Origin of the sequence: Sphingobium naphthae (assembly GCF_043589935.1) — a bacterium.
Classification (GTDB): Bacteria; Pseudomonadota; Alphaproteobacteria; order Sphingomonadales; family Sphingomonadaceae; genus Sphingobium; species Sphingobium naphthae_A.
In genome coordinates this window covers 1-55340 of the sequence record NZ_CP171454.1, presented here as the reverse complement: position 1 = coordinate 55340, position 55340 = coordinate 1, and the positions used below count along the sequence as shown (strand labels likewise).

The following is a 55340-nucleotide window of genomic DNA, read 5'->3' as shown; positions in this document are numbered from 1 at the left end:
CCCGGCGTCGAGCGCATCGCCGACGAGGTGAAGGCGCTCTGGCCCGACGCGCGCACCGCCATCGCCACATCCGACACGCTCTGGTCGCCCGCCCGCGCCGCCGATTTCGTGAAGTCGGTGGAGGCGGGCGATGTCGACATCATCATCGGCACGCAATTGGTGACCAAGGGCTATCATTTCCCCAACCTGACCCTGGTGGGGGTGATCGACGCCGACCTGGGGCTGGAAGGGGGCGACTTGCGCGCGGCCGAACGCACATTCCAGCAGGTGATGCAGGTGGCGGGCCGCGCCGGGCGAGGCGAGAAGCCCGGCCGCGTCTTCATCCAGACTCGCATGCCCGAAAGCGAGGTCATCCAGGCGCTGGTCGACGCCGATCCCGAACGCTTCTACGCCGTCGAGACCGAAAATCGCCGCCGCGCCAACGCTCCGCCCTTCGGCCGGTTCGCCGCGATCATCATATCCAGCGAGGATGCTGACGAAGCGGCGCAGACTGCGCGCCTCATCGGCAAGTCCGCGCCGGTGATCGAGGGGATGCGCGTCTATGGCCCCGCGCCCGCGCCGCTGGCCGTGCTGCGCGGGCGGCACCGGCACCGGTTGCTGATCCACGCCAGCCGGCAGGTCGACATCCAGGCCGCGATCCGCGAATGGCTGGGCAACCTGGCGTGGAAATCGGGCACGCGCGTCGCGGTGGACGTCGATCCCTACAGCTTCATGTGATGACGACGCCGGCTGCCAGCCCCTGCCGCAACCTGTGCGCGCTGGACCGCCAGCGCGAAAGCTGCACCGGATGCGACCGCACGATCGAGGAGATCGTGCATTGGCGCAGCCTGACCGAAGCGCAGCGCGCCGCTGTCATGCAGCGGGTTCGGGACTTTCAGCCGACCGAGCGCCCTTCCCCTTTTCCGCCGCCTGCGCGTCGAACTGCGCCTTGAGCCGCAGCGCCGCTTCCCGCATGTCGAATCCGTGCGGCGAATAGGCGATCGGATCGAGGAGGATGGAGGCGGCTTCATAGTCGCCGCGGATCGCCATGGCATGCGCGAAATTCATGCGGTATTCGGGGCTTTGCGGAAGGAGCGAGAACGCCTTGTAGAGCCCGTCATAGCCAAGGTCGGGCATCTTGCCCCCGCGCATCGCATGATAGCGGTAGAAGAGCGCCAATGGCACGGGATCCTCGGTATCGGCGCGGTTGGCGCGCACGATCGAGGAAAGCGCGGCCTTCCAGTCTTCCGCCCGGTCGCTGTCCTGCGCGCAGACCAGCAGCACCTGCGCGCGCACGGCATAGGCGCGCGACGATTGCGGATCGAGCGCGATGGCGCGGTCGGCATCGGCAAGCGCGGCCTCCGTCTGCTCGGCCGCCCATTCCGCTTCGGCGAGCACCGCCAGCGCATAGGCGCTCTGCGGATAACGGGACGCGGTGGCGCGGATCGAGGCGACCAGTGCGGGCAGTTCCTCGGTCCGGGGGTGATGGAGCAGATGCAGTTCATCCTCGATCAGGGCGCCTTGCGCCTCATCCACCGGCTCGATGCTGATGGGAGGGATCTGCAATTGCCTGGGCGTCAGGCGGGACGCGGACAGGCGATGGCGCATATAGACCTTCAGATCCTTTTCCAGCCCATCCAGCCCGCCTTCGAAATAGCTGTCGGGATCAATGTCCTTCACGCCATTCGCGACATCGTTGAGATAGCGCGCGATGTCGGCGCGCCGATCCGTCTCATATTGGAAATAGTGAGTGAGCAGCCAGGCGGTGCCATAATAGCGATCGCCGTCGCGCAGGCTGAGGCCGTCCGTGTTGCGGGCGAACAGGTTCTTGACCGGATAGAGCGATCCCATCACCAACCCGGGCGCGCGCGCCAGCGGCACATGGCCGAATTCGATGGAGCCATCGCGCGGGAATTTGACGATGGAGAAAAACTCCGCAAAGCCTTCGACATACCAGGCGGGATAGGCCGCCGGGAAATGATGCAGCATGAAATGGTGCGTATATTCGTGGAACAGGATGTCCTGTGCCCCGAAATTAAACTGGTTGGCCTTTTCTCCACGCGACAGGACGGCGAAGGCCGATCGGTCGGACGTCGTATAGAAGCCGCCGATGTTCGGATTGCGCGCCAGTTCCCGGACCTTGGTCTCGCTGGACAGGATATAGACCTTGACCGGGCTGCCCTGTTGCGGGTTGGTCACCTTGGTGACGGTGCGCAGCAGGAAATCGAACTTTTCCAGCTTCTCCGCGAATTCGCGCAGCTTGGCGTCTCCGCCTTCCCGATAGACGGTGAAATGCTGGGTCTTCGCCTGCCACCAGGCCGCCTGCGCGCTTCCCGCGCCAGCCAGCATCAGGCCGAGCCCGACCAGCATCTTCCCCCGGAATCGCATCATGCCCCGAACCCCTCATGCCCCGCATCAGGGTGGAACAAGTCGGCGGCGAAGAAAAGACGCAATCTTCCCGTTACTTGGCCTTTTCGCGGGCGAGCAACGCCTGCTTTCGCTCGACGCCCCAGGCATAGCCGCCCAGGCTGCCGTCGCGGCGCAGCACGCGGTGACAGGGGATGAGGACTGCAAGTTTGTTGTCACCGCACGCGCTGCCCGCCGCGCGAACGGCGCCGGGCCGGCCGATCGCCGCCGCGATGTCGCCATAGCTGCGCGTTTCGCCCGGGGGAATGGCGCGCAGCGCGGCCCAGACCGCCTGCTGGAAGGCCGTGCCGCGCACATCGGTGGGAAGCGCCGCGTCGGCGCGCGGATCGTCGACAAGCGCCGCGACCTTGGCCGCCATGGCGTCCAGACCCGCATCGGCCGGGCACAGCCGCGCCTGGGGAAAGCGGGCGCGCAAGTCCGCCTCGCCCTCACCGAAGCTGATGCGGCACAGGCCCTTGGGCGTTGCCGCGACCAGCATCGGCCCCAGGCTGGTATCGACGGTGCGCCAGCGGATCGCGACGCCGCGCCCACCATCCTTCCAGGCGCTGGGCGTCATGCCCAGATGCCGCTGCGCATCGGAATAGGCGCGGCTGGGCGCGTTATAGCCCGCTTCGTAGATGGCGTCGGTGATCCGTCCTTCGGCGTCCAGCGCCGTCTTCAGCCTTTCGGTGCGCAGCGCCCGCGCCCAGCCGGCAGGGGTCAGCCCGGTTTCCCGCTTGAAGAGGCGATGGAAATGATGGGGGGCATAGCCGACATGGGCGGCGATCGCCTCCAGACGGGGCGCATCCTCGGCCGCTTCGATCATCGCGATGGCGGCGCGCACCGCCAGCCGATCCCGCCCGACCTCATCGGGGCGGCAGCGCAGGCAGGCGCGGAAGCCCGCCGCCCGCGCGGCCGCGGGATCGGGCAGGAAGGACATATTCTCCCGCCGGGGATGGCGCGCGGCGCAGCTGGGCTTGCAATAGATGCCGGTGGTGGCGACGCAGCCGACAAACTGCCCGTCCATCGCCCGGTCGCGGCGCAGGAAGGCGGCCCAGCAGGCATCGGCATCGGGCATGGCGGCAGGGGCGAAGCGAGTCATATGCTGCATGGATATAGGGCATAAAGCGCGCGAGTGCGCCCCGCTTCCCGCGCCTTGCGATCAAAGCATTTCGGCTTTTCCCGATTGCACCGCGCCGGGCATTGCATATGAATGCGCCACGATGGTCGCCTTTCTTCGCCGCTTCGCCCCCGCCCTTGGCCTGTTCCTCGCGCTGCTGGCGCCAGCGGCGCTCCATGCCGAACAGCAGGATATCGCCGCCGCTGCGCGCGGGGTGGTGCGCGTGGCGCTGGTCGCCACCGACGGGTCGGACGCCTATTTTGTCGGCCATGGCAGCGGCTTTGCCGTCGCGCCCGACAAGGTGCTGACCAACGCCCATGTCGTCGAACTGGCGCGCGAGGAGCGCAATCTGGTGATCGGCGTCATCCCGTCCGAAGGCAGCAAGACCTATGGCGGGCGAATCATCGCCTATTCGCCGGGCAATGACCTGGCGCTGGTCCAGCTGGAGGAAGGCAGCCTGCCGGTCAGCTCATTCTACGCCGGGGCGGTCAGTGACGGGCAGCATGTGACCGCGATCGGCTATCCCGGCACGGTCGACCGGGCGCAGGGCCTGGGCCTGAAGCAACTGGTCGAGCCGCTGGCCACGGTGAAGACCAGCGGCAATATCTCGTCGGGCCGGGCGAGCCAGAGCTTCGACACGATCCTGCACACCGCCCCGCTCGCCGCCGGCAACAGCGGCGGGCCGCTGGTCGATGATTGCGGGCGCGTGCTGGGCGTCAACAGCTTCGGTTCGATTTCCGACGGCAATGACGCGGAGTTCGGCTTTGCCGTGTCCTGGCGCGAGATCGCATCCTTCCTGCGGCAGGCAGGCGTGTCGTCGCTGCACACCGTCGTCCCCTGCCGATCCATGGCCGAAGCGGACGCGGCCGAGGCATCCTTGACGCAGCGTGAAGCACAGGCGAGCGAACAGAAGGACCGCGCCGTCAACCAGGCGCGCGACGCTGCGCTGACCAAGGCGCGTGACGATGCCGAGCGCGCCATCATCACCGCACGCGAAAATGCGATGGCGGGCGCGGCGGTGCTGCTGGCGCTGGCGGTGCTGGGGCTTGGCGCAGGCGGCCTTTTCTACACGCAGGGCAAGGAACGGCAGGCGACCTGGTTCCTGGCGGGCGGCGGCGTGCTGTTGCTGGGCGCGCTCGGCCTCTTCGTCTTCAAGCCGAGCTTCGACAGCATCGACGAGCGCGTGAAGATGCCCCAGGACAAGGGCGTAACGTCCAACGCCGCCTTCGCCTGGGCCGGCGACAATATCTGCAAGGTGGACGTCGCGCGCAGCCGACTGACGGTGTCGCAGCCCAACGACATCCCCTTCAACTGGGCCGAGGGCGGATGCGTCAACGGCGATGTCCAATATGTGGCGGACGGCACCGGCTGGCGGCGCATGACCGTGCCGAAGGAGGGCAATTACGCGTCCTCCAGCCGCTTCGACCCCGCCACGGGCGTGCTGCGCGTCGAGCGCTGGCTGCCCGACCTCGACACGATGGACAAGCTGCGCGGCCTGCAGAAAGGCAAGCCGATCAAGGGCTGCGGCACAGATCCCGAACTGCTGGAGCGCATCGCCACCTTGCGGTCGGACGCTGCCGCACTGCTTCCCGCCCAGCCCAATGAGCGCATCGTCTATCATTGCCAGAAGGGCCGGCTCGCTCCCGCTGACCCGGCGGAACGGGCGAATCGCTGAGGAATAAAAACTCAGGCAAATGCGCGCGATTTGGCGCTTGTGCCGGAATCGTGTCACATGACTTGCATAGTCATATGGGCGCTGCTAACCGGCCCGGCGACAGGGGTTCGGGACGGTATCAAACCGCGCCCCTCTTTTTTGCACGATCTGCAAATCAAGTGGAGGACGGTAAGCGCGTGGAGACTAGCGGCGGGATTCAGGCCAGCCTCAGCGGCCGCTATGCGGTGGCGCTGTTCGATCTGGCGCGCGACGCACAGTCGCTAGACACGGTGGCCGGCAGCCTGGCCGCGCTCAAGGCCGCGCTGGCCGAATCGGCCGAGTTCAAGGGCCTGATCAACAGCCCCGTCCTCAGCCGCGACGCAATCGGCAAGACGATCGCGGCCGTCGCATCCACCATGGGCATCGACGCGCTGACCACCAAATTCCTGGGCGTGCTGGCGCAGAACCGCCGCCTTGCCCAGCTTCCCGCCATCATCCGCGCCTATGAAACGCTGCTGTCGAATCACAAGGGCGAGGCGCGCGCCGAAGTGACCAGCGCCCATCCGCTCGATGCCGATCAGGTCGCGGCGCTTGCCCGCAATCTGCGCGCGCGCGTCGGCCGCGATGTGGCGGTCGACGCCAAGGTCGACCCCGCGATCCTGGGCGGGCTGGTCGTCAAGATCGGCAGCCAGATGATCGACAGCTCCATCCGTACCCGACTGAACACCCTCGCCATGGCGATGAAAGGCTGAAGGCTCAAATCATGGACATCAACGCCGCAGAAATTTCGAAGGTCATCAAGGACCAGATCGCCAATTTCGGCACCGAAGCGCAGGTCAGCGAAGTCGGCTCCGTGCTGACCGTGGGCGACGGCATCGCCCGCGTCCATGGCCTCGACAATGTCCAGGCCGGTGAAATGGTCCAGTTCGCCAATGGCGTGCAGGGCATGGCGCTGAACCTGGAAGCCGACAATGTCGGCGTCGTGATCTTCGGCTCCGACGCCGAGATCAAGGAAGGCGACACCGTCAAGCGCACTGGCACCATCGTCGACGTGCCCGTGGGCAAGGGCCTGCTGGGCCGCGTGGTCGACGGCCTGGGCAACCCGATCGACGGCAAGGGCCCGATCGAATATACCGAGCGCAAGCGCGTGGAAGTCAAGGCGCCGGGCATCATCCCGCGCAAGTCGGTGCACGAGCCCGTGCAGACTGGCCTGAAGGCGATCGACGCCCTCGTCCCCGTCGGCCGCGGCCAGCGCGAGCTGATCATCGGCGACCGCCAGACCGGCAAGACCGCCGTCGCGATCGACACCTTCATCAACCAGAAGGGCATCAACGCGGGCGATGACGAGAGCAAGAAGCTCTACTGCATCTATGTCGCGGTCGGCCAGAAGCGCTCGACCGTCGCGCAGATCGTCAAGCAGCTCGAAGAAAATGGCGCGATGGAATATTCGATCGTCGTCGCCGCGACCGCTTCGGAGCCCGCTCCGCTCCAATATCTGGCGCCCTATACCGGCGTCACCATGGGCGAGTTCTTCCGCGACAACGGCATGCACGCCGTGATCGTCTATGACGACCTGTCCAAGCAGGCCGTCGCCTATCGCCAGATGTCGCTGCTGCTGCGTCGCCCGCCGGGCCGCGAAGCCTATCCGGGCGACGTCTTCTACCTGCACAGCCGCCTACTGGAGCGCGCGGCCAAGATGAACGACGCCAATGGCGCCGGCTCGCTGACCGCGCTGCCGATCATCGAAACGCAGGCGGGCGACGTGTCGGCCTATATCCCGACCAACGTGATCTCGATCACCGACGGCCAGATCTTCCTGGAAACCAACCTGTTCTACCAGGGCATCCGTCCGGCCATCAACGTCGGCCTTTCGGTGTCGCGCGTCGGTTCCGCCGCGCAGACCAAGGCGATGAAGAAGGTGTCGGGCAGCATCAAGCTGGAGCTGGCCCAGTATCGTGAAATGGCGGCCTTCGCCCAGTTTGGTTCGGACCTCGACGCGTCGACGCAGAAGCTGCTGAACCGCGGCGCGCGCCTCACCGAGTTGCTGAAGCAGCCGCAATTCTCGCCCCTCCCCTTCGAGGAGCAGACCGCGTCGATCTTTGCCGGCACCAACGGATATCTCGATGGCGTGGCGGTCAAGGACGTCACGCGATATGAGGAAGCGATGCTGGCCTATCTGCGCCATGACCATGCCGACGTGCTGGCCATGATCCGCGACAGCAAGGATCTGGGCGACGAAGCCAAGGGCAAGCTGAAGGCCGCGCTCGACGCGTTCGGCAAGACGTTCGCTTAAGACCATCAAGCTCCGTCATCCCCGCGACTGCGGGGACCCATCTCCCGGACGTCCGCTCCGGGGCACGGTTCGGAGATAGGGTCCCGCTTTTGCGGGAATGACGAAAAGGGTTGAAGTAGGTAGGATATGCCCAGCCTCAAGGAACTGAAGATCCGCATCGGGTCGGTGAAATCGACCCAGAAGATCACCAAGGCGAAGCAGATGGTCGCCGCCGCGAAGCTGCGCAAGGCGCAGGCCGCGGCCGAGGCCGCGCGCCCCTATAGCGAGCGGCTGGAAGCGGTTGTTGCCTCCCTCGCCACCAAGATCGCCGGTGGATCGGGCGAGGGCGCGTCGCCTTTGCTCGCTGGCACCGGCAAGGATGAGGTGCATCTGTTGGTCGTCGCCAATTCCGACCGCGGCCTTGCCGGCGCGTTCAACGCCAATATCGTCAAGGCCGCGCTCGCCAAGGCGCGCGCGCTGGAGCTGGACGGCAAGAAGGTGGAATTCTACCTTGTCGGCCGCAAGGGCCGACCGGTCATCAACCGCACCTACCCCGGCCGGATCGTCGCCAATTATGACACCACCGGGGTCAAGGAGCCCGGCTTCGACCAGGCGCAGGCGATCGCGCATGAGCTGACCGACATGTATCTGAACGGCAAGTTCGACGTCGCGCATCTCTTCTACTCGCGCTTCAAGTCGGCGCTGGCGCAGGTGCCGACCGAGCAGCAGATCATCCCGGTAAAGATCCCCGCCGACGCCGATCGCAATGCGATCGCCGCGACGGTGGAATATGAACCGAGCGAAGAAGCGATCCTGGACGACCTGCTGCCGCGCAACGTGACGGTGCAGATCTTCAAGGCGCTGCTGGAAAACAACGCGTCGGAACAGGGCGCGTCGATGACCGCCATGGACAATGCGACGCGCAACGCGGGCGACCTCATCAACAAGCTGACCATCCAGTATAACCGCAGCCGCCAGGCCGCGATCACTACCGAACTCGTCGAAATCATCTCGGGCGCCGAAGCCCTTTAAGTGCAGGCAAGGACAGCAGTCATGGCAACAAATTCAGGTGCAGGCACCAACAATGTAGGCCGCATTTCGCAGGTCATCGGCGCCGTCGTCGACGTGACCTTCCCCGATGCGCTCCCGGCGATTCTCTCGGCGCTGGAAACCAGCAACAACGGCCAGCGCCTGGTGCTGGAAGTCGCCCAGCACCTGGGCGAGAACACCGTCCGCACCATCGCGATGGACTCGACCGACGGCCTGACCCGTGGCCAGGAAGTGACCGACACCGGCGCGCAGATCAGCGTTCCCGTCGGTCCCGCGACGCTCGGCCGCATCCTGAACGTCGTTGGCGAGCCGATCGACGAGCGCGGTCCGGTCGCCACCACGCAGACCGCCCCGATCCACGCCAAGGCTCCCGAATTTGTCGACCAGTCGACCGACGCGTCGATCCTGGTCACGGGCATCAAGGTCATCGACCTGCTCGCCCCCTATGCCAAGGGCGGCAAGATCGGCCTGTTCGGCGGCGCGGGCGTGGGCAAGACCGTGCTCATCCAGGAACTGATCAACAACATCGCCAAGGGCCATGGCGGCACGTCGGTGTTCGCGGGCGTGGGTGAACGCACCCGCGAAGGCAACGACCTGTATCACGAGTTCCTCGACGCCGGCGTCATCGCCAAGGATGCCGATGGCAATGCGATCAGCGAAGGATCGAAGGTCGCGCTGGTTTACGGCCAGATGAACGAGCCCCCGGGCGCCCGCGCGCGCGTCGCCCTGTCGGGCCTGACCATCGCCGAATATTTCCGCGACGTCGAAAATCAGGACGTGTTGTTCTTCGTCGACAATATCTTCCGCTTCACCCAGGCGGGCGCGGAAGTGTCGGCGCTGCTCGGCCGTATTCCTTCGGCCGTGGGCTATCAGCCGACCCTGTCGACCGACATGGGCGCGCTGCAGGAGCGCATCACCTCGACCAACAAGGGCTCGATTACGTCGGTCCAGGCCGTCTACGTGCCCGCGGACGACTTGACCGACCCGGCGCCGGCGACCAGCTTCGCGCACTTGGACGCCACCACCGTTCTCAACCGCGCCATTTCGGAACTGGGCATCTATCCGGCGGTCGACCCGCTCGACTCGACCAGCCGCGTTCTGGAGCCGCGCGTCGTGGGCCAGGAACATTATGAAACCGCCCGCGCGGTGCAGGCGATCCTGCAGAAGTACAAGTCGCTGCAGGACATCATCGCGATCCTGGGCATGGACGAGCTGTCCGAAGAGGACAAGCTGACCGTCGCCCGCGCGCGCAAGATCCAGAAGTTCCTTTCGCAGCCCTTCCACGTCGCGGAAGTCTTCACCGGCATTTCGGGCAAGTTCGTCCAGATCGAGGACACGGTGAAGTCGTTCAAGGCCGTTGTCGAAGGCGAATATGACCATCTGCCCGAAAACGCCTTCTACATGGTCGGCGGCATCGATGAGGCCATCGAAAAGGCCAAGAAGCTGGCCGCCGAAGCGGCTTAAAAACAAACCCTCCCCTCCCTTATAGGGAGGGGATTGAGGGGTGGGTAGCGAGCGAAGCGAGCTTCCACCTTCTCGGCTAGGGCGCAGGCCATCGCTTCGCAATGGCACCCACCCCCGGCCCCTCCCTGGTAGGGAGGGGGGAGAAGAATGATATGGCACTGCATTTCGAACTCGTGACCCCGGAAAAGCTCGTCCGCTCGGAAGAGGTCTACCAGGTGGTCGTTCCCGGCACGGACGGCGACTTCGGCGTGCTGGAGGGCCATGCCCCCTTCATGTCGACCGTGCGCGACGGCGCGATCCAGATCTTCACCAGCGCCGGCGCGGCCCCGGAAATGATCCCGGTCGAAGGCGGCTTTGCGGAAGTGAATGAGAAGGGACTGACGGTCCTGGCCGAAAAGGCCGGCTGAATCGGCGATCCCGATTGCGCCACAAGGCCGCCCTCCATCCGGAGGCGCGGCCTTTTTCTTTGTGATGCAACGCGGGTGCATCAAGCGCTTCGGCGGATCTTGCCAACGAACGCCGCCGACAGATGATCACTTGTCCCGTGAGGCGATGATCCGGGCGGGGGGAACTGCGACGACGGCCGCGCGCAAGGGCTGCGGCGGTCTGCCATTAGGCATTTATCAAAGTTTCCAGCCTATTCACCTTTTTCGGTCTTTCAACGGTCTCATCGGGTTCGCGAGGCCGGTCATAATGATGGCGGAGAAATATGAGCGCCTTTGGACGGAAACATGGACTCGCCGGCGCCAAGCCCGGCTTCGGCGTCGCGCGCCCGATGCACGGTGGCGCGGCCATCAAAGAGGAGTCGCCGCGCGGCGGCGACCAGTTCCCCCCGCTCGATATCGCTTCGCTGCCGGCCGATGCGCCACTGGACCCGCTGTCCGCCCCCACCAGCCAGATGCAGCGCAATGCCGACGCCATGTCGCGCCTGTCGGAACGCGCCAATGCCGAGCATGTGCCCGACGCGGGGCCGCAGGGGTTTGAAGCCAGCGTCCACAAGATCAAGGAGCAAGTGCTGCCGCGCCTGTTGGAGCGCGTTGACCCCGAAGCCGCCGCGACGCTGACTAAGGATGAGCTGGCGGAGGAATTCCGCCCGATCATCATGGAAGTGCTGGCGGAACTCAAGCTGACGCTCAACCGGCGCGAACAGTTCGCGCTGGAAAAGGTGCTGGTGGACGAGCTTCTGGGCCTCGGCCCGCTCGAGGAGCTGCTGGCCGACCCTGACGTCAGCGACATCATGGTCAATGGCCCGGACCAGACCTATATCGAAAAGAAGGGCAAGCTGCAGATCGCGCCGATCAAGTTCCGCGACGAGGAACATCTGTTCCAGATCGCGCAGCGCATCGTCAACAAGGTCGGCCGCCGCGTCGACCAGACGACGCCGCTGGCCGACGCTCGCCTGCCCGACGGTTCGCGCGTCAACGTGATCGTGCCGCCGCTCAGCTTGCGCGGCACCGCCATTTCGATCCGCAAATTTTCGGCCAAGCCGATCACCATCGACATGCTGGCCCAATGGGGCGCGATGTCGCCGAAGATGGCGACCGCGCTCAAGATCGCGGGCGCGTGCCGGTTCAACATCGTGATTTCGGGCGGCACCGGTTCGGGCAAGACGACGATGCTCAACGCGCTGTCGAAGATGATCGACCCGGGCGAGCGCGTGCTGACGATTGAGGACGCGGCGGAGCTGCGTCTGCAGCAGCCCCACTGGCTGCCGCTGGAAACCCGCCCGCCGAACCTGGAGGGTCAGGGCGCGATCACCATCGGCGACCTGGTCAAGAACGCCCTGCGTATGCGCCCCGACCGCATCATCCTTGGCGAAATTCGTGGCGCGGAATGTTTCGACCTGCTCGCCGCGATGAACACGGGCCATGACGGCTCCATGTGCACGCTCCACTCCAACAGCCCGCGCGAGTGCCTGGGCCGTATGGAAAACATGATCCTGATGGGCGACATCAAGATTCCCAAGGAGGCGATTTCCAAGCAGATCGCCGATTCGGTCGACCTGATCGTCCAGGTGAAGCGCCTGCGCGACGGTTCGCGCCGCGTGACCAACATCACCGAAGTGATCGGCATGGAGGGCGAGGTCATCGTCACCCAGGAACTGTTCAAGTTCGAATATCATGACGAGGATGACAGCGGGAAGATCGTGGGCGAATATCGCTCCATGGGCCTGCGTCCCTATACGCTGGACAAGGCGCGGATGTTCGGCTTCGACCAGCCGTTCCTGGAAGCCTGCCTGTAAGCTGGCATGGCTGGCGGGGATTATTCCCCGCCGCCCCCTTGCGCGGGCCGAGCGCCGGCGGCACATCTGCATCCTCCGCGATGAAGAGAGGATTGGTGCCATGAACCGTCTCGTTCCGCTTGGCCTGGCGATTGCCGGGCTTGCCCTCCCCGCCGTTCCGCTGCTGGCCCAGCAGGACCCCCATGCCGGTCACAGGATGGCGGCCGATCCGATCGCCGCCGCCGTCGCCGCGCCCACCCGCAAGCCCGCCAATGTCGCGCGCGACACATATCGCCATCCGGCCGAAACGCTGGCCTTTTTCGGCGTGACGCCGATGCAGACCGTGGTCGAATATGCGCCCAGCGGCGGCTGGTACAGCGAGATACTGGCGCCGCTCCTGCGCGATCATGGCACTTTCTACGCGCTGCAGCCGAGCGGCAGCTATCTGGACGGCTACAAGAGCTTCCTGGCGTCCAACCCGGTCTACGACCAGGTGAAGCTGGTCGCCTTCCCCGAGGAAAGCGCCAGCATACCGGCCGGCAGCGTCGACACGGTCCTGACGTTCCGCAATGTCCACAATATGGTCATGAGCGGCAAGGCAGCCGACACGTTCAAGGCCTTCTACACCATGCTGAAACCCGGCGGCACGCTGGGCGTGGTCGACCATCGCCTGCCCGAGGATCGCGACAGCGCCGCGGAAATGAAGAGCGGCTATCTCAAGGTCTCGACCGTGCGCAAGTTGGCCGAGGAAGCAGGTTTCGAATATGTCGGCGCATCGGAGGTCAACGCCAATCCCAAGGATAGCGCCAACTGGGAAAAAGGCGTCTGGACCCTGCCGCCGGTGCTGCGCAACAAGGATGTCGACAAGGACAAATATCTGGCCATCGGCGAGAGCGACCGGATGACGTTGAAGTTCCGCAAGCCCGCCGCCTGACCTAGGATCGCGGGCAGCCCGATCTCGATCCCAATCTGATTTCCGGAGCAGGCGGAGGCGCGAAGCGCTTCCCCCGCTCTCGATCCGTCTCTAAGGCGGGGGCGTGACTGCTCCCGCCCGCCCCCATCGCCCGCTCTTCGCCATCGCGCTGCGCCTTACCGCCGTCATCTGCCTGTCAGTCATGTTCATCACCGTGCGTCTGGCGAGCGAGCGCGGCGTCCACGTCATCGAATCCCTCTTCTACCGGCAGGCGCTGGCGTTGCCGGTGGTGGCGGTCTGGCTGATGTCGGCGGGCGGCCTGGCGACGGTGCGCACCAGGCGCATCGGCGTCCATGCCAGCCGCATGGCAATCGGCCTGACCGGTATGTGCCTCAATTTCCTGTCCTATATCCTTCTGCCGCCCGCCGAGGCCGCGACCATCGGCTTCACCATGCCGATCTTCGGCACCATCCTGTCGGCGCTGATCTTGCGCGAAGCGACGGGATGGCATCGCTGGGGCGCGGTGCTGATCGGCTTCGTAGGCGTGCTCGTCATGATCCACCCGGATGCCGGCCATTTCCCGGCACAGGGCGTCGCGGTCGCGATCGCCGCCGCGCTGGTGACCGCAAGCGTCAGCCTGGTGCTGCGCGAACTGGGGCGCACGGAACCGGCCGGCGTGATCGTGTTCTGGTTTACCGCCCTGTCCATGATCCCGCTGGGGCTGGCCATGCCCTTCGTCGCGCAGGGCCATGATCTGCTCACCTGGGCGATGCTGCTGATGATCGGCCTGTTCGGCGGCATCGCGCAACTCTGCCTGACCGCCGCGCTGCGCTGGGGGCCGGTGTCGGTCGTCTTGCCGATGGATTATAGCGCGATCATCTGGACCACGTTGCTGGGCGTCGCGATCGGGGAGGATTGGCCGCTGGCGACCACCTGGATCGGCGCGATGCTGATCGTCGGCAGCGGCCTGTATATCGCCTGGCGCGAACATGTCCGCGCAAGGCGGCCCATGGTCAGCCCAGCAGTTCCGCCTCGAGGCTGATCTCCGCCTTCAGCAGCTTGGAGATCGGGCAGTTGGCCTTCGCCTTGGCGGCGAGGTCCTGGAAGCTTTCATCGTCCGCGCCGGGAATGGTCGCCTTGAGCGACAATCGGCTGGCGGTCACGGCAAAGCCGTCCTCCAGCTTCTCCAGGGTCACGACGGCGCTCGTTTCCATCTTCTCGGCGGTCAGCCCGGCTTCGCCCAGGATCATCGACAGCGCCATGGTGAAGCAGGACGCATGGGCCGCGGCGATCAGTTCCTCTGGGTTGCTGCCGGGCACGCCTTCAAACCGCGTGGCGAAACCATAGGGATAAGCATCCAGCGCGCCGCTCTGGGTCGAGATGGTGCCCTTCCCGTCCTTGAGCCCGCCGCTCCACGCCGCCGATCCGCTGCGATTGATCTTCATGTGCGTCTCCATGCCAAAAGAAAGGTGGAACCCCTGCGGCCCCGCCTTGTTGCCATTGAATAGGCAATTTCATGCAGGAGAGTGACAATGAGCGTTTTTACGACCGAAAGCCATGATCTGATCGCCTCCGACCGGGTCGAGGGGACCGCCGTCTACAACCGGCAGGGCGAGCATCTGGGCAAGATCGACAATTTCATGGTGGAAAAGCGCAGCGGCCAGGTGCGCTATGCCGTCCTGTCCTTCGGCGGCTTCCTGGGCATCGGCAACGACCATTATCCGCTGCCCTGGTCGATCCTGACCTATGACACCGACAAGGGCGGCTATGTCATCGACCTCGACAAGGACGTGCTCGACAATGCGCCGCGCTATGCCGCCGATGCGCGGCCCGACTATGACGACACCTATGGCCGCAACGTCTATCAATATTATGGCGTCGTCTATCCCTGGTGAGGATCCGGGTTTGAAGGGCGAAGGGGCGACAGCGGACCCGCTGCCGCCCCTTTTTAATATTTCGGATCGGCGACATTGAGACACCGGCTGGCGAAATCAAATTGTCTACTTCAATTATAGAGTATATCCGAATCGTCCTAGCATGATGAGGAGTAGGACCATGAACCGAGTCGGATTTGCGGAGCGCCAGCGTCCGCCGGTCGTGCTGACCGTGCCGGGCCTCAACAATAGCGGGCCGGACCATTGGCAGACATTGTGGGAGGAATCGCGCGGCGATTGCGAACGCGTGGACCTAGGCCGCTGGGCCAATCCCAACCGCAACGCCTGGGTCACACGGCTGGACGCCGCCATTCGCCAGATTGATGGCCCCGTCATTCTGGCGGCGCACAGCCTGGGCTGCATCACCGTCGCCTGGTGGGGCGCCTTGCAGAACCAGGCCTATGGATGGCCCGTGACCGGCGCGCTGCTGGTGGCCCCGCCCGATTGCGACCGTGCCGAAACCCCTGACATGATCGGCAATTTCGGCCCGGTGCCGCGGTCGCAACTGCCCTTCCCGTCGATCCTGGTCGCCAGCCGCGACGACCCCTATATCTTTTTCGAACGCGCCCACAGCATGGGCAAATATTGGGGCAGCCGCTTCGTCGATGTCGGCCATTGCGGCCACGTCAACGCGGAGTCCGGGCTGGGCGACTGGGCCTTCGGTCAGGCGCTGCTCGACGAACTGATCGACGATGCGCAGGAACTGGCGATCAGCAATGATCCCGGGCCGCCGCTGATCCGATCTGTTGCGCCGGCGCGCGGCGCCAGCGCCCCGCCAGCGCACCGCTGACGAAATGAGGGACGGACCAGCCGGGCGGGACAAGAGCAACTTGACCGCCCTTTACTTTTCTTTCTTTGTCTACTTCAGAAGTTGAGATACAAGCAGCCGCAAGAGGTGTCCATGACTGACCAACGACCGATAGACTATCGCCCGAGCCGCCCCGATGCGGCCCGGATCGACATCATCGCCAGCGTCGACAAGGTGCGGGATGTGCTGGAGCATCTGCGCTTCGGATCGATCACGCTGACCGTTCATGACGCCCGGGTCGTGCAGATCGACGTCACGGAAAAGACGCGCCTGACCGCCTGAGCGGATCGGCCATGATGTAAAAAGGGTCGCGTCCACGCGGCTCATGCGGTTTGGGGGTGAGCCGCACAGCATAACGCCTGTCATTCCCGCACAGACCTACGGCTTTGACCGGACCACCGGAAATGCCGCGATCATCAACCACCGGACAGCCGGAAAGGGACTATCATGATTGCGCGTTTCCTGTTGCTCGCGAGCGTCGCGAGCGCATCCTTCCTTGTGTCCGAGGCGCAGGCTGAGGAGTCTGCCCCGCAACAGGCGGAAGCGGACATCGTCGGCGGCGCCATCGTCGTCACCGCACGCCGCCGCGCCGAAGAGCTGCAGGATGTGCCGCTCTCCGTGTCGGTGCTCAACGCCGAAGCGATCGAGCAGACCGGCAGCTACAATATCCAGCGCCTGACCCAGTTGCAGCCGACGCTGCAATTCTACTCCACCAATCCGCGCAACAGCTCCATCAACATCCGCGGCATCGGCGCGCCGCTGGGCCTCACCAATGACGGCATCGAGCAGGGCGTGGGCATCTATATCGACCAGGTCTATTATAACCGCGTCGCCGCGGCGACGCTGGACTTCGTCGATATCGAGCAGGTGGAGGTGCTGCGCGGCCCCCAGGGCACGCTCTATGGCAAGAACACGACCGCCGGGGCGATCAACATCACCACTCGCGCGCCCAGCTTCAGCTATGAGGGCAAGGCGGAACTCTCGGTCGGCAACCTTGGCTTCAAGCAGGCCAAGGCGACGGTTTCGGGCCCGATCACCGATCGGCTGGCCGTTCGCATCGGCGCATCGGTGACCGACCGGCAGGGGACGATCTACAATGTCGCGACCGATCAGCGCGTCAACAGCCAGGACTTTCTGGGCCTGAAAGGGTCATTGCTGTGGAAGGCGACCGATCGGCTGAACATCACCCTGTCGGGCGACTATAATCTGCAGAACCCGGTCTGCTGCGCGCAAATCTATGCCGGCTATGGCCCGACCCAGCGAGCGGAGAACCGCCAATATCCGGCACTGACGGCAGCGCTGGGCTATCAGGTGCCGAGCACCGACCCCTATGACCGGCTGACCGATCTCGACGCCGCGCTGCGCGCGCGCAACGAGATGGGCGGCGCATCGCTGCGCGCGGAATGGGACCTGGGGCCGGGCACGCTGACGTCCGTGACGGCCTATCGCTACTGGGACTGGCAGCCGTCCAACGACCGCGACTTCACCGGCCTCGACATCACGGCCAAGTCGCAGAACCCGACCCAGCAGAAGCAGTGGACGCAGGAAATCCGCTACGCGCAGGAAGGGCAGACGATCGACTTCGTGGTCGGCGGTTTCCTGTTCCATCAGACGATCCACACCACCGGCAGCCAGGTGCAGGGCGCAGACGCCAGCGCATGGCTGCTGAACCCGTCCAGCTCTCTGTCGCGGATACCGCAAGTGCTGGAAGGGCTGACCGCCGACAATGACATTCGGCTGAAGAACAGCAGCGCGGCGCTGTTCGGGCAGCTGACCTGGCATGTGACCGACCGGCTGAGCCTGCAGCCGGGATTGCGGCTCAACTATGACCGCAAGTCCGGCAGCTATGATTCGGTCGTGACCGGCACCGCGTCCGACGGCACGCGCCAGACCGTCACCTTCGCCAGCACCGATCCCTGGATCGTCGCGCAGCGCGGCGTGCTGGCGCCGCAATCCTTCGACGCGAAGTTCAGCGACTGGAACCTGTCATGGGACCTCACCGCATCCTATGAATTCAGCGATGACGTGATGGCCTATGCCACCTGGTCGCGCGCCTTCAAATCGGGCGGCATCAACCTGAATGGCGTGCCGCTGGACGGAAACGGCAATCCGCAGCTGGACGTGGCGACGGTGAAGCCGGAAAAGGTCAATCATTATGAAGTGGGGCTGAAAAGTCAGTTCTGGGACAAGCGCGCCACGCTGAACCTCAGCGGTTTCTGGACCGAGATCGAGGACTATCAGGCGATCGTGAACAATGGCCAGAACAGCGTGCTGCGCGGCTATCTGGCCAATGCCGACAAGGTGCGGGTGCGCGGGATCGAGGCCGATTTTTCGGTCCGTCCGTCCGACCGCGTCAACGCCTATGCCAGCGGCGCTTATACCGATCCCAAATATCTGCGCTTCACCAACGCCCCCTGCCCGCCCGAACTGTCCGGCGGATCGTCCAGTCCGGCGACCTGCGACATTTCCGGCCAGTTGCTGCCCGGCATCTCCAAATGGTCGCTGTCCTACGGTGTCGAATTCAACGTGCCCACCAGCGTGCTGGGCGGCGAGGGCCAGTTCTACATCGGTTGGGACGGCAGCTACCGATCGACCTTCTCGTCCAACGCCTCCCGCTCCATCTACATGGATATCGATGGCTACAGCCTCAACAATCTGCGGCTGGGCTTCCGCAACAGCGACGGCATCAACGTCTATGGCTGGGTCCGCAACATCTTCGACCAGAATTATATGGAGGTGCTGGCGACGACGCCCGGCAACACCGGACTGATCGCCGGCCAGCCCGGCGACCCGCGCACCTATGGGCTGACCATCAAGGCCGATTTCTAAAGAGGCTCCCCCCTGAAGATGAGCGGCGCTCGCATGCCGCTCATCTTCCCTTCCCAATTTGCGCCGCGATGCGCGCTGGGGTAGAGCGCCCCCATGTCCACGACCTTCACGATCGACACCGCCACCAGCCGCGCCACCCCCACGCCCGCGCCGATGAAGCGGCTGACCGTGCCCGCCATCCAGCGGCGCAAGGTCGATGGCAGGACGGACGAACCGCTGGTGATGCTGACCGCCTATACCGCGCGCCAGGCGCAGCTGCTCGACCCGCATTGCGACATGCTGCTGGTGGGCGATTCGCTGGGCCAGGTGATTTACGGCCTGCCCTCCACCCTGCCGGTGACGCTGGACATGATGGTCGCGCATGGCGCGGCGGTGGTGCGCGGCAGCTATCACAGCGTCGTCATCATCGACATGCCCTTCGGCAGCTATGAAGCCTCGCCGCAGCAGGCCTTCGCCAGCGCCAGCCGCATCATGGCCGAAACCGGCGCGGCGGGCGTCAAGCTGGAAGGCGGGGCGGCGATGGCGGACACCATCGCGTTCCTCAGCCAGCGGGGCATCCCGGTAATGGCGCATATCGGCCTGACGCCGCAGGCGGTGAACGCGCTGGGCGGCTATGGCGCGCGCGGCAAGAGCCAGGAGGAACATGCCAAGATCCTGGGAGATGCGCGCGCGGTGGCGGCGGCCGGCGCCTTCGCCATGGTGGTCGAGGGGGTGATGGAGGACCTGGCCAACCTCATCACCGAGGGCGTCGACGTGCCGGTCATCGGCATCGGTGCGTCCGCACGGTGTGACGGGCAGGTGCTGGTGGCGGAGGACATGCTGGGCCTGTTCGAGCGCGTGCCCCGCTTCGTGAAGCGCTATGGCAATATGGCCGAAATGGTGAGCGAGGCAGCCGCGGCCTATGCCGCCGACGTGCGCAGCCGCGCCTTCCCGACCGACGATCAGGTCTATCGCCCCAAAATTTGATTTGCCTGTGGCATAAGCGCCGCTATTGATCGCGCCTTCTGCCAGACGTTTCTGATCCATTTCTCGGAGAATATCGTGGCCCTGACGCCGCAAAACAGCGAAGCCTTCATGCGCGAGGTCGATGAGGCCGTTCGCCAGGACCAGCTTGTGACCTTCTGGCAGCGCTATGGCCGCATCCTGCTCGTGCTGCTCATCGTCGGCCTCGCCGCCTTTGGCGGCTTGCTCTACTGGCAGCATCATCAAAAGACCCAGGCAGAGGCGGTGTCGGAGCAGATGGACAGCGTACTGGACGCCGCGGTCGGCGGCGGCACGCCCGATGCCAAGCAGCTCGACGCGCTGACCAAGGCCGACCAGCCCGGCTATCGCGCGTCGGCGCAGCTGGTGAAGGCGGGCCTCGCCGCGCGCAAGGGCGACGCCAAGGCGGCGATCGCGGCCTATCGCGCGATGGCGGCCGACGACAGCCTGGACCAGCCCTATCGCGACCTGGCGCTGATCCGTCAGACGTCGCTGGAGTTCGACAGCCTCAAGCCCCAGCAGGTGGTCGACCGGCTGAAGCCGCTGGCGGTGGAGGGCGCGCCCTGGTTCGGCAGCGCGGGCGAACTGGTCGCCGTCGCCTATATGAAGATGGGCAAGAACGACCTGGCCGGCCCGATGTTCGCGGCCATGGCCAAGGATGAGAAGGTGCCGCAGTCGATCCGTTCACGCGCCCGTCAGATGGCAGGCGTCATGGGTATCGACGCGGTGGAAATTCCGGCAGAGCCGAGCGAGGGATAAGCGTACAGATGGCGATGGTGAGCATGAAGAGCCTGGCGCCGATGGGCCGCGCCATGACCGTGGCGGCAATGATCGCGCTGCTGGCGGGCTGTGGCATCATCGGCGGCAAGAAGGGCGGACCCAAGACCCCCGTCGTCGGCAACCGGGTGTCGATCCTGTCCAATGAACGGGGGATCGAAGTCGATCCGGCGCTGGCGGACGTGCCCGTCACCCTGCCCGCCCCCTATGTCAACGACAGCTGGACGCAGCCGGGCGGCAATCCGTCCAAGGCGATGGGCCACTTGTCCCTCGCCGGATCGCCAGGTCAGGCCTGGACCGTTTCGATCGAGGGCAGCTCGCCCCAGGCCCGCCTGGCGGCATCCCCCGTGATCGCGGCCGGCAAGCTGTATGTGATCGATGCGGGCGCGCATGTCATCGCCTTCGACGCCGCCAGCGGATCGAAGCTGTGGCAGACGTCGCTGCCGGCCGAAGGCAATGGCCGCGCGCTGTTCGGCGGCGGCGTCAGCGTGCTGGGCGACCGGCTGTTCGCCAGCACGGGCGTGGGCGATGTCGTCGCCCTGGACGCCGCCAATGGCAACATCCTGTGGAAAAAGCAGCCGGGCGGCCCCTTGCGCGGCGCGCCGACGCTGGAAAATGGCCATGTCTATGTGATGGGTCAGGACAATCAGATCTTTGCGCTCAACCAGAGCGATGGCGCGACCCAGTGGACCGACAGCGGCACGTTGCAGGTCACCGGCATTTTCGGCGTCGCTGCGCCGGCGGCCGGCCAGGGCACGGTGATCGCCGGCTACAGCTCGGGCGAAATCAGCGCCTACCGCTATGAAAATGGCCGCAGCCTGTGGGGCGACGCGCTGTCGCGCACCAGCATCTCGACCGCGGTGGCGACGCTGACCGACATTGACGCTGACCCGGTGATCGATCGCGGCCGCGTCTTCGCCATCGGCCAGGGCGGCCGCATGGCGAGCTATGAACTGACCAGCGGCCAGCGCATCTGGGAAATCAACATCGCCGGCATTTCGACGCCGGCCGTGGTCGGCGAATGGGTATTTGCCGTCACCAGCGACGCCAAGCTGCTGTGCGTGTCGCGCGCCACCGGCAAGATCCGCTGGATCAGCCAGCTGCGCCGCTGGGTGAAGGAAAAGAAGAAGGACAAGTCGATCCGCTGGACTGGCCCGCTTGTGGCCGGAGGTCGCCTGATCGTGGTGTCGACCCGGGGCGAGATGGTCTATGTCGATCCGGCGTCGGGCAATGTTCAGGCCAGCATCGACATGGATCGGTCCATGTCGCTCTCGCCGGTCGTGGCCAACAACATGCTCTATGTGCTGGCCGACGATGGCAAGTTGACGGCGTTCCGCTAAAAGCGACAAAATGCTAAGCGTGCTCCTGCGAAAGCAGGGGGCCGGTTCCGCCAGACGGGCCGGGTCCCTGCCTTCGCAGGAGCACTGTTTTTATCGATAGTGATTATTGTGGAAGGAATTGGGCCATGCTGCCCACGGTAGCGATCGTCGGACGACCCAATGTGGGCAAGTCCACCCTGTTCAACCGGCTGGTCGGCAAGAAGCTGGCGCTGGTGGACGACCAGCCCGGCGTGACTCGCGACCGGCGCGAGGGGCAGGCGCATCTGCTGGGCCTGGACTTCACCATCATCGATACCGCCGGCTATGAGGATGAGGATCCGCAGTCGCTGCCCGGCCGGATGCGCTTGCAGACCCAGGCGGCGGTCGAGAATTGCGATGTCGCTCTGTTCCTGGTCGATGCGCGCGCCGGCGTCACCCCGCTGGACGAGGAGATCGCCCGCTGGCTGCGCGAAGGCGACGCGCCGGTGGTGCTGGTGGCCAACAAGGCCGAGGGCAAAGCGTCGGAGGGCGGCGTGATGGAAGCGTTTGGCCTGGGCCTGGGCGAACCCATCCCCTTTTCCGCGGAACATGGCCAGGGTCTGGCCGACCTGTTCCAAGCGCTGCTGCCCCATCTCGATCGCGAGGATGAGGAGGATGCGGACGCAGAGGACGACAGCGAAGCCGACATAGAGAGCGCGCCGCTGAAACTGGCGATCGTGGGCCGACCGAATGCCGGGAAATCAACTCTTATCAACAGGTTACTCGGCGAGAACCGGCTGCTGACGGGGCCGGAGGCGGGCATCACCCGCGACAGCATCGCGGTCGACTGGAGCTGGACCAGCCGCGAGGGCGTGGAGCGCCCCGTCCGCCTGATCGACACGGCCGGCATGCGCAAGCGCGCCAAGGTGCAGGACAAGCTGGAGAAGCTGGCGGTATCCGACGGCCTGAACGCTGTGAACTTCGCCGAAGTGGTCGTGCTGCTGCTCGACGCGACCCGCGGGCTGGAGGCGCAGGACTTGCGCATCGCCGACAAGGTGCTGGAGGAAGGCCGCGCCCTCGTCATCGCGCTCAACAAATGGGACACGGTGGAGAATGGATCGGCTTTGTACCAGGGCATCAAGCAGGCGCTCTCCGACGGCCTGGCGCAGGTGCGCGGCGTGCCGATCATGACCGTGTCGGCTGCGACCGGAAAGGGGCTGGACGACCTGATCCATGTCGCCTTCGAAACGCGCACCGCCTGGTCGCAGCGTATTTCGACCGGCATCCTCAACCGCTGGTTCGAGCGCGCGCTGGAGGCGAACCCGCCCCCGGCGCCGGGCGGCAAGCGGATCAAGCTGCGCTACATCACCCAGAACAAGACGCGGCCGCCCACCTTCGTGCTGTTCGGCACGCGGCTGGACGAACTGCCCGAAAGCTATCGCCGCTATCTGGTGAACGGCATCCGCAAGGAGCTGGGCTTTGGCGCGGTGCCGGTGCGGCTGACGCTGCGGAGCGCGAAAAATCCCTTTGGCAAATAAGGTCGAGCCGGTCGCGATCCAGGCGCGGGGGATGAAATGTCCCTGGCCCGCCCTGCGCGCGACGCGCGCTATGCGTGAGACAGACGCGATCGTGATCGAGGCCGACGACCCGATCGCCGGCGCAGAACTGGAGGCGCTGGCGCGCCACAATGGCTGGGATTTCGCGGCTTTGGGGCAGGATCGCTACCGCCTTGCGCGTCGCACTGGACCGGCCCAACCCCGCGAACTTTAACCGGCTGTTTACGCGCGCCCGCTATGATCGCGTGCGCATGTAAGGGAGTGGCGGGGTGCTGCATCAACAGACCGACCTGGTGAATTTCAGCGAGCTGGCGCGCGCGCGCGCCGAGCTGGGCGGGGCCTATCTGCGCATCCTGAGCTATTTCAAGGAAGACGGCATCAAGTCGATCCATGAAATCGAAGAAGCCATGCGCACGCGCAACGCCACGGCTCTGGTGCGACCGGCGCACACGCTGAAGGGCGAATCCGCCCAGTTCAGCGCGCATCGCCTGTGCGCCCTGGCCGAGACGATCGAGATGACCGCCCGCCGCTGTGTCGAGACGCATGAGGCGCCCGACGAGCTGATCGAGACGGTGGTGGCGCTGCGCCCCTGCTTTTCCGAGACGGTGGCGTTGCTCGATCGCGACGCCAACCCGCTCGCCGCTCGCCGGCCCGGCGGCTTTGGCCGCCGCGTCGCGGGGCAGCCCAGTTTCGGTCGCGCGAGCTGATCCCTATCCAGTCCGCTTAGCGAAACGCCCATCACGCCTCGTCGCCTCTTCCGTTGCGATCGGCAGTCGAACCGGCGGGGGCGAAGAGCCCGTCCATACCCGCGGACAGGATCCATTGGGGACGCCGACGCAACTTTATCGCTGTTGCTGCGCTTGAGCCTTTCCACGCAATGGAAGAGAGGAACCATCATGCGCACACCTATTTTCGCCGGGCTGGCCATTTTGGCCGCCGCCGGCCTGTCCGCCTGTTCGGAAAAAACGCAGGACAATCTGGAGCAGACGGGCGATTCGATCGGCAATGACGTGAGCCGCGCCGCCGACGATGCGGGCGCTGCGATCGACAATGGTCTGGACGATGCCGGCCAGGCGATCGACAGGGGCGCGGATCGGGTCGGCGCCGCCGCCGACGAAGCGGCGGCCGATGCCGATCGCGAAGCCGATGAAGCCAAGCGCGACGTCGGCGACACGCTGCAGGACGCGGGCACCGACCTCAAGAACGACTAAGGCAGACCGGGCGGACGACTGCCGCGCATGGCGCGGCGTCACCGGTCGAGCATGACGGCCCGGCCCCGGTTCTTCGGGGTCGGGCCGCTGCTTTTTCCCGCGCCGCTTGCGCGGCATCTTGACGGCGGATCACCGCGGCCACAGGGCGAAGCGCATCATGCCGCCCGAACCCCCTCTCCCCCCTACCCGCGCGCCGCGCCTGATGATCGGTCGGGCGGAGCTGGCGCTGATGGGCGCAACATTATTGTGGGGCGCGAGCTTCCTGATCGTCCATCATGCGGTGCGCGAGAGCGGCCCCTTCTTCTTCGTTGGGCTGCGCTTTGCGACGGCGGCGCTGGTGACGCTGCCGCTGGCGCTGCCCGCGCTCAAGAGGCTGACGGGGCGCGAGTTGCTGGCGGGCGCGATGATCGGGCTGTGCATCTTTGCCGGCTACTCCATGCAAACTTGGGGGCTGCAGACCATCAGCAGCAGCACTTCGGCCTTCATCACCGCCGCCTATGTGCCGCTGGTGCCGGTGCTGCAATGGGTCATCCTGCGGCGACGACCGCGACTGGCGAGCTGGATCGGGGTCGCGCTGGCGCTTGCCGGGCTGATGCTGATCGCGGCGCCGGACAAGGGGCTGGGCCTGGGCGTCGGCGAGACGGTGACGCTGGTCAGCACGCTGGCGATCGCGCTGGAGATCATCCTCATCAGCCTGTGGGCGGGCAAGGTCGATGTCGGGCGCGTGACGCTGGTGCAGTTGACCGTGACGGCGCTGCTCGCCTTCGCCAGCATGGCGCCGGCGGGCGAGGCGGTGCCGACGCTGACGATCCGGGTGCTGCTGTCGGCCTGCGGCCTGGGCGCAATGACGGCGCTGATCCAGTTCGTGATGAACTGGGCGCAGCGCACCGTATCGCCGACGCGCGCGACGCTGATCTATGCCGGCGAGCCGGTATGGGCGGGCGTGTTCGGCCGCATCGCGGGCGAAAGGCTGCCGCCCGCCGCTTTGCTGGGCGGGCTGCTGGTGGTGGCGGCGGTGATCGTCAGCGAACTGGACTTCGGCCGCCGGCGCAGGACGCCGCCGCCCGCAGGCTGATCGCTCAGCCGCGCGGAAAGACCGGCGCGCGCTTTTCGAAGAAGGCGGTGAAGGCTTCGCGTGCTTCGGGCGAGGCCATGGCCTGGCGGAACAGCCGCGCCTCCTCCTCCATCCGGCGCGCGAGCAGCGCGGGATCGCCCTTCATCAGCCGGCGCGTCGCAGCGAGCGCCTGGGGTGGTTTCGCCATGAGGGCGGCCGCGCGCGCGCGGGCATGGTCGAGCAGAAGGTCGGCCGCGACCACGCCGGTCACCAGGCCGGCGCTGTCCGCGCCCTGCGCATCGAGCGGTTCGCCCAGCAACAGCATCGCCGCCGCCTTGGCATGGCCCAGGATGGCGGGCGCGAGCAGGCTGGAGCCCGCTTCGGGCACGAGCCCCAGATTGACGAAGGGCATGACGAAGCGCGCGTCGGGGGCGGCATAGACAAGGTCGCAATGGAGCAGCATCGTGGTGCCGACACCCACGGCAAGCCCCTGCACCGCCGCGACCAGCGGTTTGTCGAAGGCGGCGATCGCCTGGACGAAGCCGAAGGCGGCTGCGCCCCCTTCGGGTCCGGCCATGAAGTCGGCAATGTCGTTGCCGGCGCAGAAAGCATCGCCGCGTCCGGCAATCAGCACCACGCCGATCTCCGGCCGCGCCGACGCATCGGCCAATGCGGCGACCATGGCGCGGTACATGGCCGCGGTCAGCGCGTTTTTCTTGTCCGGGCGGTCGATCTGGATTTCCATCACGCCCTGATCTTCGATGATCGCGATATGCTCGCTCACGCCCGGCCTCTCCCTTGTTGCGGTGCAAGGGGAAATTGTTGGCGCAGTCCGGCGGCCGCGTCTATCCCCTGTCTTCCGATCATTGACCGCCGGATGAGCTGATGAACCGATTGCGCCAAGCGCTCGACCCGTTTCTGCTGCTGCTGATCGCCACCGTCGCCCTAGCGTCCCTGCTGCCGGCGCGAGGGCAAGGCGCGCGCATCGCCGAGGGCGTGGCGGATGCGGGCATCGTGCTGCTTTTTTTCCTGCATGGGGCGAAATTGTCGCGCAAGGCGATCTGGGACGGGGCGCGGGCCTGGCGATTGCATGGCGCGACGCTGGCGACGACCTTCCTGCTGTTCCCTGCCATGGGCTGGCTGCTCAGCCGATTCGGTCCGGTGCCCGACGCCATGCGCGCGGGGCTGTTGTTCCTGACGCTGCTGCCGTCGACCGTACAATCCTCCATCGCCTTCACCGCGATCGCGCGCGGCAATGTGGCCGCCGCCGTCGTCAGCGCATCCTTTTCCAACCTGCTGGGCATCGTCCTCACGCCGCTGCTGGTCGCGCTGCTGATGCAGCGGAGCGGCGGCGGAAGCCTGGTTTCGCTGTCGGCGGTCGAGGCGATCGTGGCGCAGCTGCTGCTGCCCTTTGCCGTGGGACATATGCTGCGGCCGTGGATCGGCGCCTTCATCGAGCGGCATCGGGCGATGATCGGGCGAGTGGACCGAGGGTCGATCCTGCTGGTCGTCTATGCCGCCTTTTCCGCAGCGGTGGTCGAGGGACTGTGGCGCAAGGTGTCGCAGGGCGAGCTGCTGGCGCTGGTGGCGCTGTCGGTGGCGATGCTGAGCGCGATCCTGCTGTGCACCTATGGTCTGGGGCGGCTGATCGGCCTGTCGCGCGAGGATGCGATCGTGCTGCAATTTTGCGGGTCGAAGAAGAGCCTGGCGTCGGGCGTGCCGATCGCGGGCGTGCTGTTTCCAGCGGCGGCGGTGGGGCCGATCCTGCTGCCGGTCATGATCTTCCACCAGATCCAGCTGATGGCCTGCGCCTGGCTGGCGCGGCGCTATGGCGCGCGCCCGCTGGAGGAGGCGTCGCTGGCGCCGGCGGAGTAGCACCCATGCCCGAGCCGATCCTGACCGACATCGCGATGGAGCGCTATCTGGCGCAGATCGAGGCGCTGGCCGATGCGGTGGTCGCGTCGCGCTGGCGGCCCGACTGGATCGTGGGCGTGGGCCGCGGCGGACTGGCGCCGGCGACATGGCTGAGCCATGCGCTGGGGCGGCCGATGCTGTCGGTCGACCTGTCGGCGCAGCTGCCGGCCTTTGCCGACACGCTGCTGGATGCGCTTCGCCAGCGGACCGAGGCGGGCGAGCGGCTGCTGGTGGTGGACGACATCAATGACAGCGGCCGCACGATCCTGCGCCTGCGCGGCGCGCTGGGCGATGCGGATGCGGCGGTGCTACGGGTCGCCGTGCTGATCGACAATGTCCGGTCAGGCGCGCGGGTCGACTATAGCGCCGAGACGATCGACCGCGCGGTGACCAAGGACTGGTTCGTCTTTCCCTGGGAAAAGATGGCGAGCCGGGCCAGCATCCTGGCCGATTGGGGCGAGGAGCCGGACCGCACCGCCTGATCCATGCAGACAGCGAAAGCGACACATGAATCGACTTTGCATAGGCTGCTAATTATACGGTCGTAAAGTTTATGTGGGGAGAGGGGCAAGGAGCATGGGCGAGCGCTATGACGCCGTCATCATCGGCGGCGGGCATAATGGGCTGGTCTGCGCCTTTTATCTGGCGCGTGCGGGGTACAAGGTGCGCATCCTGGAGCGGCGGGCCGTCGTCGGCGGCGCGGCCGTTACCGAGCAATTCCATCCCGGCTTCCGCAATTCCACCGCCAGCTACACGGTCAGCCTGCTCCATCCCAAGGTCATTCGCGACATGCGACTGGTGGAGCAAGGCTATCGCGTGATCGAGCGCCCGGTCAGCAATTTCCTGCCGCTGCCCGATGGCCAATATCTGACGCTGGGCGGCGGCATGGCGCAGAGCCAGGCGCAGTTCGCCAAGTTCAGCCGCAGCGACGCCGCTGCCCTGCCCGCTTATTATGACGCGCTGGAGCAAGTGGCGGACATAGCGCGCGACCTGGTGCTGCAAGGCCCGCCCAATGTCGGCGACGGCATGGACATGATCTTCGCCGCGTTGCGCCAGGGCCGGCGGATCGCCGGGCTGACGATCGAGCAGCAGCGCGACGCGCTGGACCTGTTCACCAAGTCGGCGCGCGACTTTCTGGACGGCTGGTTCGAAAGCGATCCGGTCAAGGCCGTGTTCGGTTTCGACGCGGTGGTGGGCAATTATGCGTCACCCGATACGCCCGGCAGCGCCTATGTGCTGCTGCACCATGTGTTCGGCCAAGTGAACGGGAAGAAGGGCGCCTGGGGCCATGTGGTAGGCGGCATGGGCGCGATCACGCAGGCAATGGCGCGCGTGGTCGGCGCGATGGGCGTGGAGATCAGCCTGGAGGCCGCGGTCGAGCGCGTGCTGGTGGATGGCGACCGGGCGGTCGGCGTGCGGCTGGAGAGCGGGGAAGAGGTGATCGGCCGCACGGTGATCGCCAATGTCGGGCCCAAGCTGCTGTACGAGCGGATGATGGACCCGGCCGACCTGCCAAGCGATTTCGTGAAGCGCATCAAAGGCTTTCGCACCGGGTCGGGCACGTTCCGGATGAATGTGGCGCTGTCGGACCTGCCCGATTTCACCTGCCTGCCCGGCGCGGGCGCGCATCACCAGTCGGGCATCATCATCGCGCCGAGCCTGGATTATATGGACCGCGCCTTCATGGACGCGAAGCGCGAGGGCTGGTCGCGACAGCCGATCGTCGAGATGCTGATCCCGTCCACGGTGGACGAGAGCCTGGCCCCGGCGGGGCGCCACGTCGCCAGCCTCTTCTGCCAGCAATTCGCGCCGCAATTGCCTGACGGGCGCAGCTGGGACGATGCGCGGGAGGCGGCGGCCGACCATGTCATCGCCACGGTCGACGCCTATGCGCCGGGCTTTGCCCGCAGCGTGATCGCGCGGCAGATCCACTCGCCGCTCGACTTGGAGCGCAAATTCGGGCTGGTCGACGGCGACATCATGCACGGCAAGCTGACGCTGGACCAGATGTGGGCGGCGCGGCCGGTGCTGGGCCATGGCGGCTATCGCGGGCCGGTGCGCGGCCTTTATATGTGCGGGGCGGGGACGCATCCGGGCGGCGGCGTCACCGGCGCGCCGGGCCATAATGCGGCGCGCGCGGTGCTGAAGGACGGGACGCTGTGGCGGCGCTGGCGCGACTGACCCGCCGCCGTGTCAATGCGCGGCGGAGGTATCGACCTTGCCCACGGGCTTGGGCGCGAGCCAGACGATGGCGGCGGCGATGAAGAGGATGATTGCCGAGATGAAGAAGACATGGTCGATCGCGATCACGGTCGCTTCCTGCTCCACGATATTGACGATCATCTGCCTGATCTGGTCGGGCGACAGGCCCATCGACGACAGCAGCGACTGGGTCTGTTCGGGCTGAAGCACGCGCGCCATTTCCGCGCGCGACACGCGCTGGGAATCGCCCCATTCGGTCAGCACCAGCGATGTCGCGATGGCGGTCGCCATGGTGCGCACGAAATTCTGCAGGCCCGCCGCCGACGCGGTTTCGCTGGGCAGGACCGAGCCCAGGCTGAGCGTCGTCAGCGGGATGAAGAAGAAGGGCAGCGCGAACCCCTGGATGAATTGCGGCAAGGCCATGCCGTAAAAGTCGATGCCGCTGGTCCAGTGGGCGCGCCAGAGCGACATGATGCCGATCCAGGCGACCGCGCAGGAAATGAGCAGGCGCGGATCGACCTTTTCCATCATGCGCGCGGCGACGGGCGCGGTGAAGAGCGCCGCCATGGCGGTGAGCGCGGTGACAATGCCCGCCCAGGTCGCGGTATAGCCCATCGACATTTGCAGCCATTGGGGAATGACGACGATGCTGGCGAAATAGGAGCCGAAGCAGAGCGACAGGGTGAAGAGCGCCGAGCTGAAGCCCACATGGCGGAACACGCGCAGGTCGACGACGGGATGTTCCTCCGTCAATTCCCAGATGATGAAGACGCAGAAGCCGATCGCGGCCATGATCGCCAGCGCGACGATGGTGGGATCGGCGAACCAGTCATGGTCGCGGCCGATGTCCAGCATGATCTGAAGACAGCCGATCCAGAAGACCAGCAGCGCCAGGCCGATCTTGTCGATGCGCACCTTGGCGGTTTCGGTTTCCACCGGCCGCAGCAGCGCCTGCGCGGCGAACACGCACAGCACCGCGATCGGCAGGTTGATGAAGAAGATCCAGTGCCAGCTCCAATTGTCGCTGATATAGCCGCCCACGATCGGCCCGAGCGCCGGACCCATCAATGTGGTCATTGCCCACATGCCCATGGCGCGACCGCGCGCTTCGGGCGGGAAGATGCGCATCAAGAGCGTCTGCGACATGGGCATGATCGGCCCGCCGCAAATGCCCTGGCCGATGCGGCAGGCAACCAGCATGCCGAGCGTCGTCGAAAGGCCGCACAGCACCGAGAAGAGGCCGAAGCCGGCCATGGCGAGCGTAAAGACGCGCACCACGCCGAACCGTTGGGCGAGCCAGCCGGTCAGCGGCACGCAGATCGCTTCCGCCACCGCATAGGAGGTGATGATCCACGTCCCCTGATCGGGCGAGATGCCGAGATTGCCGGCGATGTGCGGCACGGAGACATTGGCGATCGTCAGGTCGAGCACGACCATCAGATTGCTGAGCGCCAGCACCAGCCCGGCCAGCGTTCGGGTGCGCGGCGAGAGCCGCGAGAAGATGTCGTCTTCGCCCGCCATGCCGCGCGCTCCCCTGCTCAGTCCGCCGCCAGGTCGATCTCGACTTCCATCGAGAGGCCGACGCGCAGCGGGTGCGCGGCCAGTTCCCTGGGATCCAGTTCGATCCGCAGCGGCAGGCGCTGCACCACCTTGATCCAGTTGCCGGTCGCGTTCTGCGCCGGGATCAGCGACATGGACGATCCGGTGCCGCCCGAGAAGCCGACAACCTTGCCATGATAGACGACGTCGCCGCCATAAAGGTCGGATGTCACTTTGGCGGGCATGCCGATGCGCACGTCGCGCAGCTGCCGCTCCTTGAAATTGGCGTCGACATAGACCTGCGAGAGCGGGACGATGGTCATGATCGGGCTGCCCTGCGCCACGCGCTGGCCGACCTGCACCTGCCGCTTGGTGATCACGCCGTCGATGGGCGCGCGGATGACCGTGCGTTGCAGGTCGAGCCTGGCGGAATCGAGCCGGGCCTTGGCGGCCATGACGGCGGGATCGGTATCTTCGGTCGACCCGCGCACCAGCGCCTGGTTCGCCTCCAGCTGGCCGGTGGCGGCGCCGCGCGTCGCTTCGGCGGTCTTGACGCCGGCCTGGGCCAGGCGCAGCGCCGCCTGGGCGCTGGCGAAGGTCTTGCGCGCGGCGGTGACTTCATCGCCCGACACGGCGCCGTCATCGACCAGCGCTTCGCGGCGCTGCAGGTCGATGCGCGCCTTTTCGAGGTCCGCCTGGGCGGTGGCGAGCTGCGCGCGCGCCTGCACGATGTCGGCGCCCCGCGCCTCCACCTGGGCGGCGAGCGATTCGCTGGTCGCGGCGGTCTGACGGAAGCGGCGGCGCGCCTCGGCCAGGTCGGCCTGCGCCTGCGCCACGGCGATTTCCATGTTGGTGGGATCGAGCTTGACGAGGATGTCGCCCTTCTTGACCGCCTGCGTGTCGCTGACCAGCACCTCGATCGCCTGCGCGCCGACGAGCGGCGTCACCTGCGCCATTTCCGCGTTCACATAGGCATTGTCGGTGCTGATATGGTTGCGGCCGAACAGCAGATACCAGGCGCCCCACAGCAAGGCGACGACCAGCACGAGCAGGCCGAGCCGGATCAGCCATTTGCGGCGAGCGCCGTTGCGCTGTTCCTGCGGCGCATCGTTCGCCTGCGCGGTCGGATCGCTGGTCCGGGCGGTGTTTTCGGGTTCGGCGTCAGCCATCGATGTCGTCCTTGGGCAATGCGGCGCTGGCGGTGAAACCGCCGCCCAGCGCACGGATGAGGGCAATGTCGAGCGAGAAGGCGCTGGCTTCCAGATCGGAAACCGCGCGCTGGGCGGCGAGCAGCTGATCCTCGACGTTCAGCACGTCGATATAGGGGGACAGCCCGCCCTTGTAACGTTTCTGCGCGACGTCATAGGCATCGCGCGAAGCGGCGAAGGCGGCGCGCGCGTCGGCAAGGCGCTGTTCCAGCGCGCGGCGGCTGGTGACCGCGTCGGCCACTTCCTGATAGGCGGTCAGAACGGTCTTGTCGTAATTGGCGACCGCCTGGTCATAGACGGCGCGGGCGTTGCGATATTGCCCGCGCAGCGCGCCGCCATGGAAGATCGGCAGGCTGATCGCCGGGCCGGCATTGCCGAAGATCGAATCCTTCTTGAACAGGGTATCGATGAAGGGCGACGGGCCACCCGATGCGCCGGTGCCGGTGAAGACGGTGTTGTAGCCGAGCGACTGGACGCCGATCAGCGCGCTGAGGCGCACCGCAGGGAAGAAGTCGGCGCGGGCCACCTTGATCCGCTTCGCCGCCGCTTCGGTGCGGGCGAGCGCCGCGGCGATGTCCGGCCGGCGCGCGACCAGATTGGTCGTGACGTCCGCGGGCAGGCCGAGCGGCGACAACTGCCCTTCGCCGGGCCGGGTGATCGACAGGCCGCGATCGGGCCCGGCGCCGATCAGCGCCGCGATCTGATGCTGACGCAGGGCGATGGCGAGCTTCGCGCCGGCGAGCTGCGCCTTGGCCGAGGATACGGTGGCGTCGGCCTGGCGCACGCTGCCGCGGGTTTCCAGGCCGTTGGCGCGCCGATCGGCGGCGAGCTTCTGGCTGGCGAGGCGAATGTCGAGCGTGCGCTGCTGCACCTCCGCTTCGTCATAGAGGCGGGCCAGATCGGCATAGGCGTCGGCGATGCCGGTGGTGAGCGCGAGCCGCGCCTGGCGCGCGTCGATCTCCGCCGCGCGCGCATCCGACGTGGCCGCCGCGAGCGCCGCCTTGTTCTTGCCCCAGAGGTCGAGATCGAAATTGAGGTCGAGCGCCACGCGCCCGGTGCCGAGCCAACCCTGCGGCACGAATTCCTTGGGCAGGCCCATATTGTAGCTCTGCTTGGTGGCGTTGGCGCTTGCGTCCAGATCAGCCGACGGGAGCGTCGCGGCGCCGGCCTGCTGCGCCATCGCCTGGGCCTGGCGGAAGCGGGCGGCGGCGATCGCCATGTCGGGGGCGTTTCGCAGCCCCTCCTCGATCAGCGCGGTGAGTTGCGGATCGCCATAGGCGGTCCACCAGTCATCCGCCGGCCAGGCGGCCTGCGGCGCGCTCAGGCTCTGCTGCGCTTCGACGCTCTGCGCCGAGCGAATCGCGGGTTCAGGACCCAGATCGGGAACCGCGGCGCAGCCCGACAGCAGCATCGCCACCGTCGTCGCCAGCATCGCGCGGGAGGAAAAAGCCATGCGACTCACCGCCATAACAAACCGTACCATCCAGTATGAAAAGCGCCCTTGCGCCGCTCGCATGTGCTTGTCAACAGGAATAGCGTACTCTATGGTACGGTTTTATGACGGAAAGCGAAATATCCCTGTCCTGCAGCCGCAGGGAAGCGCGAAAGCGCGACCGGCAGGAAATGATCCTGCAGGTGGCGCAGCGCTATTTCCTGGACCATGGCTACGCCGGGACGACGATGTCGGGGATCGCCGCCACTCTGGGCGGATCCAAGGGGACGTTGTGGAACCATTTCCCGTCCAAGGAAGCGCTGTTCGCCGCGGTGCTGGATCGCGTGGCGCGGGCCTATCGCGCGCGGCTGTCGCAGATTCTCGATGCGGAAGGCGACCTGGACGCGGTGCTGTTGCGCGCCTGCGCGAGCCTTATCGGCAAGATCACGTCGGCCGAAGCGATCGCCGTGCACCGGGTGGTGATAGCGGAAAGCGGTCGCTTTCCCGAACTCAGCCGGATTTTTTTCGAACTGGCGCCGCGCAATACGCGCGCGCTGCTGGCCGCTTTCCTGGAACGGGCGATGCAGCGCGGGCAATTGCGGACCGCCGATCCACTGGACGCGGCGCGGGCGCTGATGTCGCTGTGCATGGCGGGCACGCATCAGCAGCTGCTGATGGGGCAGATCAGCAGCTTTGGCCCCGAGAATATCGAGCGGGACGCGGCCTTCGCCGTCGACCTGTTCCTGCGCGCCTATGCGCCCGAACCCCGGTCCGCGCCCACACCCACGCCCACGTCGAGCATATAGCCGCGCCCTTTCACCGTGCGCAGCAGCGGGCGGGCGCAACCGCGATCCAGCTTGGCGCGCAGCCGTGACATATGCACTTCCACGCTGTTGGTGCCGGGATCGAAATCGAGCCGCCACACCGCGCGCAGCAGGTCGGCGCGGCTGAGCGGCTGCCCGGCATGGCGGGCAAGATGGAGCAGGAGCGCATATTCGCGCGCCAGGAGAGGCACGGGCCGGCCGGCGCGCTCCACGCGCCGGTCGAGCAGGTGGATGACGAGGTCGCCCAGCACCAGCCGCGGCTGCTGCTCCTGCGCCAGGCGAATGATGCGCGCCGCCGCTTCGGCCTCATGCATCCAGGGGCCGACCACTTCCTGCACGCCGCCTTCCAACGCGCGGGCACGGGCGAGCGGATCATCCGTGCCCTGCCACAGGATCATCGCGTCGCCGGCGCGGACATGGGGCTGGCCGGGCGCGGCGCGGATCGCCAGATCGAAGCCGCGCGCGCTCAGCGCCCGCGCCACCGGCACGAAATCGCTCCCCAAGCCATGGCATTCGACCCGTCCGCCCACCGTCGCCCTGTTCTTTATCGGCCCCTGCGATCCGACCGCCCCGACAGGGCGAAAACAACCCGTTTCCTATCCATAATGGAGGCTTGCCAGCGCCCTGCGGCTGGCCGCGCGGATCAGGCCATGATCGCTCGACGCGCCGGCATCCCAATGCGTCAGCCGCGCGTCGCCCGCCAGACTGTCGCCGATCGCCGACCAGGCGGTCAGGCGCATGGCATCGTGCGGGTGATGGCGGGCAAACTGGTCCGCCAGGTCCAGCGCGTCGCCATCGCCGCATCCGACCGCCAGTTCCAGCAGCATCTGCGCGCTGGCGATGGTCATGCCCTGCGCGATCGCGCCGCGGTCGGTGTCGAATCGATATTGGCGACGCCACCCCTGCCCCGCCGGACTGGCAAGGATGTTGAGCGACACAGACAGGCGTTCAGGCGGCAATTGGGCATGAATGTCGCGATTGGCGCGGTAGAGCAGCATGCGCCCTTCGCTGAGCCAGCTGCGACCGGTGAAGCGGAGAGGCACCTGCTCCCCGTCGGCGCCCGCGACCCCGGCGGGATCATAGACATGATAGTCCGAGCCATAGCCCGGCCCCAGATAGCCGATCGTCAGAAAGTCGAAGCCATGATCGTGCGGCACATGATAGAGGAAGGGCGCGGTGCCGCTGGCGCGCACGACATGGTCGGTGACGGCGGGCCAGAATGCGGCGCGCAGCACATATTTGCCGCCGGGCGGACGCAAGAGCATGACCTGCGCCGAATAGGGGTTGAAGCGCCGCTGGTCCGCGCAACGCGTCTTGAGCTCCGCCACGGCGGCATCGGCAAGGAAGTGGCGGTTGCGGGCGAGCGCACGCAGCATCGGCGCGGCCGCGGCAAGCCCGTCTTCGCACGAGGGATCGAAAGCGGGGCTTTCGCACCAGTCGACCAGCGCATCGAGATCGATCGCACGCGCCTCCTCATCGGCGGGCGGCGTGATCAGGCGGGGCAAGGCTCTGGCTCCAGCCGCGCCATCGTCTGACGGGCGAGCGCGCGGACCTGCGCATCCGGATCGGCGCGCGCCATGTCGGCGAGCGGCGCCAGCGCCGCGGCCGCATCAAGCGCCAGATATTCGCGCATCACCGCCCAGCGCTGCGCCGGCAGCGGCGCATCCAGCGCAGCATCGAAGCAGGCGGCGGCGTCGCCGCGCCCTTGCAGGCGCAGCAGCGACAACAGCATCAGCGTGCGGGCATGGCCTTCATCGGCCTGCGCGAGCGCGCGCACCTGTCCGCTGGCGACGTCGATCAGGCGCGAGAGGACCGGGCCGGGCGGCGCGACCTGCGCGCGCAGCATCATCAGCGGGCCTGTGCCCGGCGTCAGTCGCAGCGCTTCGCGCCGTTCGTCCAGTTCGAACACCGAACCGACGGGCGCATGGATCGGCCCGCGGCGGACGGCACGATCGCCCTCGATCCCGAACACCTCTCCTTCAACCGCGCGGTTGAGCGGGCGGCAGAGGGCATGACGACCGGAAAAATGGAGGCGCTCGGCGATGCGGGCGGGCGGACTGATGATCGTCGCAGTCACCCAGATACGCTCGGTGCGGGCAAAGACGAGATGGCGGACCGCGCCGTTGCGGCTGGCGCGGACAGGCGGCAGATGCAGCGGATCGGCCTGCATGCAACGGGTCTGCTGCGTCATCCAGGCCTGGAACCAGCCGATGTCGGCAAGGAATGGCCGGATCTGGTCCAGCGCGCCATCGAGCGGCGCGTCGGCCGCCGCATCGACGGCGGCGGCAAGCGCGGCCAGGGTCATGGCTGATCTATGATCGCGATCACCACGTCCATCAGGCTGATGTCCAGCGCATCGCCATCGGCCAGGCCGAACAGGCTGACGGCGTCCGGCAGGTCGGCAATGTCCTCGATAGCCAATTGGGGAACAGAGTGCGGCATCCAGCGTCTCCTTAGCTACTGTCATGCATGGACAGGCTATGGGGCGCGGCAAGGCCGGGCCAATTAAATGAAATTAATAGTGGATCGATCCATTAACCATTTGTTGGGCGCCGGGCCTTAAGGTCCCCGGCCTAAGGCAGGAGCGTTCCGATGCAGTTTTTCAGGCGCAAGGCGCAGGTCCGCCCGAACTATTCCCCTGGCCCTCCGGGTCGGCGCCGGCTGCGCCTGTTGCTGGTGGACGAAAATCCCACCGCGCGCGCGGTCATGGCGCGCCGCCTGTCGCATCGCCATTATGACGTGGCGGTCGCCGAGGACGGCTTTGTCGCGCAGAAGGCGCTGCTGACGAGGCCCGCCGACATCATCCTGATCGACATGGACCTGACGCTGCTGCCCGCCATCGCGACGATGGAGCAGATCCGCGCGGCGAACCGCGCGAGCCCAGGCTGCATCGTGATGATCGGCGGCCAGGACGATGCGCCGGCGATGATCGCGGCGCTGGATGCGGGCGCGGACGATCATATCGTCAAGCCCTTCGACGTCGACATATTGGATGCGCGGTTGCGGCGGCTGCACGCGCGGGCCGAGCGGATCGGCATGCTCGCGCGGAATAATGCCGAACTGGACGCGCGCATCGCCCGGCGCGCGCTGGAACTGGGCGAAGCCCGCGACACGCTGCGCGCGGTGGAAGCGGATCGCGCGCGGTTGATGGCGTCGGTCGAAGCGTTGCAGGCGGAAGTGGCGCGGCTGAGTTCGCGCGACTGCTGAGCCTTCAGCCGGCCAGCGTCAGCCAGAGCGACAAGCCTTCCCCTGTCAGAACCGGCGGCGTGTCGACGGCGATGCGGACAGCGTCGGCGCGCGCGCGATCGAGGATCGCCGCCGGCACGTCGGGCTTGTGATACAGGCGATCCGCCTCCCCCAGCAGCCGCGCCGCGCGCAATGTGAGATCGTCGGGATCGGCCGAGTGGAGCAGGATCGTTTCGAGCCGGGACGGCGCCGCGTCCTCCTGCGTCGCCAGCCAGGCCGGCAGCGCATCCACGCCATCCCCACACAGAGGATCAAGGGGGCCGCCCGGCGCCAGCCCCGCGTCGATCGCGCGCCGCCGTCCATTGGCATCGGGCCAGCGCACGCGGATCGCGGAGCGCGCGTCGAACAAAGCCTGCGCCAGCGCCCCCAGCCGCGCGGGCAGCAGCGTCTCCAGCCGCTGGCGCAGCGCCTTGGCCAGGCCCGCCGATGCGCCGCCGGTGCCGATGGCGATCAGCACGGGATCGCGATCGACGATCGCGGGCAGGGTGAAGTCGCACTGGTCGGGATTGTCGGTCGCATTGACCAGGATGCCGCGCGCGCGCAGCCGATCGGCGGTGGCGACATCGCCGTCCGCGACGATGGCGAGGCGGGCCGCCTGATCCGTTTCATCGACGATGCGCGCGCCGGCCCGTTCGAGCAGGCGGCGCTTGGCCTCGGCCGCCTCCCCTTCGCCCGTCAGGATGACCGGGCGGCCCGTCAGCCGAAGGAAGACGGGCAGGCTGTGCATCAGTCGGCCAGCCAGTCGGGGATGATGTCACCGTCGATCAGCGCCTGGATCGGCGGACGTTCGCGCACCACCGCCCATTTAGCGCCGGCAACCAGCACTTCGGGCGTCAGCGGGCGACTGTTATAAGTGCCGGCCATGGTCGCGCCATAGGCGCCCGCCGTCATGAAGGCGACGAGATCGCCGGCCTGCACCACGTCCATGTCGCGATGCATGGCGAAAGTGTCCCCGGTTTCGCACACCGGGCCCACGACATTGGCGGTCGCGCGCGCACCAGTTGGCTGCACCGCGCGAATATCATGCCAGGCGTCGTAGAGGCTGGGGCGCATCAGGTCGTTCATCGCCGCGTCGACGATGACGAACGGCGCCTGCGCGCCCTGCTTCACGCGCACCACGCGCGAGAGCAGCACGCCGGCATTGCCGACGATGACGCGGCCGGGTTCGAACATCAGGCGGACGGGCCAGTCCTGCGTCACCCGGCATACCATCGCGCCATAGTCGGCAGGACTGGGCGGCAGGGGCTGGGCAGGATCATAGGGAACGCCAAGGCCGCCGCCCAGGTCGGCGGTGCGAATATCATGCCCCATCGCGCGCAGTGCGTCGATCAGCGCGCCGACCTTCACGAAGGCGGACTCCAACGGAGCGAGATCGGTCAGCTGGCTGCCGATATGGACGGCGACGCCCTGCACGTCGAGACCGGGGAGGTCGCGGGCGGCGGCGTAGCTTTCCAGCGCGCGATCATAGGGAATGCCGAACTTGTTTTCCGACTTGCCCGTCGAAATCTTGGCATGGGTGCCGGCGTCGACATCCGGGTTGATGCGGTAGGCGACCGGCGCGCGCTTGCCCATGGCGACGGCGACCTGCGAGAGCATCTCGGCTTCCGGTTCGCTTTCCAGATTGAACTGGTAGATGCCATGGTCCAGCGCCAGGCGCATTTCATCGGCGGTCTTGCCGACGCCGGAAAAGACGATGCGGCTGGCCGGAATGCCCGCCGCGACGGCGCGCAGCAGTTCGCCGCCCGACACGACATCGGCGCCAAGGCCCAGCTTCGCCAGCGTCGCCAGCACGGCGGCATTGGGATTGGCCTTGACCGCGAAGGCGATCAGCGGGTCGGACAGCTGCGACAGGCCATCGCGAAAGACGCCGACATGCCGTTCCAGCGTGGCGGTGGAATAGACATAGACGGGCGTGCCGACGGCCTGGGCAATGGCCTCCATCGGCACCTGCTCCACCTGCATGGCGCCGTCGACATAAGTGAAATGATCCAACGCTGTATCCTGTATCTTATCTGGGCTGCGCTTCGGGCGGCAGGTCAAATTCGTCGTCGGTGCGCTCGCGCGACTGGGTGAGCAGTTCGACGTTGCGCTCGGGCCGCGCCTGGATGGACGGGGTGAGCAGCTGGGTGCTGGTCGGCGCGGTCGCCGCGCCCACCGGCACGGCCGGCAGCGCCTGGCCCTCGACCGGCTTGAGCGGCTGGCGGCCGCCGCAGCCGGCGAGCGCCAGCGCCGTCATGCCGAGGCCCGCGATCATCCTGAGCATCTTCATCCCAGTTCCTCCTTCGCCTGCGCGATGCGGGCGCGCACCTGGTCGGGCGCGGTGCCGCCATGGCTGCTGCGGCTGGCGACCGAGGCGTCGACCGTCAGCACCGCATAGACGCGATCGTCGATGCGCGCGTCGATTGCCTGGAGCGTGTCGAGCGGCAGCTGGTCGAGCGGCACGCCCGCCTGCTCCGCCGCGGCCACCGCGCGGCCGGTGATATGATGCGCCTCGCGGAAAGGGATGCCGCCTTCGCGCACCAGCCAGTCGGCGAGGTCCGTAGCGGTTGCAAAGCCGCTTTCGGCCAGCGCGCGCATCCGGTCGGTGCGGAAGGTCACGGTTTCGACCATGCCGGTCATCGCCGCGATCGACAGGGCGAGCAGGTCATGCGCTTCGAACACCGGCGGCTTGTCGTCCTGCATATCCTTGGAATAAGCGAGCGGCAGGCCCTTCATGGTGACGCAGAGCGCGGTCATGCAGCCCATGATCCGGCCGGCATGGCCGCGCACCAGTTCGGCCGCATCGGGATTGCGCTTTTGCGGCATGATCGAGCTGCCGGTGGAATAGGCGTCGGGCAGCTTGACGAAGCCGAAGGGCTGGCTGGCCCAGATGATGAATTCCTCGGCCAGGCGCGAAAGATGCAGCGCGGCCTGGGTCGCCGCCATCAGATAGTCGAGCGCGAAGTCGCGATCGGACACGCTGTCGAGGCTGTTGTCGGTCGGCCTGGCGAAGCCCAGCGCCGCCGCCGTCATGTGGCGATCGGTCGGAAAGCCGGTGCCGGCCAGCGCCGCCGCGCCCAGCGGGCATTCGTTGAGGCGCGCGCGCGCGTCGGCAAAGCGGCTGCGGTCGCGGCGGACCATCTCATAATAGGCCATCAGATGATGGCCGAGCGTCACCGGCTGCGCCGACTGGAGATGCGTGAAGCCCGGCATCACCGCGTCGGCATGATCCTGCGCCCGCGCCACCAGCGCGCGCTGCAGCCCGGCGAGCCCCGCCTCCACATCATCGATGGCGTCGCGGACCCACAGGCGAAAATCGGTCGCGACCTGATCGTTGCGGCTGCGTGCGGTGTGCAGGCGGCCCGCCACAGGGCCGATCAGCTCGGCGAGCCGCGATTCGGTCACCATGTGAATATCCTCAAGGTCGAGGTTCACCGGCACGCCATGGGCTTCATATTCGGCGGCGATCTTGTCGAGCCCGCCGCTGATCGCATCGGCATCCGCCTGGTCGACGATGCCCTGCCGCGCCAGCATAGCGACATGCGCCTTGGACCCGGCAATATCCTGTTTCCACAGCCGCTTGTCGAAGGGGATGGAGGCATTTATCTCACGCATGATAGACGCCGGGCCGGCGGCGAACCGGCCGCCCCACATGCTGTTGGAGCCTGAACCCATGCTATCGTCGTCCCGCGCGCTAATGATGATGCTCCTGCTTGGCTTTCTGGCGGCCTGCGATAGGCAATCGCCGCCCAAGGAGCAAGATCATGCGCGCGTCAGCGGCGAGGCCGCGCCGACGACGGGCGAGGCGGCTGGAGCCGCGGGCGCAGACGCGGGAGCCCGGAACGATGCGACGTTCAATTACCGGATCGACCGCAGCAAGGCGGGCGCGCCGGCGCCCGATTTCGTTTTCCAGGACCCCGATGGCGGCGACGTAACGCTGCAGGATTTCGCCGGCACGCCGGTGCTGGTCAATTTGTGGGCAACCTGGTGCGCGCCCTGCGTCGCGGAAATGCCGACGCTCGACCGGGTAGCGGCGCGCTATGGCCCCGAGCGGCTGGGGGTGCTGACCATTTCGCAGGACATGCAAGGGGCGAAGGTCGTCGCCCCCTTCTTCGCCAAGCAGGATCTGCCGCATCTCAAAGCCTATGCCGATCCGGAAAACCGCTTCGGCTTCGCCTATGCGACGGGCGTGCTGCCGACCACGGTCCTTTACGACGCGCAGGGCAAAGAAATGCTGCGCGTGATCGGCGCGATGGATTGGGAAGGGGCCGACGCCCGCAAGCTGATCGACGCCGCAATGACGTCCTGAGACGCGGCCGATCCAATGATAGACGAACGAGCGTGAAAAAACCGCCATAGCTTCCGCCGAAAAGTGGAGGCTCCCATAATTTTTGCAGGCGGTCAGTCGTCATGATCACGCAATGCCAATAGATCGGCATTGGCGCTTGTGTCTTTTGAGACACAGAATCCAGTCTTCTGCATAATGCTGCGCTGCGGTAGCGGCTTGGCTGAAATCGTTCGTTCATCCCCTTGTCATCGACATTGCAAAAACAGGGGGCATGAATGACGAGACTGTCCGCATTGAAATTATCACTTATCCTGGCATCGTCCTGGTCGGCCTGCGCGATGGCGCAGGAAGCGCCGCAGGAACCGCAGGCCGACGACGGCACCGCCATCATCGTGACCGGCACGCGCGCTGTGGGCATCACCGCTGCCGACGCGGCTGCGCCGGTTCAGGTCTTGAGCGAAGATGCCATCAGCCATGTCGGCCAGCCGAACATGAACCAGGTGCTGACCCAGATCGTGCCGAGTTTCACGGCGCAGACGCAGGGCACGGACATGTCCAGCTTTTCGCTTTCGGCGCGCCTGCGCGGCCTCAGTCCCAATCACACGCTGGTCCTGGTGAACGGCAAGCGCCGTCACGGCAACGGCATTCTGCAAGTGCTGGGGGCATTTTCCGGGTCAGCGGCGCCCAGCATCGATCTTATTCCGCCCGACGCGATCGAACGGGTCGAAGTGCTGCAGGAAGGCGCCGCTGCCGTTTACGGAACCGATGCTATTGCTGGCGTCCTCAACTTCATCCTCAAGGATGACACTGAGGGCGGCAGCCTCAAATTCACCGGCGGCCAGAATTATAACAGCGAAGGCGAGCTTTTTTCCGCGTCCGGTCGCTTTGCCACGAAGCTTGGCGAGGATGGCTATCTCGACCTGACGCTCTTTCATCGGCGACAAGATTATACGACGGTAGGCAAGGGGCAGGTTCAGGTAACGCAAGCCGACGGCAGTCTTCAGCCCAATGCTCCCGCCCAATGGGCCAACCTGACTGGCGACGCCTTGGCCAACATCAACGGCGGTCAACCCAAGTCGAAACTGAACATCGCCTTTTTCAACGCCGGCTATGATTTCGGCGGAGTGGAGATTTATTCCTTCGGCGATTATGCCCGCCGCGAAGGCTGGGCCAAGCAAGGCTACCGCCATCCCAAGCGCATCTGCTACGAAACCGGCAACCTGGGCGGCAGCGTTACACCGGCCGCCTATGATCCCAGCATTTGCTATAGCGACACCGGCGTATGGGGCATGGTGCCGCTGCAGCATGTGATAGAGGATGAATATAGCTTCACCTTCGGTGCCAGGGGCGAATTCGCGAGCGGCTGGAATTACGATCTGAGCGGCACGTACGGCTATCAGAAGAACGAGATATGGACCGAGAGATCGGCCCATCGCGAAGTGTGGCAGGAAAGCTATGCCGCCGCCCTGCAGGGTATCGGCACGCCCAACACGCCGGACAAGGCCTATGACGGTGGTTTCCGCCTGAGCCAGACGACCGTCACTGCGGACATCCGAAAGGAGTTCGACACCGGCATGGCCGGCCCGCTGACGCTCGCGTTCGGCGGCGAGTATCGCAAGGACATGTACGAGATCGTGCAGGGCGATTTCTATTCGACCTACAAGACCGGTGTTCAATCCTTCCCTGGCTACAAGGCCACCGATGCCGGGCGCTACACGCGCAGTTCCAGAGCAGGTTACATCAACCTGATCGCGGAGCCTGTCGACGGCTGGAGCGTCGATCTCGCAGGCCGGTATGAAGATTATACCGACTTTGGCGACACGCTGATCGGCAAGATCACGACGCGCTATGATTTCTCCGACGCATTTGCGATCCGCGGCACCGCATCCACGGGCTTTCGCGCTCCTACGCTGGCCGAGCAGAAATATTCGACCATCAACGTCGGGCCGACCAGCGCAGTGGCTCAATTGCCGGCCGGCACTCCAGCCGCAGCGCTTCTGGGCTTTGGCCCGCTTGGTCCTGAAAAGTCGAAGAATTTTTCGGCAGGCATCGTCGTTCGCCCTGTGCCCAAACTGGCGATCACGGCCGACGCCTATCTGATCAAGATCAAGGATCGCATAGCCGCCACCGCATCGCGCAATGCGGTGCAAGGGGGCGTTATCCAGCCTGGCGCGGCCGCGATTTTCGACGCCTTGGCGGCTGCCGGCATCGTGCTGGACACGGCGCTGCAAACAGTCGGCGTTCAAAGCTTCACCAACGGCATCGATACGCGCACCTGGGGCGTGGATGTGTCTGTGAGCTATCCCGTGGCCCTGGATTTCGGCACGTTGAACCTGTCGCTGACCGGCAACTACAACAAGACCAAGATCACGGACAACAAGGTCGGCTATCCCCTGTTCAACGCAGCGTCGGAAAGCAATATCGAGGATTCCACGCCGGACTACAAACTGGTGGCCGCCGCTCTGTTCAAGACCGGCAGGTTCACCCTGAACCTGCGTGAGACCTTTTACGGCAAGACCAGCATGAAGGTTCGGCCCGGCTTCACTCCGCGCAATGCCGATGGCAGCATCAACATTCCGGACGGCGGCTACCTGATCCAGGATGGCGCTGGCGGAGCCGACCAGCTTTACTTTGATGGGGTGGTGAAGGCCGCCGCCATCACTGATCTGGAAGCCGGCTATGACTTTACCGACGCCATGACCTTCTCGATCGGCGCGAACAACCTGTTCAACAAGCGGCCGGAAGTGCCCGATCTGGTCACAGGCGTGAGCGTCCCGGTAGGCATATCCCCCTACCAGAACGGGTCCGGGGCCTATGGCGCCTATTATGGCCACGGCCCCTATGGCACGGCAGGGGGCTATTATTACGCGCGTCTCGACTTCAAGTTCTGACGAGGTCGCCAAGGAGGGCCGGTCCAGCGATGGACCGGCCCTTTTCCTGTTTTCCAAGCGAAAGGCGAATCATGACCCTGTCCCGACGAATGATGATGCGCGGCGCGGTCGCGGTGGCGGGCGCCGCTTCGGCCGCGCCGGCGCTGGCGCAGCGCGGACGGGCGGTGGCGCTGCCCGACGATCCGGCCGGCATGGTCGCGACGCTGACCGATGCGGTCTATATCAACAGCAACGAGCATCCCGTCGGCCCCGGCCCAGCCGCGCTGGCCGCCCTGGCGACGCTGCCGCCGCTGTCGGGGCGCTATGGCATGGCCTTCGCCGGCAAGCTGGAAAGCCTGTTCGCCCGGCAGAACGGCCTGTCGCCCGAGCAGGTGCAGGTCCATCCCGGATCCTTCATGCCATTGCGGTCGGTGGCGCTGAGCTACAGCACGCCCGAACGGCCGATCGCCTATTTCGAGCCGACATTCGACCAAGGGTTCCTGGGCCCCGGCAATGACAGCGTCACCCGGTCGGTCGCGGTGCCGCTGGCCGGCGATTTCCGGGCGGACCCGAAAAAGCTGCTGGCCGCTGCGCCCGATGCGGGCGTCTATTATCTCTGCAATCCCAATAATCCCACCGGCCTTACCACCGCGCGCGGCGACATCGAATGGCTGCTGGCTCACAAGCCCAGGGGCAGCATCCTGCTGGTGGACGAGGCCTATATCCAGTTCAGCGACGCGCACAGCTGCCTGGACCTGATCCCGCAAGGCGCGGACCTGCTGGTGACGAGGACATTTTCCAAGATTTACGGGCTGGCCGGCCTGCGCTGCGGCCTGATCGCCGGGCGCAAGGAGTTGCTGGACGGGATGGCGCGCTACGGCGTCAACATCACGCCCATGCCCGCCGTGGTCGCGGCCGAGGCGAGCCTGCTCGACCCGGATCTGGTGCCCACGCGCAAGGCGCAGAACAAGGCGGTGCGCGACGATCTGATCGCCTGGTGCGCGGCGCAGGGCCTGCGCACCCTGCCCAGCCAGGCGAGTTTCCTGATGATCCATGTCGGCCGGCCCGGCGCCGATGTGACGGCGGCGCTGGCGAAGGCGCGCATCTTCATCGGCGGGCCGCGCAAGCATATGGAGGACTGGGTGCGCGTGTCGATCGGCACCGCGGCGGAGATGCAGGCGTTCAAGGCAGCGCTGCTGAAAGTCCTGGCATGAGCGTGTCGCGGCGGCAGGCGCTGGGCCTTGCCATCGCCGCGCCGATCGCGACCCCGATCGCAACCCAGGCGGCGCGGGCGGCAGCGGCGGGGCCGGTGCTGCCGGACAGGGCCAGCTTCGCCGCGACGCCGATCGCCTATCTCGACAGCGCGTCGACGCACCCGATCAGCCTGGGCGCTCGCAAGGCGATGGACGCCTATGTCGCCGGGCGCACGCTCGATCCACTTGCGCCGCCGCCGGTGGATCGCGCCGCCACGCTCGCCACATTCGCGCGGCTGGTGAACGCCGACCCCCAGGAGGTGACCTGGGTGCAATCCACCACCATGGGTGAGCAGGCGGTGCTGCGCGCGCTGGGCTTGCCCCATGCCGGCGGTCGCATCGTCACCGACATGCTGCATTTCTACGCCGCCTTTCCCATGTATCAGGAGTTCGCCAAGCGGGGCGTGGACGTCGCCTGGGTGAAGCCGCGCGACGGGCGCATCCTGTTGGAGGACATGGCGCGCGCGATCGTGCCGGGGACGAAGCTGGTCAGCCTGTCGCTCGTATCCACCTATAATGGCTTCCAGCACGACCTGAAGGCGGTGTGTGCGCTCGCCCATGCAGTGGGCGCGCTGGTCTATGCCGACATCATCCATGCGGCGGGCGCGGTGCCGGTGGACCTGCATGACAGCGGCGTCGATTTCGCCGCCTGCGCCACCTATAAATGGCTGATGGGGGATTTCGGGCTCGGCTTCCTCTATGCGCGGCGGGGCGTGCTGGACGCGCTGCCGCAGGGTGATTTCGGCTATTATGGGTTCGCCGCGCCCGACGCGCCGCCCGGCATCGCGCTGTCGCCGCCGCAAACCCATGTCTATCCCATGGACCCGCCCGGCGATGCGCCAACCAGCTACCGCAGGCGCCCGGGCGCGCTCGGCCATTTCGGCACGGGCACCTATGCGCAGGCGGTGGTGGCCGCGATCGACCATGGCCTGAACTATATCGACGCGATCGGCGTGAGCGCGATCCAGGCGCATGCGCAAGCGCTGATCGGCGCGCTGCGCGACGGGCTGAACGCCAGGGGCTATCGGATCATCACGCCGCCGGGCACGCGCACGCCGCTGCTGACCGCGCTGCTGACCGACGCCAGGGCGCGGCTGAGCGAGCCGCTGGCGCGGGCGCGGGTGCGGGTCTCGCTGCACGATCATCATCTCCGCATCTCGCCTTCGGTCTTCAACGATCTGGACGATGTCGACCGGCTGCTCGCCGCCCTGCCCCGCGCCTGAATCGGCCTTGCTCCAGCCATAATCGCCGGCCAGCCTGCGCTTCGGCTCCATCGCTGGAGCCTGGTTGCCGGAGATGGTCCGATGATGCGCCTGATCCTTGCCCTGCAGACCGTCGGCGCGACCGGCATCCCATCGGACTTTGACTTGAAATCGGTCAAGCCGTCCGCGCCCGACACGATCGTCGTCACCGCCCGCCGGCAGAGCCAGCGGATCGAACGGGACGCGATCACCGGAGAACCGCCGCTCGGCCGCGCGGAAATCGCCATAGGTAACGCCAAGGCGGACCTGCAGGTCAGCAGTCAGAGCTTCGGCAACGGCACCACATCGCAGCGGGTGATGGTGGGCATCAAGATCCCCTTCTGACGCGCCTCACCCGCGCGGCCGCCACGTCGCCAGCCGCCAGAGATAGAGGATGACCGCGCCCACGACGCAGATCGTCGCGGCAGGCCCCAGATAGCGGTCGATGTCCTGGAAATTGCGCCCCAGCACATAGCCGGCATAGGCAAGGATGATGTTCCAGATCAGCGCGCCGCCCGCCGTCCACAGCAGGAAGCGCAGGTGCCCCATGCGGAACAGGCCGGCGGGCAGCGAGATCATCGTGCGAAAGGCGGGCAGGAAGCGGAAGACGAAGACGACGATCTGGCCATATTTCCCGAACAGATGGTCCAGCGCCTCGACGTCGCGCCACTCCAACGTCGCCCAGCGCCCATAGCGATCGACCAGCGGCTTCAATCGCTGAAAGCCCAGCATATGCCCGACCAGATACCAGAAATAATTGCCGATCGTGGTGCCGACGGTGCCGGCCATCAGCAGCCAGCCCATTTCCATCCGCCCCTGCCCGACGCGGATGCCGCCAATGCCCATGATGAGTTCGGACGGAATGGGCGGAAAGACATTTTCCAGCACCATCAGGAGCGCAATGCCCCAATAGCCGCCCGCGTCGATCAGGCGGAGCACCCAGTCGGTCATGTCAGCGGCTCATAGTCAGGAAAAGCATCACGGTGGCTCAACGCGCCAACCGCCGGTCCGTTCAGTCCGCGGCCCGCGCCGCCAGCCGCGCGTCGATCGCGTCCCAGATCATGCCGCCGGTGTCGGTGCCGTCAAAGGCCTCGATCGACACGATCCCGGTAGGCGAGGTGACGTTGATTTCCGTCAGCCATTCGCCCCCGATGACGTCGATGCCGACGAAGAGCAGACCGCGCGCCTTGAGCTCCGGCCCCAAGGCCGCGCAGATTTCCCGCTCCTTGTCGGTAAGCTCTGTCCTGGCGGCCGATCCGCCCACGGCCAGATTGGACCGGATCTCTCCCTTGCCCGGTATCCGGTTGACCGCGCCCATGACTTCGCCGTCGATCAGCACGATGCGCTTGTCCCCTTCGGCCACGCCCGGGATGAAAGCCTGAACCATGAAGGGTTCGACCCATTTTTCCTTGAACAGCTCGACCAGCGAGGACAGGTTCGCCCCGTTCGCGCCGACGTGGAACACCGCCACCCCGCCATTACCATAGAGCGGCTTCACCACGATCTCGCCATGTTCGGCGAGGAAGCTCTTCACCTGCGCCAGGTCGCGCGTGATCATGGTCGGCGGCATGAAGCGCGCATAGTCGAGCACGAACAGCTTTTCGGGCGCGTTGCGGACGGATGCGGGATCATTGACCACCAGCGTTTCGGACTGGACCCGTTCGAGCAGGTGAGTAGCGGTGATATAGCTGAGGTCGAAAGGCGGGTCCTGCCGCATCAGCACGACATCGACGTCGCGGCCAAGATCCAGCAGTTCGGGCGCGCCGAAGGCGAAATGATCGCCGGCGACCTTCTGCACCTTCACCGGCCGCGCCTGCGCCAGCACGCGGCCGTCGCGATAGCTGAGGTCGGGGGCGAGATAATGATAGAGCTTATGCCCGCGCGCCTGCCCCGCGAGCATGATGTGGAAGGTCGAATCGCCGGCGATATTGATCCCTTCCATCGGGTCCATCTGCACCGCGACGGTCAGGGGGTTGAATTGCGTCATTCCAAACACCTTCCACGAACAAGAAGAGGGCGCGGCAGGCCGCCGTCACCCCCCATGCCAGACATTGGCCAGATGGCGAGGCGGGCGGCCGGGCGCAAGGAGGATGACGTCTAATCGCATGTCGTCGCCCGGTTTCGCCAGGTCATGCCACAGGATTTCGGCGGCGGCCGCCACGCGCGCCAGGCGCCGCTCGTCGATCGCCAGGTCCAGCTCCGCCGCGCTCGCCCGCGCCTTTACCTCGACGAAAACGAGCATGGCGCCGCGACGCGCGACCAGGTCGACTTCGCCCGCGCGCGTGCGCATTCGGCGGCCGACAATCTGCCAGCCCTTGAGCCGCAGCCACCAGGCGGCGATGCGTTCGGCCTGCCGCCCGCGCCGTTCCGCCTGGCTGCGGCTCATCCCTTCAGCTCCATGGCTCGGTCATAGAGGGTGCGGCGGTCGAGCCCGAGTTTCCTGGCGACCTCGCCCGCTGCCTTCGATACCGGCAGGCGCGCCATCGCTTCCAGCAAGGCGGCGTCGGCATCCTCGGCGCTGGGCGGCGGCGCTTCGCCGGGCGGGCCGACGATGACGACGATCTCCCCCTTGGGCGGCGCATCGGCGTAGCGCGCGGACAAGGCGGTCAGCGGCCCCGTCGCCGTTTCCTCGAACGCCTTGCTGATCTCGCGGCTGACAGCAGCGTCGCGATCGCCCAGATGCGCGGCCATGGCCGAGAGGCTGTCGGCCAGGCGCGGCCCGCTTTCATAGAAGACCAAAGTCGCGCGCAGCGCCGCCACTTCGTCCAGCGCGTCGCCCCGCGCCTTCGCCTTCGACGGCAGGAAGCCCATGAAGAGAAACCGGTCGGTCGGCAGGCCCGACAGCGTCAGCGCCGCGACCGCCGCGCTGGGGCCGGGCAAGGTCGTGATCTTGCGCCCCGCCGCCCGCGCGTCGCGCACCAGCTTGTAGCCCGGATCGGAAATAAGTGGCGTGCCCGCATCCGACAGCAGCGCCACCGATTCGCTGGCCATGCGATCAATGAGCCGCTGGCGCACATGATCGGCGCTGTGGTCATGATAAGGCAGCATCGGCCGGTCGGACCCGGCATGGCGCAGCAGCCGGGCGCTGACGCGCGTATCCTCGACCGCGATCACGTCCGCGCGGCGCAATATCTCGGCCGCGCGCGGGGTCAGGTCTCCAAGGTTGCCGATCGGCCCTGCGACGATGTAAAGCCCGGGCTCCAGCCCAGAAAGTTCAGTTTCCATAAGGACGCCAGATGACAGAGACGGATGCCCCCCGGCAAGCGAACATCTTCGCTTCGATGCAGCGCGGCGCGCGCATCGCCTTCATGGGGGCGGCGCTGTTCCTGGCCGCCTGTCAGTCGATCGTTCCCAAGGCCCCCGCGCCCACCACGCCCACGGCGCCGACCCGGCCGACCACGCCGGAAGTGGTGCAGGGCCTGCCCACCGACGCCGCGCGCCATCGCGTCGCGCTGCTGGTGCCGATGAGCGGCGCCAATGCGGGTGTGGGCCAGTCGATCGCCAACGCCACCACGCTCGCCCTGCTCGACACCAAGACGGACAAGGTGCGCATCACCACCTATGACACCGCGCTGGGCGCCGCGGCGGCGGCGACCAAGGCGCTGGCCGACGGCAATCGCCTGATCCTGGGGCCGTTGCTGGCAGAGGATGCGCGCATCGTCGGGCCGATCGCCGCGCGCGCCAATGTGCCGGTGATCAGCTTTTCCAACGACAGCAGCGTCGCGGGCAACGGCGTCTACATCATGGGCTACAACCCCAACCAGTCGATCGAGCGCGTGGTCGACTTCGCCAGGTCGAAGGGGCTGAGCCAGTTCGGTGCGCTGGTGCCGCGCGGCACCTATGGCGAGCGGGCCGGCAATGCGATGCTGCGCGCGGTCGAGCAGGCGGGCGGCACCGTCGTGTCGATGCAGACCTTTGACCGGTCGGCCGGATCAATCACCGCAGCGGTCAAGAAGCTGCAGGCCTCCTCCAGCTATGACGCGCTGCTGATCGCCGATTCCGGACGCGTGGCGTTGCAGGTCGCGCCGATCCTGCGCAAGAATGGCGACGGCAGCGCACGGTTGCTGGGCACCGAATTGTGGAATGCGGAGCCCTCGCTCGCCAGCAACCCGGCGCTGCGCGGCGCCTGGTTCGCCAGCGTTTCGGACGGCCTTTATCGCCAGCTCGTCTCCAAATATCGCGCGCGCTATGGATCGGCGCCCTTCCGCCTGTCCTCGCTGGGCTATGACGCCGTGCTGCTGACGGTGCGGATCGCCCAGCAGTGGAAGCCCGGCGCGCCCTTCCCCGCCGCGCGTCTGCGCGATGCGGGCGGCTTTTCCGGCATCGATGGCGCGTTCCGCTTCACCCGCAGCGGCGTCGCCGAGCGCGCGCTGGAAGTGTCCGAAGTGGGCGCCGGCAGCTTCACCATCGTCGATCCCGCACCGCGCAGCTTCGCGGAATGAAACCAGGCTGGCGGCTTCATCGCTCCTGATCCGTTCCATCGCTCATGCGGACCATGAGAAGGAAGAGCTGAGCCCATGTCGCTGACCGTCCGCATCCTGATCGCGCTGGTCGCCGGCCTTGGCTGCGGCATCCTGCTCGCCGAATGGGGCGGCGCCTGGGATGCCGCGATCGTCAGCGTGGCGCAACCGATCGGAAAGGCGTGGCTTGGCGGCCTCCAGATGCCGCTAATCCCGCTGATCTTCGCCCTGCTGGTGACTGGCATCGCTCAGGCGGCCACGACCGCGCGCAGCAACGGCCTGGCCGGGCGCGCGATCGGCCTGTTCGCGATGCTGCTGGTTGGCGCAGCGAGCGTTGCCGCGCTGGCGGGCCCGCTGCTGCTGGCGCTATGGCCCGTGCCGAGCGGCGCCGTCGGCGCGCTCGCCGGGGCGGGGCCTGTCAGCGAGGTGCCCGACGTCCGTCCGTCCGCCGAGTGGCTGCTGGGCTTCATCCCGGTCAACCCGCTCAAATCCGCCGCCGAAGGGCAGGTCGTCGCGATCGTGCTGTTCGCGCTCATCTTCGGCTTTGCCGTGACGCGCATCGCGCCCGACCGGCGAGCGCAGCTCACCGGCCTGTTCCAGGCGTTGGCCGACGCGCTGCTGGTGGTGGTGAACTGGGTGTTGTGGCTGGCGCCGGCGGGTGTCTTTGCGCTCGCGCTGGTGGCGGGCGCGCGGTCCGGGCTGGCGACCGCAGGGGCGCTGCTCCACTATATCGCGTTCATCGTGGCCCTGTGCCTGCTGGTGACGCTGCTGGTCTATCCGCTGGCGGTGCTGCTGGGGCGGATCGGCCCCGGCCGCTTTGCCCGCGCCGTCTTCCCGGCGCAGGCCATCGCCTTTTCGACGCAAAGCTCGATCGCGTCGCTGCCCGCCATGATCCAGGCGAGCGACGGGCCATTGGCGGTGCGGGAAACGAGCCGATCGATCGTGCTGCCGCTCGCCATATCGCTGTTCCGCATCACCAGCCCGCCGGCCAATCTGGGAGTCGCCCTCTATGTCGCGGCGATGAACGGCGTGGACCTGGGCGCGACGCAGCTGATTCTGGGCGGTCTGGTTGCGGCGATCGTCAGCCTGGCGGCGGTGGGGCTTCCGAGCCAGATCACCTTCTTCACCACCACCGGCCCGATCTGCCTGGCGATGGGCGTCCCTGTCGAAGCGTTGCCGCTGTTGCTGGCGGTGGAGACGGTGCCCGACATCTTCCGCACCGTGGGCAATGTCACCGCCGACATGGGCGTGGCGCGCATTCTGGACCAGCGGGACGCAGCGACCCGCTGATGCGCCAAGGTCAGGGCGCGCGGCGGGCGCTGACGATGGTGACGGGGGTTTCGAGCATCTGTCCCTTCATCACCCCTTCGCCCTTGGCCGGCGATTTCGGCGCGGCGAGGATGGCTTTGACGACATCCAGCCCCTCGACCACATGGGCGAAGACGGCAAAGCCCTGATTGTCGCCCGGCGCATCGGGATGCGCATCCATCGACGGCATGCGGCCGAGCACGACGAAGAAGTCGCCGGTCGCGCTGCCGGGCGCATAGCGGGCCATGGACAGGGCGCCGTCATCATGGATCAGGCCCGTCCGGCTGGTCGGCTCATGCGCGATCGGCGGCAGGATGCGCTTGGGATCATTTTGCGGGCCGCCCTGCACGAAGCCATAATCGGGCGCGCCGACGCCGCGGTAGAAAGCGGTTCCGTCGAACCGCTTCTGATCGACATATTTGAGGAAGTTGGCGGCGGTCACCGGTGCCTTGCCCTGGTGCACGGCGATGACGATCGGGCCCTTGTCCGTCTGCATCAGCACGCGCACGTCGGCGGGATCCGGCGCGGGAGCCGGCGACGTCTGCGCCAGTGCCGGGGAGACGGCCAGGAAGGCGGCGAGGATGAGGGCGAGCTGGCGAATCATGGCCGCCAGCCTAGCCGATCAGGCGCGCGGCGCCAGAGGGCGCGTCAGCCCTCCAGCTGGCGCTGGAGCGCGCGGATGTCGGCGTCCATGTCCGGACTGGTTTCGCGCAGCGCCTCGATCGTGCGCACGGCGTGGATCACGGTGCTGTGATCGCGGCCGCCGAAGATGCGGCCGATTTCCGGCAGCGAGCGCGGCGTCATCTTCTTGGCCAGATACATGGCGACCTGGCGCGGGCGCGCCACCGCGCGGGCGCGCCGCTTGGATCGCATTTCGGCCGGGTCGATCTTGAAATGGGCCGCGCAGGCCTTCTGGATCTCGTCGACCGTGATGCGCCGGGCATTGGCGCGGACCGCATCGGCCAGCATCTGCTGCGCGAAATCCAGGTCGATGGCGCGGCCGGTCAACTGGCCATAGGCGACCAGCTTGTTGAAGGCCCCCTCCAGCTCGCGCACATTCGAGCGGATCGAGCGGGCAAGGAAATCGATCACCATGTCGGGCACGGGCGGGTCGCCGGCAACAGCCCGCTTCGATTCGAGGATGGCGAGGCGCAGATCGAGATCGGCGGCGCGGATATCCGCCACCAGCCCGCCGGCGAGCCGCGAGAGGATGCGGGCGTCGATCGACTCAAGCATCTGCGGCGGGCGGTCGGCGGTCACGACGATGCGCGCGCCCGAATCGATCAGGTCGTTGATCGTGTGGAGAAACTCCTCCTGCGTCGACCCCTTGCCCGCGATGAACTGAATATCGTCGACCAGCAGCAGCCGCGCGGCGCGCAGGCGCGCCTTGAAGGCCATGGTCTCATTGGCGCGCATCGCATTCACGAACTCCATCATGAAGCGCTCGGCCGACATGTAGAGGACCGGGGCGGCGGGCGAATGCGCGGAGAAGGCGGCCGCGATGCCGTGCAGCAGGTGCGTCTTGCCCTGCCCGGTGCCGCCATGGATGAACAGCGGGGTGAAGCGCGGCTGCGCCTCGCCCGCCATCGCCAGCGCCGCGGACCAGGCCAGGCGGTTGGTGTCGCCCACGACGAAGCTGTCGAGGTCGTGGCGCGGTTGGAAATTGGAGGCGACGGGCGATTCGGTCGCCACATCCACAGGTTCGCTGGCCGGCACGACTTCCAGCAGGCGCGGGCCAGTGGCGTCGGGCGCGCGGCGGACCCGCACCTCGCGCACGCCCGCCCCTGCGCTGCGCCACGCCATGCGCAACCTGTCGCCAAATTGGCCGGACACGAAATTGGCGCTGAAGTCGGTGGCGACCAGCAGGTCGAGCGTCTGCGATTCGGGGCAATAGTCGCCCAGGCGGGCAGGCTTCAGCCACTGGTCGAACAGACGCGCGCCCAGGTCGCGGCGCAGACCGGCGCGGATCGCGGTCCAGGCAGCGTCCAGGCCCGTAACATCCTGAATTTCCGTAGCCTGCCGTCCAACCACCGCCGCCTTGCCCTTCAT

Annotated in this window: 56 protein-coding genes (1 of these 56 running past the window's edge); 35 read left to right on the top strand and 21 right to left on the bottom strand. The window is 66.7% G+C overall.

The genetic code is table 11. From position 1 onward, the window contains the following. Together ACGGKE_RS00280 and ACGGKE_RS00275 are read left to right on the top strand one after the other, a co-directional pair. A protein-coding gene (locus tag ACGGKE_RS00280; RefSeq protein ID WP_394439144.1) for a primosomal protein N' crosses the window boundary here: on the top strand, window positions 1-717 show its final stretch. The gene continues 1455 nt to the left of window position 1, outside the view; the window shows 717 of its 2172 coding nt (coding positions 1456-2172); its start codon lies beyond the left edge, outside the window; it ends in the stop codon at window positions 715-717. Continuing rightward, window positions 645-932 (top strand): DUF1289 domain-containing protein, encoded by a 288-nt coding sequence (locus ACGGKE_RS00275; protein WP_394439142.1) that lies wholly within the window; start codon window positions 645-647, stop codon window positions 930-932. The genes ACGGKE_RS00280 and ACGGKE_RS00275 overlap by 73 nt, the downstream gene beginning before the upstream one ends. Here ACGGKE_RS00275 and ACGGKE_RS00270 read toward each other — a convergent pair. After that, window positions 853-2370, bottom strand: coding sequence for a hypothetical protein (locus tag ACGGKE_RS00270; protein WP_394439140.1), 1518 nt, complete (start codon window positions 2368-2370; stop codon window positions 853-855). The genes ACGGKE_RS00275 and ACGGKE_RS00270 overlap by 80 nt on opposite strands. 70 nt (window positions 2371-2440) lie before the next feature. Continuing rightward, window positions 2441-3496 (bottom strand): bifunctional DNA-binding transcriptional regulator/O6-methylguanine-DNA methyltransferase Ada, encoded by a 1056-nt coding sequence (ada, locus tag ACGGKE_RS00265; protein WP_394439138.1) that lies wholly within the window; start codon window positions 3494-3496, stop codon window positions 2441-2443. 112 nt (window positions 3497-3608) lie between these two features. Between ada and ACGGKE_RS00260 the strand changes: the two genes are divergently transcribed. The 9 genes from ACGGKE_RS00260 (at window position 3609) to ACGGKE_RS00220 (ending at window position 14121) form a co-directional block, all read left to right on the top strand. Continuing rightward, window positions 3609-5180, top strand: a complete 1572-nt coding sequence (locus ACGGKE_RS00260; protein WP_394439136.1) for a S1C family serine protease — start codon at window positions 3609-3611, stop codon at window positions 5178-5180. Window positions 5181-5356: 176 nt separating this feature from the next. Beyond that, on the top strand, window positions 5357-5911 hold the full coding sequence (locus ACGGKE_RS00255) for a F0F1 ATP synthase subunit delta (protein ID WP_394439134.1): 555 nt from the start codon (window positions 5357-5359) through the stop codon (window positions 5909-5911). 11 nt (window positions 5912-5922) lie between these two features. Further along, window positions 5923-7452 carry a F0F1 ATP synthase subunit alpha gene (atpA, locus tag ACGGKE_RS00250; RefSeq protein WP_394439132.1) on the top strand — a complete coding sequence of 510 codons (1530 nt, stop codon included), beginning with the start codon at window positions 5923-5925 and terminating at the stop codon, window positions 7450-7452. A 126-nt stretch (window positions 7453-7578) separates the two neighbouring features. Further along, window positions 7579-8463 carry a F0F1 ATP synthase subunit gamma gene (locus ACGGKE_RS00245; protein ID WP_317516365.1) on the top strand — a complete coding sequence of 295 codons (885 nt, stop codon included), beginning with the start codon at window positions 7579-7581 and terminating at the stop codon, window positions 8461-8463. A 21-nt stretch (window positions 8464-8484) separates the two neighbouring features. After that, window positions 8485-9945 carry a F0F1 ATP synthase subunit beta gene (gene atpD / locus ACGGKE_RS00240; protein ID WP_394439130.1) on the top strand — a complete coding sequence of 487 codons (1461 nt, stop codon included), beginning with the start codon at window positions 8485-8487 and terminating at the stop codon, window positions 9943-9945. Between the two features lie 152 nt (window positions 9946-10097). Beyond that, a complete protein-coding gene (locus tag ACGGKE_RS00235) occupies window positions 10098-10352 on the top strand; it encodes an ATP synthase F1 subunit epsilon (protein WP_394439128.1) in 255 nt (84 codons plus the stop codon). A gap of 302 nt (window positions 10353-10654) precedes the next feature. Further along, on the top strand, window positions 10655-12187 hold the full coding sequence (locus ACGGKE_RS00230) for a CpaF family protein (RefSeq protein WP_394439126.1): 1533 nt from the start codon (window positions 10655-10657) through the stop codon (window positions 12185-12187). Window positions 12188-12287: 100 nt separating this feature from the next. Continuing rightward, the gene (locus ACGGKE_RS00225) at window positions 12288-13100 is read left to right on the top strand and encodes a class I SAM-dependent methyltransferase (RefSeq protein ID WP_394439124.1); all 813 of its coding nucleotides are present in this window, start codon (window positions 12288-12290) and stop codon (window positions 13098-13100) included. Between the two features lie 142 nt (window positions 13101-13242). Continuing rightward, the gene (locus tag ACGGKE_RS00220) at window positions 13243-14121 is read left to right on the top strand and encodes a DMT family transporter (RefSeq protein WP_394442074.1); all 879 of its coding nucleotides are present in this window, start codon (window positions 13243-13245) and stop codon (window positions 14119-14121) included. Here ACGGKE_RS00220 and ACGGKE_RS00215 read toward each other — a convergent pair. Beyond that, a complete protein-coding gene (locus tag ACGGKE_RS00215; protein ID WP_394439122.1) occupies window positions 14093-14524 on the bottom strand; it encodes an OsmC family protein in 432 nt (143 codons plus the stop codon). The genes ACGGKE_RS00220 and ACGGKE_RS00215 overlap by 29 nt on opposite strands. Window positions 14525-14611: 87 nt before the next feature. Here ACGGKE_RS00215 and ACGGKE_RS00210 point away from each other — a divergent pair, with 87 nt between their 5' ends. From ACGGKE_RS00210 to ACGGKE_RS00155, 12 genes are all read left to right on the top strand, one after another. Continuing rightward, the gene (locus tag ACGGKE_RS00210; RefSeq protein WP_394439120.1) at window positions 14612-14974 is read left to right on the top strand and encodes a PRC-barrel domain-containing protein; all 363 of its coding nucleotides are present in this window, start codon (window positions 14612-14614) and stop codon (window positions 14972-14974) included. Window positions 14975-15134: 160 nt separating this feature from the next. Then, a complete protein-coding gene (locus ACGGKE_RS00205) occupies window positions 15135-15803 on the top strand; it encodes an RBBP9/YdeN family alpha/beta hydrolase (RefSeq protein WP_394439119.1) in 669 nt (222 codons plus the stop codon). Between the two features lie 111 nt (window positions 15804-15914). Then, entirely contained in the window at window positions 15915-16103 is a 189-nt protein-coding gene (locus ACGGKE_RS00200) for a YezD family protein (RefSeq protein ID WP_394439118.1), read from the top strand. 165 nt (window positions 16104-16268) lie between these two features. Continuing rightward, the gene (locus ACGGKE_RS00195) at window positions 16269-18650 is read left to right on the top strand and encodes a TonB-dependent receptor (RefSeq protein WP_394439117.1); all 2382 of its coding nucleotides are present in this window, start codon (window positions 16269-16271) and stop codon (window positions 18648-18650) included. Window positions 18651-18743: 93 nt separating this feature from the next. After that, window positions 18744-19616: a 3-methyl-2-oxobutanoate hydroxymethyltransferase gene (gene panB, locus ACGGKE_RS00190; protein WP_394439116.1), complete on the top strand. Its 873-nt coding sequence runs from the start codon at window positions 18744-18746 to the stop codon at window positions 19614-19616. A gap of 75 nt (window positions 19617-19691) precedes the next feature. Beyond that, window positions 19692-20390 carry a tetratricopeptide repeat protein gene (locus ACGGKE_RS00185; protein WP_394439115.1) on the top strand — a complete coding sequence of 233 codons (699 nt, stop codon included), beginning with the start codon at window positions 19692-19694 and terminating at the stop codon, window positions 20388-20390. Window positions 20391-20404: 14 nt separating this feature from the next. Next, entirely contained in the window at window positions 20405-21748 is a 1344-nt protein-coding gene (locus tag ACGGKE_RS00180) for a PQQ-binding-like beta-propeller repeat protein (RefSeq protein WP_394442071.1), read from the top strand. A gap of 125 nt (window positions 21749-21873) precedes the next feature. Beyond that, window positions 21874-23244, top strand: coding sequence for a ribosome biogenesis GTPase Der (der, locus tag ACGGKE_RS00175; protein WP_394439113.1), 1371 nt, complete (start codon window positions 21874-21876; stop codon window positions 23242-23244). Continuing rightward, complete coding sequence (locus ACGGKE_RS00170) at window positions 23234-23476, top strand: sulfurtransferase TusA family protein (protein WP_394439112.1); 243 nt, start codon at window positions 23234-23236, stop codon at window positions 23474-23476. Before der ends, ACGGKE_RS00170 begins: the two co-directional genes overlap by 11 nt. Window positions 23477-23531: 55 nt before the next feature. Further along, on the top strand, window positions 23532-23969 hold the full coding sequence (locus ACGGKE_RS00165; protein ID WP_394439111.1) for an Hpt domain-containing protein: 438 nt from the start codon (window positions 23532-23534) through the stop codon (window positions 23967-23969). Between the two features lie 189 nt (window positions 23970-24158). Further along, window positions 24159-24473 carry a hypothetical protein gene (locus tag ACGGKE_RS00160; RefSeq protein WP_394439110.1) on the top strand — a complete coding sequence of 105 codons (315 nt, stop codon included), beginning with the start codon at window positions 24159-24161 and terminating at the stop codon, window positions 24471-24473. A 157-nt stretch (window positions 24474-24630) separates the two neighbouring features. Then, window positions 24631-25548: a DMT family transporter gene (locus ACGGKE_RS00155; RefSeq protein ID WP_394439109.1), complete on the top strand. Its 918-nt coding sequence runs from the start codon at window positions 24631-24633 to the stop codon at window positions 25546-25548. Window positions 25549-25552: 4 nt separating this feature from the next. Here ACGGKE_RS00155 and ACGGKE_RS00150 read toward each other — a convergent pair whose 3' ends face one another. Further along, complete coding sequence (locus ACGGKE_RS00150) at window positions 25553-26311, bottom strand: enoyl-CoA hydratase (protein ID WP_394439108.1); 759 nt, start codon at window positions 26309-26311, stop codon at window positions 25553-25555. 101 nt (window positions 26312-26412) lie between these two features. Between ACGGKE_RS00150 and ACGGKE_RS00145 the strand changes: the two genes are divergently transcribed. The 3 genes from ACGGKE_RS00145 to ACGGKE_RS00135 all read left to right on the top strand — a co-directional run bounded on the left by ACGGKE_RS00145 (window position 26413) and on the right by ACGGKE_RS00135 (window position 29622). After that, window positions 26413-27402, top strand: coding sequence for a bile acid:sodium symporter family protein (locus tag ACGGKE_RS00145; protein ID WP_394439107.1), 990 nt, complete (start codon window positions 26413-26415; stop codon window positions 27400-27402). Between the two features lie 5 nt (window positions 27403-27407). Next, window positions 27408-27923 carry a phosphoribosyltransferase gene (locus ACGGKE_RS00140; RefSeq protein WP_394439106.1) on the top strand — a complete coding sequence of 172 codons (516 nt, stop codon included), beginning with the start codon at window positions 27408-27410 and terminating at the stop codon, window positions 27921-27923. 94 nt (window positions 27924-28017) lie between these two features. Beyond that, on the top strand, window positions 28018-29622 hold the full coding sequence (locus ACGGKE_RS00135) for a phytoene desaturase family protein (protein WP_394439105.1): 1605 nt from the start codon (window positions 28018-28020) through the stop codon (window positions 29620-29622). 12 nt (window positions 29623-29634) lie between these two features. Here the strand turns inward: ACGGKE_RS00135 and ACGGKE_RS00130 are convergent, their stop codons facing one another. Genes ACGGKE_RS00130 through ACGGKE_RS00120 form a run of 3 tightly spaced genes read right to left on the bottom strand, consistent with a single transcriptional unit; the run spans window position 29635 to window position 33858 of the window. Continuing rightward, a complete protein-coding gene (locus ACGGKE_RS00130) occupies window positions 29635-31164 on the bottom strand; it encodes a DHA2 family efflux MFS transporter permease subunit (protein WP_394439103.1) in 1530 nt (509 codons plus the stop codon). A 17-nt stretch (window positions 31165-31181) separates the two neighbouring features. Next, window positions 31182-32351, bottom strand: a complete 1170-nt coding sequence (locus ACGGKE_RS00125; RefSeq protein ID WP_394439101.1) for an EmrA/EmrK family multidrug efflux transporter periplasmic adaptor subunit — start codon at window positions 32349-32351, stop codon at window positions 31182-31184. Continuing rightward, entirely contained in the window at window positions 32344-33858 is a 1515-nt protein-coding gene (locus tag ACGGKE_RS00120; RefSeq protein ID WP_394442068.1) for an efflux transporter outer membrane subunit, read from the bottom strand. The genes ACGGKE_RS00125 and ACGGKE_RS00120 overlap by 8 nt, the downstream gene beginning before the upstream one ends. 89 nt (window positions 33859-33947) lie before the next feature. On the opposite strand from ACGGKE_RS00120, the gene ACGGKE_RS00115 reads away from it, so the two are divergent. Then, window positions 33948-34628 carry a TetR/AcrR family transcriptional regulator gene (locus ACGGKE_RS00115; RefSeq protein ID WP_394439100.1) on the top strand — a complete coding sequence of 227 codons (681 nt, stop codon included), beginning with the start codon at window positions 33948-33950 and terminating at the stop codon, window positions 34626-34628. On the opposite strand, the gene ACGGKE_RS00110 is transcribed toward ACGGKE_RS00115, so the two are convergent. The 4 genes from ACGGKE_RS00110 to ACGGKE_RS00095 all read right to left on the bottom strand — a co-directional run bounded on the left by ACGGKE_RS00110 (window position 34574) and on the right by ACGGKE_RS00095 (window position 37088). Further along, complete coding sequence (locus tag ACGGKE_RS00110) at window positions 34574-35149, bottom strand: winged helix-turn-helix domain-containing protein (protein ID WP_394439099.1); 576 nt, start codon at window positions 35147-35149, stop codon at window positions 34574-34576. The genes ACGGKE_RS00115 and ACGGKE_RS00110 overlap by 55 nt on opposite strands. Before the next feature lie 93 nt (window positions 35150-35242). Next, window positions 35243-36151 carry a transposase gene (locus ACGGKE_RS00105; protein WP_394439098.1) on the bottom strand — a complete coding sequence of 303 codons (909 nt, stop codon included), beginning with the start codon at window positions 36149-36151 and terminating at the stop codon, window positions 35243-35245. Further along, complete coding sequence (locus tag ACGGKE_RS00100) at window positions 36139-36951, bottom strand: hypothetical protein (protein WP_394439097.1); 813 nt, start codon at window positions 36949-36951, stop codon at window positions 36139-36141. The genes ACGGKE_RS00105 and ACGGKE_RS00100 overlap by 13 nt, the downstream gene beginning before the upstream one ends. After that, complete coding sequence (locus ACGGKE_RS00095; RefSeq protein ID WP_228166157.1) at window positions 36948-37088, bottom strand: hypothetical protein; 141 nt, start codon at window positions 37086-37088, stop codon at window positions 36948-36950. Before ACGGKE_RS00095 ends, ACGGKE_RS00100 begins: the two co-directional genes overlap by 4 nt. A 150-nt stretch (window positions 37089-37238) precedes the next feature. On the opposite strand from ACGGKE_RS00095, the gene ACGGKE_RS00090 reads away from it, so the two are divergent. Continuing rightward, window positions 37239-37853: a response regulator transcription factor gene (locus ACGGKE_RS00090; RefSeq protein ID WP_394439096.1), complete on the top strand. Its 615-nt coding sequence runs from the start codon at window positions 37239-37241 to the stop codon at window positions 37851-37853. A 4-nt stretch (window positions 37854-37857) separates the two neighbouring features. Here ACGGKE_RS00090 and ACGGKE_RS00085 read toward each other — a convergent pair whose 3' ends face one another. The 4 genes from ACGGKE_RS00085 to argH are packed head-to-tail and all read right to left on the bottom strand — an operon-like array spanning window position 37858 to window position 41525. Beyond that, complete coding sequence (locus ACGGKE_RS00085) at window positions 37858-38619, bottom strand: NAD(P)-dependent oxidoreductase (protein WP_394439095.1); 762 nt, start codon at window positions 38617-38619, stop codon at window positions 37858-37860. After that, window positions 38619-39884 carry a diaminopimelate decarboxylase gene (gene lysA, locus ACGGKE_RS00080; RefSeq protein ID WP_394439094.1) on the bottom strand — a complete coding sequence of 422 codons (1266 nt, stop codon included), beginning with the start codon at window positions 39882-39884 and terminating at the stop codon, window positions 38619-38621. The genes ACGGKE_RS00085 and lysA overlap by 1 nt, the downstream gene beginning before the upstream one ends. A gap of 16 nt (window positions 39885-39900) precedes the next feature. After that, window positions 39901-40161: a hypothetical protein gene (locus ACGGKE_RS00075; RefSeq protein ID WP_394439093.1), complete on the bottom strand. Its 261-nt coding sequence runs from the start codon at window positions 40159-40161 to the stop codon at window positions 39901-39903. Beyond that, window positions 40158-41525: an argininosuccinate lyase gene (gene argH / locus ACGGKE_RS00070; protein ID WP_394442065.1), complete on the bottom strand. Its 1368-nt coding sequence runs from the start codon at window positions 41523-41525 to the stop codon at window positions 40158-40160. The genes ACGGKE_RS00075 and argH overlap by 4 nt, the downstream gene beginning before the upstream one ends. A gap of 43 nt (window positions 41526-41568) precedes the next feature. Here argH and ACGGKE_RS00065 point away from each other — a divergent pair, with 43 nt between their 5' ends. From ACGGKE_RS00065 to ACGGKE_RS00045, 5 genes are all read left to right on the top strand, one after another. Further along, window positions 41569-42180, top strand: coding sequence for a TlpA family protein disulfide reductase (locus ACGGKE_RS00065; RefSeq protein WP_394439092.1), 612 nt, complete (start codon window positions 41569-41571; stop codon window positions 42178-42180). A 254-nt stretch (window positions 42181-42434) separates the two neighbouring features. Then, window positions 42435-45050, top strand: a complete 2616-nt coding sequence (locus tag ACGGKE_RS00060) for a TonB-dependent receptor plug domain-containing protein (RefSeq protein WP_394439091.1) — start codon at window positions 42435-42437, stop codon at window positions 45048-45050. Between the two features lie 71 nt (window positions 45051-45121). Continuing rightward, entirely contained in the window at window positions 45122-46243 is a 1122-nt protein-coding gene (locus tag ACGGKE_RS00055; protein WP_394439090.1) for an aminotransferase class I/II-fold pyridoxal phosphate-dependent enzyme, read from the top strand. After that, window positions 46240-47505: an aminotransferase class V-fold PLP-dependent enzyme gene (locus tag ACGGKE_RS00050; protein WP_394439089.1), complete on the top strand. Its 1266-nt coding sequence runs from the start codon at window positions 46240-46242 to the stop codon at window positions 47503-47505. The genes ACGGKE_RS00055 and ACGGKE_RS00050 overlap by 4 nt, the downstream gene beginning before the upstream one ends. Window positions 47506-47586: 81 nt before the next feature. Further along, a complete protein-coding gene (locus ACGGKE_RS00045) occupies window positions 47587-47868 on the top strand; it encodes a hypothetical protein (protein WP_394439088.1) in 282 nt (93 codons plus the stop codon). 6 nt (window positions 47869-47874) lie between these two features. Here the strand turns inward: ACGGKE_RS00045 and ACGGKE_RS00040 are convergent, their stop codons facing one another. From ACGGKE_RS00040 to rsmI, 4 genes are all read right to left on the bottom strand, one after another. Then, window positions 47875-48474: a DedA family protein gene (locus ACGGKE_RS00040; RefSeq protein ID WP_394439087.1), complete on the bottom strand. Its 600-nt coding sequence runs from the start codon at window positions 48472-48474 to the stop codon at window positions 47875-47877. Window positions 48475-48535: 61 nt separating this feature from the next. Continuing rightward, a complete protein-coding gene (gene gshB / locus ACGGKE_RS00035) occupies window positions 48536-49510 on the bottom strand; it encodes a glutathione synthase (RefSeq protein ID WP_394439086.1) in 975 nt (324 codons plus the stop codon). Window positions 49511-49555: 45 nt separating this feature from the next. Continuing rightward, the gene (locus ACGGKE_RS00030) at window positions 49556-49909 is read right to left on the bottom strand and encodes a YraN family protein (RefSeq protein ID WP_394439085.1); all 354 of its coding nucleotides are present in this window, start codon (window positions 49907-49909) and stop codon (window positions 49556-49558) included. Further along, the gene (gene rsmI / locus ACGGKE_RS00025; protein ID WP_394439084.1) at window positions 49906-50748 is read right to left on the bottom strand and encodes a 16S rRNA (cytidine(1402)-2'-O)-methyltransferase; all 843 of its coding nucleotides are present in this window, start codon (window positions 50746-50748) and stop codon (window positions 49906-49908) included. Before rsmI ends, ACGGKE_RS00030 begins: the two co-directional genes overlap by 4 nt. Before the next feature lie 11 nt (window positions 50749-50759). Between rsmI and ACGGKE_RS00020 the strand changes: the two genes are divergently transcribed. Continuing rightward, window positions 50760-51965 carry a penicillin-binding protein activator gene (locus ACGGKE_RS00020; RefSeq protein ID WP_394439083.1) on the top strand — a complete coding sequence of 402 codons (1206 nt, stop codon included), beginning with the start codon at window positions 50760-50762 and terminating at the stop codon, window positions 51963-51965. 75 nt (window positions 51966-52040) lie between these two features. Next, window positions 52041-53273: a dicarboxylate/amino acid:cation symporter gene (locus ACGGKE_RS00015; protein ID WP_394439082.1), complete on the top strand. Its 1233-nt coding sequence runs from the start codon at window positions 52041-52043 to the stop codon at window positions 53271-53273. 10 nt (window positions 53274-53283) lie between these two features. On the opposite strand, the gene ACGGKE_RS00010 is transcribed toward ACGGKE_RS00015, so the two are convergent. Both ACGGKE_RS00010 and dnaA read right to left on the bottom strand, forming a co-directional pair. After that, window positions 53284-53895 carry a peptidylprolyl isomerase gene (locus ACGGKE_RS00010; RefSeq protein WP_394439081.1) on the bottom strand — a complete coding sequence of 204 codons (612 nt, stop codon included), beginning with the start codon at window positions 53893-53895 and terminating at the stop codon, window positions 53284-53286. 44 nt (window positions 53896-53939) lie between these two features. Then, window positions 53940-55340, bottom strand: a complete 1401-nt coding sequence (gene dnaA / locus ACGGKE_RS00005; protein ID WP_394439080.1) for a chromosomal replication initiator protein DnaA — start codon at window positions 55338-55340, stop codon at window positions 53940-53942.

Excerpts from the sequence above, each read along its gene's own strand:
- ACGGKE_RS00120 (WP_394442068.1), bottom strand. The coding sequence starts at position 33,858 with ATGGCGGTGAGTCGCATGGCTTTTTCCTCCCGCGCGATGCTGGCGACG.
- panB (WP_394439116.1), top strand. The coding sequence starts at position 18,744 with ATGTCCACGACCTTCACGATCGACACCGCCACCAGCCGCGCCACCCCC.
- ACGGKE_RS00060 (WP_394439091.1), top strand. The coding sequence starts at position 42,435 with ATGACGAGACTGTCCGCATTGAAATTATCACTTATCCTGGCATCGTCC.
- ACGGKE_RS00075 (WP_394439093.1), bottom strand. The coding sequence starts at position 40,161 with ATGAAGATGCTCAGGATGATCGCGGGCCTCGGCATGACGGCGCTGGCG.
- ACGGKE_RS00145 (WP_394439107.1), top strand. The coding sequence starts at position 26,413 with ATGAACCGATTGCGCCAAGCGCTCGACCCGTTTCTGCTGCTGCTGATC.
- ACGGKE_RS00090 (WP_394439096.1), top strand. The coding sequence starts at position 37,239 with ATGCAGTTTTTCAGGCGCAAGGCGCAGGTCCGCCCGAACTATTCCCCT.
- ACGGKE_RS00260 (WP_394439136.1), top strand. The coding sequence starts at position 3,609 with ATGGTCGCCTTTCTTCGCCGCTTCGCCCCCGCCCTTGGCCTGTTCCTC.
- ACGGKE_RS00040 (WP_394439087.1), bottom strand. The coding sequence starts at position 48,474 with ATGACCGACTGGGTGCTCCGCCTGATCGACGCGGGCGGCTATTGGGGC.
- ACGGKE_RS00235 (WP_394439128.1), top strand. The coding sequence starts at position 10,098 with ATGGCACTGCATTTCGAACTCGTGACCCCGGAAAAGCTCGTCCGCTCG.
- ACGGKE_RS00020 (WP_394439083.1), top strand. The coding sequence starts at position 50,760 with ATGACAGAGACGGATGCCCCCCGGCAAGCGAACATCTTCGCTTCGATG.
- ACGGKE_RS00045 (WP_394439088.1), top strand. The coding sequence starts at position 47,587 with ATGATGCGCCTGATCCTTGCCCTGCAGACCGTCGGCGCGACCGGCATC.
- ACGGKE_RS00205 (WP_394439119.1), top strand. The coding sequence starts at position 15,135 with ATGAACCGAGTCGGATTTGCGGAGCGCCAGCGTCCGCCGGTCGTGCTG.
- ACGGKE_RS00210 (WP_394439120.1), top strand. The coding sequence starts at position 14,612 with ATGAGCGTTTTTACGACCGAAAGCCATGATCTGATCGCCTCCGACCGG.
- ACGGKE_RS00115 (WP_394439100.1), top strand. The coding sequence starts at position 33,948 with ATGACGGAAAGCGAAATATCCCTGTCCTGCAGCCGCAGGGAAGCGCGA.
- ACGGKE_RS00085 (WP_394439095.1), bottom strand. The coding sequence starts at position 38,619 with ATGCACAGCCTGCCCGTCTTCCTTCGGCTGACGGGCCGCCCGGTCATC.
- ACGGKE_RS00275 (WP_394439142.1), top strand. The coding sequence starts at position 645 with ATGGCTGGGCAACCTGGCGTGGAAATCGGGCACGCGCGTCGCGGTGGA.
- ACGGKE_RS00140 (WP_394439106.1), top strand. The coding sequence starts at position 27,408 with ATGCCCGAGCCGATCCTGACCGACATCGCGATGGAGCGCTATCTGGCG.
- ACGGKE_RS00130 (WP_394439103.1), bottom strand. The coding sequence starts at position 31,164 with ATGGCGGGCGAAGACGACATCTTCTCGCGGCTCTCGCCGCGCACCCGA.
- ACGGKE_RS00135 (WP_394439105.1), top strand. The coding sequence starts at position 28,018 with ATGGGCGAGCGCTATGACGCCGTCATCATCGGCGGCGGGCATAATGGG.
- ACGGKE_RS00155 (WP_394439109.1), top strand. The coding sequence starts at position 24,631 with ATGCCGCCCGAACCCCCTCTCCCCCCTACCCGCGCGCCGCGCCTGATG.
- ACGGKE_RS00180 (WP_394442071.1), top strand. The coding sequence starts at position 20,405 with ATGGTGAGCATGAAGAGCCTGGCGCCGATGGGCCGCGCCATGACCGTG.
- atpA (WP_394439132.1), top strand. The coding sequence starts at position 5,923 with ATGGACATCAACGCCGCAGAAATTTCGAAGGTCATCAAGGACCAGATC.
- ACGGKE_RS00055 (WP_394439090.1), top strand. The coding sequence starts at position 45,122 with ATGACCCTGTCCCGACGAATGATGATGCGCGGCGCGGTCGCGGTGGCG.
- ACGGKE_RS00050 (WP_394439089.1), top strand. The coding sequence starts at position 46,240 with ATGAGCGTGTCGCGGCGGCAGGCGCTGGGCCTTGCCATCGCCGCGCCG.
- rsmI (WP_394439084.1), bottom strand. The coding sequence starts at position 50,748 with ATGGAAACTGAACTTTCTGGGCTGGAGCCCGGGCTTTACATCGTCGCA.
- der (WP_394439113.1), top strand. The coding sequence starts at position 21,874 with ATGCTGCCCACGGTAGCGATCGTCGGACGACCCAATGTGGGCAAGTCC.
- ACGGKE_RS00245 (WP_317516365.1), top strand. The coding sequence starts at position 7,579 with ATGCCCAGCCTCAAGGAACTGAAGATCCGCATCGGGTCGGTGAAATCG.
- ACGGKE_RS00030 (WP_394439085.1), bottom strand. The coding sequence starts at position 49,909 with ATGAGCCGCAGCCAGGCGGAACGGCGCGGGCGGCAGGCCGAACGCATC.
- ACGGKE_RS00225 (WP_394439124.1), top strand. The coding sequence starts at position 12,288 with ATGAACCGTCTCGTTCCGCTTGGCCTGGCGATTGCCGGGCTTGCCCTC.
- ACGGKE_RS00100 (WP_394439097.1), bottom strand. The coding sequence starts at position 36,951 with ATGACCCTGGCCGCGCTTGCCGCCGCCGTCGATGCGGCGGCCGACGCG.
- ACGGKE_RS00200 (WP_394439118.1), top strand. The coding sequence starts at position 15,915 with ATGACTGACCAACGACCGATAGACTATCGCCCGAGCCGCCCCGATGCG.
- ACGGKE_RS00160 (WP_394439110.1), top strand. The coding sequence starts at position 24,159 with ATGCGCACACCTATTTTCGCCGGGCTGGCCATTTTGGCCGCCGCCGGC.
- ACGGKE_RS00010 (WP_394439081.1), bottom strand. The coding sequence starts at position 53,895 with ATGATTCGCCAGCTCGCCCTCATCCTCGCCGCCTTCCTGGCCGTCTCC.
- gshB (WP_394439086.1), bottom strand. The coding sequence starts at position 49,510 with ATGACGCAATTCAACCCCCTGACCGTCGCGGTGCAGATGGACCCGATG.
- ACGGKE_RS00215 (WP_394439122.1), bottom strand. The coding sequence starts at position 14,524 with ATGAAGATCAATCGCAGCGGATCGGCGGCGTGGAGCGGCGGGCTCAAG.
- ACGGKE_RS00015 (WP_394439082.1), top strand. The coding sequence starts at position 52,041 with ATGTCGCTGACCGTCCGCATCCTGATCGCGCTGGTCGCCGGCCTTGGC.
- atpD (WP_394439130.1), top strand. The coding sequence starts at position 8,485 with ATGGCAACAAATTCAGGTGCAGGCACCAACAATGTAGGCCGCATTTCG.
- ACGGKE_RS00065 (WP_394439092.1), top strand. The coding sequence starts at position 41,569 with ATGATGATGCTCCTGCTTGGCTTTCTGGCGGCCTGCGATAGGCAATCG.
- argH (WP_394442065.1), bottom strand. The coding sequence starts at position 41,525 with ATGTGGGGCGGCCGGTTCGCCGCCGGCCCGGCGTCTATCATGCGTGAG.
- ACGGKE_RS00230 (WP_394439126.1), top strand. The coding sequence starts at position 10,655 with ATGAGCGCCTTTGGACGGAAACATGGACTCGCCGGCGCCAAGCCCGGC.
- ada (WP_394439138.1), bottom strand. The coding sequence starts at position 3,496 with ATGCAGCATATGACTCGCTTCGCCCCTGCCGCCATGCCCGATGCCGAT.
- ACGGKE_RS00270 (WP_394439140.1), bottom strand. The coding sequence starts at position 2,370 with ATGATGCGATTCCGGGGGAAGATGCTGGTCGGGCTCGGCCTGATGCTG.
- ACGGKE_RS00125 (WP_394439101.1), bottom strand. The coding sequence starts at position 32,351 with ATGGCTGACGCCGAACCCGAAAACACCGCCCGGACCAGCGATCCGACC.
- ACGGKE_RS00195 (WP_394439117.1), top strand. The coding sequence starts at position 16,269 with ATGATTGCGCGTTTCCTGTTGCTCGCGAGCGTCGCGAGCGCATCCTTC.
- ACGGKE_RS00095 (WP_228166157.1), bottom strand. The coding sequence starts at position 37,088 with ATGCCGCACTCTGTTCCCCAATTGGCTATCGAGGACATTGCCGACCTG.
- dnaA (WP_394439080.1), bottom strand. The coding sequence starts at position 55,340 with ATGAAGGGCAAGGCGGCGGTGGTTGGACGGCAGGCTACGGAAATTCAG.